Origin of the sequence: Coprococcus sp. OM06-34AC, from assembly GCF_003462545.1 — a bacterium.
In the GTDB taxonomy this organism is placed as follows: Bacteria; Bacillota; Clostridia; order Lachnospirales; family Lachnospiraceae; genus Coprococcus; species Coprococcus aceti.
Window position 1 is genome coordinate 1 of record NZ_QTZF01000003.1, and the last position, 57,671, is coordinate 57,671.

Annotated in this window: 54 protein-coding genes and 1 tRNA gene (1 of these 55 running past the window's edge); 48 read left to right on the forward strand and 7 right to left on the reverse strand. The window is 44.3% G+C overall.

The window, feature by feature from the left end; all coding sequences use genetic code 11:
• Nucleotides 1–253: 253 nt before the first annotated feature.
• The 13 genes from DXB91_RS06105 to DXB91_RS06165 all read left to right on the forward strand — a co-directional run bounded on the left by DXB91_RS06105 (nt 254) and on the right by DXB91_RS06165 (nt 15,203).
• Nucleotides 254–324 (forward strand) — tRNA-Trp (locus tag DXB91_RS06105).
• Nucleotides 325–509: 185 nt separating this feature from the next.
• On the forward strand, nt 510–1,415 hold the full coding sequence (gene cysK, locus DXB91_RS06110) for a cysteine synthase A (RefSeq protein ID WP_118017112.1): 906 nt from the start codon (nt 510–512) through the stop codon (nt 1,413–1,415).
• A gap of 141 nt (nt 1,416–1,556) precedes the next feature.
• Nucleotides 1,557–3,086 (forward strand): glycoside hydrolase family 32 protein, encoded by a 1,530-nt coding sequence (locus tag DXB91_RS06115; RefSeq protein WP_118017114.1) that lies wholly within the window; start codon nt 1,557–1,559, stop codon nt 3,084–3,086.
• 263 nt (nt 3,087–3,349) lie between these two features.
• The gene (locus DXB91_RS06120) at nt 3,350–4,162 is read left to right on the forward strand and encodes a hypothetical protein (RefSeq protein ID WP_243003532.1); all 813 of its coding nucleotides are present in this window, start codon (nt 3,350–3,352) and stop codon (nt 4,160–4,162) included.
• Nucleotides 4,163–4,212: 50 nt separating this feature from the next.
• Complete coding sequence (locus DXB91_RS06125; RefSeq protein ID WP_118017118.1) at nt 4,213–4,422, forward strand: helix-turn-helix transcriptional regulator; 210 nt, start codon at nt 4,213–4,215, stop codon at nt 4,420–4,422.
• A gap of 55 nt (nt 4,423–4,477) precedes the next feature.
• Nucleotides 4,478–5,257 carry a DUF3169 family protein gene (locus DXB91_RS06130; RefSeq protein WP_118017120.1) on the forward strand — a complete coding sequence of 260 codons (780 nt, stop codon included), beginning with the start codon at nt 4,478–4,480 and terminating at the stop codon, nt 5,255–5,257.
• Between the two features lie 223 nt (nt 5,258–5,480).
• The gene (locus DXB91_RS06135; RefSeq protein ID WP_118017122.1) at nt 5,481–8,339 is read left to right on the forward strand and encodes a hypothetical protein; all 2,859 of its coding nucleotides are present in this window, start codon (nt 5,481–5,483) and stop codon (nt 8,337–8,339) included.
• A 45-nt stretch (nt 8,340–8,384) separates the two neighbouring features.
• Nucleotides 8,385–8,516: a hypothetical protein gene (locus DXB91_RS14550; protein ID WP_278321119.1), complete on the forward strand. Its 132-nt coding sequence runs from the start codon at nt 8,385–8,387 to the stop codon at nt 8,514–8,516.
• Between the two features lie 145 nt (nt 8,517–8,661).
• On the forward strand, nt 8,662–9,120 hold the full coding sequence (locus DXB91_RS06140; protein ID WP_055147620.1) for a ferritin-like domain-containing protein: 459 nt from the start codon (nt 8,662–8,664) through the stop codon (nt 9,118–9,120).
• Nucleotides 9,121–9,377: 257 nt separating this feature from the next.
• On the forward strand, nt 9,378–10,529 hold the full coding sequence (locus DXB91_RS06145) for a DNA/RNA non-specific endonuclease (RefSeq protein ID WP_243003533.1): 1,152 nt from the start codon (nt 9,378–9,380) through the stop codon (nt 10,527–10,529).
• Between the two features lie 422 nt (nt 10,530–10,951).
• On the forward strand, nt 10,952–11,581 hold the full coding sequence (locus DXB91_RS06155) for a TetR/AcrR family transcriptional regulator (protein WP_117551030.1): 630 nt from the start codon (nt 10,952–10,954) through the stop codon (nt 11,579–11,581).
• 123 nt (nt 11,582–11,704) lie between these two features.
• A complete protein-coding gene (locus DXB91_RS06160; RefSeq protein ID WP_117551028.1) occupies nt 11,705–13,468 on the forward strand; it encodes an ABC transporter ATP-binding protein in 1,764 nt (587 codons plus the stop codon).
• A gap of 1 nt (nt 13,469) precedes the next feature.
• On the forward strand, nt 13,470–15,203 hold the full coding sequence (locus DXB91_RS06165; RefSeq protein WP_117551026.1) for an ABC transporter ATP-binding protein: 1,734 nt from the start codon (nt 13,470–13,472) through the stop codon (nt 15,201–15,203).
• Nucleotides 15,204–15,292: 89 nt separating this feature from the next.
• Here DXB91_RS06165 and DXB91_RS06170 read toward each other — a convergent pair whose 3' ends face one another.
• Together DXB91_RS06170 and DXB91_RS06175 are read right to left on the reverse strand one after the other, a co-directional pair.
• Nucleotides 15,293–15,529 carry a hypothetical protein gene (locus tag DXB91_RS06170; RefSeq protein ID WP_015533578.1) on the reverse strand — a complete coding sequence of 79 codons (237 nt, stop codon included), beginning with the start codon at nt 15,527–15,529 and terminating at the stop codon, nt 15,293–15,295.
• Between the two features lie 103 nt (nt 15,530–15,632).
• Nucleotides 15,633–16,319 carry a Crp/Fnr family transcriptional regulator gene (locus DXB91_RS06175; protein WP_117551024.1) on the reverse strand — a complete coding sequence of 229 codons (687 nt, stop codon included), beginning with the start codon at nt 16,317–16,319 and terminating at the stop codon, nt 15,633–15,635.
• 145 nt (nt 16,320–16,464) lie between these two features.
• Here DXB91_RS06175 and DXB91_RS06180 point away from each other — a divergent pair, with 145 nt between their 5' ends.
• The 14 genes from DXB91_RS06180 (at nt 16,465) to DXB91_RS06245 (ending at nt 28,937) form a co-directional block, all read left to right on the forward strand.
• On the forward strand, nt 16,465–17,304 hold the full coding sequence (locus DXB91_RS06180) for an ATP-binding protein (protein ID WP_117551022.1): 840 nt from the start codon (nt 16,465–16,467) through the stop codon (nt 17,302–17,304).
• A gap of 34 nt (nt 17,305–17,338) precedes the next feature.
• The gene (locus DXB91_RS06185) at nt 17,339–17,887 is read left to right on the forward strand and encodes a hypothetical protein (protein WP_015533581.1); all 549 of its coding nucleotides are present in this window, start codon (nt 17,339–17,341) and stop codon (nt 17,885–17,887) included.
• Nucleotides 17,888–18,094: 207 nt separating this feature from the next.
• On the forward strand, nt 18,095–19,537 hold the full coding sequence (locus DXB91_RS06190) for an MATE family efflux transporter (RefSeq protein ID WP_015533582.1): 1,443 nt from the start codon (nt 18,095–18,097) through the stop codon (nt 19,535–19,537).
• A 60-nt stretch (nt 19,538–19,597) separates the two neighbouring features.
• Complete coding sequence (locus tag DXB91_RS06195) at nt 19,598–20,308, forward strand: ABC transporter ATP-binding protein (RefSeq protein WP_015533583.1); 711 nt, start codon at nt 19,598–19,600, stop codon at nt 20,306–20,308.
• Nucleotides 20,305–21,903: a putative ABC transporter permease subunit gene (locus DXB91_RS06200; protein ID WP_022216868.1), complete on the forward strand. Its 1,599-nt coding sequence runs from the start codon at nt 20,305–20,307 to the stop codon at nt 21,901–21,903. The genes DXB91_RS06195 and DXB91_RS06200 overlap by 4 nt, the downstream gene beginning before the upstream one ends.
• A 134-nt stretch (nt 21,904–22,037) precedes the next feature.
• Nucleotides 22,038–22,790: a PAQR family membrane homeostasis protein TrhA gene (trhA, locus tag DXB91_RS06205; protein WP_055280422.1), complete on the forward strand. Its 753-nt coding sequence runs from the start codon at nt 22,038–22,040 to the stop codon at nt 22,788–22,790.
• Between the two features lie 369 nt (nt 22,791–23,159).
• Complete coding sequence (locus DXB91_RS06210) at nt 23,160–23,789, forward strand: sugar O-acetyltransferase (RefSeq protein WP_118017126.1); 630 nt, start codon at nt 23,160–23,162, stop codon at nt 23,787–23,789.
• 99 nt (nt 23,790–23,888) lie between these two features.
• Nucleotides 23,889–24,632 (forward strand): tRNA pseudouridine(38-40) synthase TruA, encoded by a 744-nt coding sequence (gene truA, locus DXB91_RS06215; protein ID WP_118017129.1) that lies wholly within the window; start codon nt 23,889–23,891, stop codon nt 24,630–24,632.
• A gap of 29 nt (nt 24,633–24,661) precedes the next feature.
• A complete protein-coding gene (locus DXB91_RS06220) occupies nt 24,662–25,309 on the forward strand; it encodes a DUF6709 family protein (RefSeq protein ID WP_055280425.1) in 648 nt (215 codons plus the stop codon).
• Nucleotides 25,310–25,351: 42 nt separating this feature from the next.
• A complete protein-coding gene (locus tag DXB91_RS06225; protein WP_055280426.1) occupies nt 25,352–26,164 on the forward strand; it encodes a threonine/serine exporter family protein in 813 nt (270 codons plus the stop codon).
• An 18-nt stretch (nt 26,165–26,182) separates the two neighbouring features.
• Complete coding sequence (locus tag DXB91_RS06230) at nt 26,183–26,638, forward strand: threonine/serine exporter family protein (RefSeq protein ID WP_118017131.1); 456 nt, start codon at nt 26,183–26,185, stop codon at nt 26,636–26,638.
• A 46-nt stretch (nt 26,639–26,684) separates the two neighbouring features.
• Nucleotides 26,685–26,963 carry a hypothetical protein gene (locus tag DXB91_RS06235; RefSeq protein ID WP_015533590.1) on the forward strand — a complete coding sequence of 93 codons (279 nt, stop codon included), beginning with the start codon at nt 26,685–26,687 and terminating at the stop codon, nt 26,961–26,963.
• A gap of 173 nt (nt 26,964–27,136) precedes the next feature.
• On the forward strand, nt 27,137–27,424 hold the full coding sequence (locus DXB91_RS06240) for a hypothetical protein (protein WP_055280428.1): 288 nt from the start codon (nt 27,137–27,139) through the stop codon (nt 27,422–27,424).
• 70 nt (nt 27,425–27,494) lie between these two features.
• Nucleotides 27,495–28,937 (forward strand): DUF6034 family protein, encoded by a 1,443-nt coding sequence (locus DXB91_RS06245; protein WP_118017133.1) that lies wholly within the window; start codon nt 27,495–27,497, stop codon nt 28,935–28,937.
• A 218-nt stretch (nt 28,938–29,155) separates the two neighbouring features.
• On the opposite strand, the gene nrdD is transcribed toward DXB91_RS06245, so the two are convergent.
• Nucleotides 29,156–31,351 carry an anaerobic ribonucleoside-triphosphate reductase gene (nrdD, locus tag DXB91_RS06250; protein ID WP_022216859.1) on the reverse strand — a complete coding sequence of 732 codons (2,196 nt, stop codon included), beginning with the start codon at nt 31,349–31,351 and terminating at the stop codon, nt 29,156–29,158.
• A gap of 434 nt (nt 31,352–31,785) precedes the next feature.
• On the opposite strand from nrdD, the gene DXB91_RS06255 reads away from it, so the two are divergent.
• The 16 genes from DXB91_RS06255 (at nt 31,786) to DXB91_RS14275 (ending at nt 47,892) form a co-directional block, all read left to right on the forward strand.
• Nucleotides 31,786–32,661, forward strand: a complete 876-nt coding sequence (locus DXB91_RS06255; protein WP_004850368.1) for a phosphoribosylaminoimidazolesuccinocarboxamide synthase — start codon at nt 31,786–31,788, stop codon at nt 32,659–32,661.
• 297 nt (nt 32,662–32,958) lie between these two features.
• Entirely contained in the window at nt 32,959–33,747 is a 789-nt protein-coding gene (locus DXB91_RS06260) for a hypothetical protein (protein WP_119998051.1), read from the forward strand.
• On the forward strand, nt 33,728–34,060 hold the full coding sequence (locus DXB91_RS06265; RefSeq protein ID WP_117550997.1) for a hypothetical protein: 333 nt from the start codon (nt 33,728–33,730) through the stop codon (nt 34,058–34,060). The genes DXB91_RS06260 and DXB91_RS06265 overlap by 20 nt, the downstream gene beginning before the upstream one ends.
• Nucleotides 34,061–34,072: 12 nt before the next feature.
• Nucleotides 34,073–35,014, forward strand: a complete 942-nt coding sequence (locus DXB91_RS06270) for a glycosyltransferase family 2 protein (protein ID WP_117550995.1) — start codon at nt 34,073–34,075, stop codon at nt 35,012–35,014.
• A 2-nt stretch (nt 35,015–35,016) separates the two neighbouring features.
• Complete coding sequence (locus tag DXB91_RS06275; protein WP_117550993.1) at nt 35,017–35,475, forward strand: GtrA family protein; 459 nt, start codon at nt 35,017–35,019, stop codon at nt 35,473–35,475.
• Nucleotides 35,476–35,511: 36 nt separating this feature from the next.
• Nucleotides 35,512–37,485, forward strand: coding sequence for an NAD(+) synthase (locus DXB91_RS06280; protein ID WP_118017135.1), 1,974 nt, complete (start codon nt 35,512–35,514; stop codon nt 37,483–37,485).
• Nucleotides 37,486–37,736: 251 nt separating this feature from the next.
• Nucleotides 37,737–38,078 (forward strand): phenylpyruvate tautomerase MIF-related protein, encoded by a 342-nt coding sequence (locus DXB91_RS06285; protein WP_117550989.1) that lies wholly within the window; start codon nt 37,737–37,739, stop codon nt 38,076–38,078.
• Entirely contained in the window at nt 38,078–38,632 is a 555-nt protein-coding gene (locus DXB91_RS06290; protein WP_187115872.1) for a phosphatase PAP2 family protein, read from the forward strand. The genes DXB91_RS06285 and DXB91_RS06290 overlap by 1 nt, the downstream gene beginning before the upstream one ends.
• 423 nt (nt 38,633–39,055) lie before the next feature.
• Entirely contained in the window at nt 39,056–40,807 is a 1,752-nt protein-coding gene (locus tag DXB91_RS06295) for an ABC transporter ATP-binding protein (RefSeq protein ID WP_117550985.1), read from the forward strand.
• Nucleotides 40,808–40,867: 60 nt separating this feature from the next.
• On the forward strand, nt 40,868–42,784 hold the full coding sequence (locus tag DXB91_RS06300) for an ABC transporter ATP-binding protein (RefSeq protein WP_199412501.1): 1,917 nt from the start codon (nt 40,868–40,870) through the stop codon (nt 42,782–42,784).
• A 296-nt stretch (nt 42,785–43,080) separates the two neighbouring features.
• Nucleotides 43,081–43,584 (forward strand): DUF2798 domain-containing protein, encoded by a 504-nt coding sequence (locus tag DXB91_RS06305; protein ID WP_117550981.1) that lies wholly within the window; start codon nt 43,081–43,083, stop codon nt 43,582–43,584.
• A 305-nt stretch (nt 43,585–43,889) separates the two neighbouring features.
• The gene (locus tag DXB91_RS06310; protein ID WP_117550979.1) at nt 43,890–46,022 is read left to right on the forward strand and encodes a TaqI-like C-terminal specificity domain-containing protein; all 2,133 of its coding nucleotides are present in this window, start codon (nt 43,890–43,892) and stop codon (nt 46,020–46,022) included.
• A 39-nt stretch (nt 46,023–46,061) separates the two neighbouring features.
• Nucleotides 46,062–46,880, forward strand: coding sequence for a pyridoxamine kinase (locus DXB91_RS06315; protein ID WP_117550977.1), 819 nt, complete (start codon nt 46,062–46,064; stop codon nt 46,878–46,880).
• Entirely contained in the window at nt 46,877–47,155 is a 279-nt protein-coding gene (locus DXB91_RS06320; RefSeq protein ID WP_117550975.1) for a TIGR04076 family protein, read from the forward strand. The genes DXB91_RS06315 and DXB91_RS06320 overlap by 4 nt, the downstream gene beginning before the upstream one ends.
• A gap of 120 nt (nt 47,156–47,275) precedes the next feature.
• Complete coding sequence (locus DXB91_RS06325) at nt 47,276–47,695, forward strand: hypothetical protein (RefSeq protein WP_055147572.1); 420 nt, start codon at nt 47,276–47,278, stop codon at nt 47,693–47,695.
• 35 nt (nt 47,696–47,730) lie between these two features.
• Nucleotides 47,731–47,892, forward strand: a complete 162-nt coding sequence (locus DXB91_RS14275; protein ID WP_015533608.1) for a hypothetical protein — start codon at nt 47,731–47,733, stop codon at nt 47,890–47,892.
• Between the two features lie 85 nt (nt 47,893–47,977).
• Here the strand turns inward: DXB91_RS14275 and DXB91_RS06330 are convergent, their stop codons facing one another.
• Entirely contained in the window at nt 47,978–49,339 is a 1,362-nt protein-coding gene (locus tag DXB91_RS06330; protein WP_022216274.1) for an MATE family efflux transporter, read from the reverse strand.
• A 255-nt stretch (nt 49,340–49,594) separates the two neighbouring features.
• Here DXB91_RS06330 and DXB91_RS06335 point away from each other — a divergent pair, with 255 nt between their 5' ends.
• The 4 genes from DXB91_RS06335 (at nt 49,595) to DXB91_RS06350 (ending at nt 54,516) form a co-directional block, all read left to right on the forward strand.
• Nucleotides 49,595–50,641 carry a GDSL-type esterase/lipase family protein gene (locus tag DXB91_RS06335; RefSeq protein WP_117550973.1) on the forward strand — a complete coding sequence of 349 codons (1,047 nt, stop codon included), beginning with the start codon at nt 49,595–49,597 and terminating at the stop codon, nt 50,639–50,641.
• 68 nt (nt 50,642–50,709) lie between these two features.
• Complete coding sequence (locus tag DXB91_RS06340; RefSeq protein WP_117550971.1) at nt 50,710–51,864, forward strand: SGNH/GDSL hydrolase family protein; 1,155 nt, start codon at nt 50,710–50,712, stop codon at nt 51,862–51,864.
• Nucleotides 51,865–51,993: 129 nt separating this feature from the next.
• Nucleotides 51,994–53,346: an MATE family efflux transporter gene (locus DXB91_RS06345; RefSeq protein ID WP_117550970.1), complete on the forward strand. Its 1,353-nt coding sequence runs from the start codon at nt 51,994–51,996 to the stop codon at nt 53,344–53,346.
• A 159-nt stretch (nt 53,347–53,505) separates the two neighbouring features.
• A complete protein-coding gene (locus tag DXB91_RS06350; protein ID WP_242992711.1) occupies nt 53,506–54,516 on the forward strand; it encodes a KAP family NTPase in 1,011 nt (336 codons plus the stop codon).
• A 75-nt stretch (nt 54,517–54,591) separates the two neighbouring features.
• Here DXB91_RS06350 and DXB91_RS06355 read toward each other — a convergent pair whose 3' ends face one another.
• The 3 genes from DXB91_RS06355 to DXB91_RS06365 are packed head-to-tail and all read right to left on the reverse strand — an operon-like array spanning nt 54,592 to nt 57,019.
• Complete coding sequence (locus tag DXB91_RS06355; RefSeq protein ID WP_117550968.1) at nt 54,592–55,470, reverse strand: YitT family protein; 879 nt, start codon at nt 55,468–55,470, stop codon at nt 54,592–54,594.
• Between the two features lie 38 nt (nt 55,471–55,508).
• Nucleotides 55,509–56,168, reverse strand: coding sequence for a TatD family nuclease-associated radical SAM protein (locus tag DXB91_RS06360; protein ID WP_117550966.1), 660 nt, complete (start codon nt 56,166–56,168; stop codon nt 55,509–55,511).
• A gap of 23 nt (nt 56,169–56,191) precedes the next feature.
• A complete protein-coding gene (locus tag DXB91_RS06365) occupies nt 56,192–57,019 on the reverse strand; it encodes a pyridoxamine kinase (RefSeq protein ID WP_118017137.1) in 828 nt (275 codons plus the stop codon).
• Between the two features lie 197 nt (nt 57,020–57,216).
• Here DXB91_RS06365 and DXB91_RS06370 point away from each other — a divergent pair, with 197 nt between their 5' ends.
• Nucleotides 57,217–57,671 carry the 5' end (the start) of a diguanylate cyclase domain-containing protein gene (locus tag DXB91_RS06370; RefSeq protein ID WP_118017139.1) on the forward strand. It continues 2,665 nt past the right edge of the window, so only the first 455 of its 3,120 coding nucleotides appear in the window; it begins with the start codon at nt 57,217–57,219; its stop codon lies off the right edge, out of view.

Here is a 57,671-nt window from a genome sequence, read left to right on the forward strand (position 1 = left end):
AAGTACTAATAGGTCGAGGACTTATCCTTAGAGGTTTCTAAGAGATAAGCTTTGGAGATACGCAAGTGTGCATGATATCTGCAAGGTGCAGAATCTAAGGCATACACAGTAAAGAATAAAGTTTACTTTGAAACAGTCGTTGGTTGTTAGATGGGGTTAGGTTACTAGCTTTCTGTGTGAAATTCTGAAGGTACAAAATAAAAGTACCGAGAAAATTTAACGCTGCAACAGGTGTTAAATTTTTTCTGTATATAGGGGATTGGTCAAATGGTATGATAGGGGTCTCCAAAACCTTTGGTGGGAGTTCGATTCTCTCATCCCCTGCTAAAAAGCCTTGAAAACTCAGTGTTTCAAGGCTTTATTTATATTAGTGGGAAGGGGAATGGCAAACTATGAAAAAGGAGAATGAACCACATTAATATAAAGGCAGTTCTATATATTTTATAGTGACTTTGGTGGAAAAATATGTAAAATATTATAATATAAAGTAAAGAGAAGAAGGGATTAATATGTATTACAATGATGTGCTTGATCTGATAGGGAATACTCCGCTTATGTGTCTGAAAAAGTCGACAGGATACAATATATTTGCCAAGGCGGAATTCCTTAATCCTGGTGGAAGTATTAAAGACAGGATCGCAAAAAACATGCTGGAGGTTGCAGAGAGTGAGAGAAAACTCAAGCCGGGAATGACTATTATAGAGCCTACGAGCGGTAATACCGGAATAGGGCTTGCACTCTGTGGTGTTCAGAAAGGTTATAAAGTGATAATTGTGATGCCAGAGAATATGAGTGAGGAGCGAAAGAAGGTTATCAGGGCATTTGGTGCTGAGCTGGTACTTACGGATCCGGTTCTAAGCATCGGTGGTGCTGTTGATAAGGCAAATGAGATAGCAGAATCTGATCCAGAGAAGTATTTCATGCCGCAGCAGTTTGTCAATCAGGCAAATCCAGATGCGCATTATCGCACAACAGCAGTTGAGATGTGTGAACAGCTTGGTCAGAAGATAGACATATATGTGTCTGGTGTTGGAAGTGGGGGTACTCTCCAAGGTATAGCTAAATATCTGTTGGAGAAAAATCCAGATACGAAGATTGTTGCCGTTGAGCCTAAGGGAGTGTCAGCGCTACATGGAGATGGCCCGGGAATCCATCAGATACAGGGAATAGGCGATGGATTTATACCGGATGTCCTGGATACATCACTGGTAACAGATGTGGTGGAAGTGGCGGATAAGGATGCCATTGAGATGGCGAGACGACTTGCCAAAGAACAGGGACTTCTTGTAGGTACGTCATCCGGTGCAAATGTATGGGCGGCTATGAAGATGGCAGAAAAATATGGGAAAGATAAAGTTATAGCCACTGTGATGGCGGACAGAGCTGAAAGATATTTCAGTGTAGGTTTATTATAAAATAGGAAATAAATTTATTTAGGGACATTTTCAAGAGATGCTATGTATGGTACAGTGGAAATGTCTCTATTTTATTGATTTAAATGTGTTATTTGAAAGAACGCAAAATATAAACCATGTAAGTATAAAGGAGAAAAAGAGATGGATATAAATGGGAATATGACGGGAAAAAATGTGGTTAGCGAGGCACTTGCTGCATCGAGGGAATACGAAACTCAGAATGAAATAGATAAGAATGAGCGACCGTTGTTTCATGTGACTCCGCCTGTCGGTTGGATGAATGATCCGAATGGATTTTCTGTGTATAATGGTAAGGTGCATTTGTTTTACCAGTATCATCCGTACAGTACGGAATGGGGACCTATGCATTGGGGGCATCAGGTCAGTGACGATTTGATAAGATGGGAGCAGCTTCCTGTGGCGATTGCACCTGATACGATATATGATGCCGAGGGCTGTTTCTCAGGTACGGCCATTGAAAAAGATGGAGAGCATGTCCTGATATATACCAGTGTTATGAAAAATCCCGACGGTGATGGGGTATTGCAGAACCAGAGCATAGCGGTTGGTGATGGCGTTACATATAAAAAAATACAGAATAACCCGGTGGTGACTGGAGATATGCTGCCGGAGGGATTGAGCAGAGCGGATTTCAGAGATCCGAAGGCATGGCTTGAGGATGGCAGATACTATATGGCTGCAGGCTGTGTGGATCAGGATAATAAGGGGCTTGTGGTATTACTTTCGAGCGCTGATATGGAAAGCTGGACATTTGAGAGTATCCTTGCACGGAATGAAGGTGATCTGGGCGGCGTATGGGAATGCCCTGATTTCTTCAAATTAGACGATCATCATGTACTTCTCGTATCGCCTACGGGAATGAAAGCAGAGGGATATGAATTCCACAATGGAAATAATTCTATCTATTTTGTTGGAGAATTTGATAAAGGTGAGAAGAAATTTGACGGTGGAGAGCCATTATCACTTGATTATGGAACAGATTTCTACGCGCCTCAGACTACACTTTTGCCGGATGGCAGAAGGATAATGATAGCGTGGATGCAGTCGTGGCATAATCTGTGGATACCCGGTGGACAGAAGTGGCAGGGAATGATGACGATTCCGAGGGAGATATCTCTGAAAAATGGACGCTTGATACAGAAGCCAGTGAGAGAGATAGAGAAGTATCATGCTAATATGGTCAGGTACTCAGATGAAGTAGTGAGTGGACGGCGTAGTCTGGAAGGTATAAGTGGAAGAAGTCTGGATGTGACATTTGTAATCACTGGAAACAAATACAGCAGATTTACCGTGAATCTGGCAAAGGGAAGCGGATATTATACTCGATTTATATATGACAGAGAAAATAATATAATAGAGATGGACAGGACATTTGCCAGATTTGAGAAAGATGTGGTGTGTATCAGAAGGGCCTGCGTGAAATCAGCAGAATGTTACGGGGATGTCAAGGGAAAGGTTGATGAACAGCAGGAGGCTCAAGATAGTATAAAGCTCAGATTTATACTGGACAGGAATTCGATAGAGCTGTTTGTAAATGATGGAGCTATGACAATGAGCACGGCGATATATACACCTATTGAAGCGGATGGAATAGAGCTGTTATGTGAGGGACAGGCAGTCGTGGATGTGGAGAAGTATGATATCATTTAACAAAAGATGATCTTGCTCAATTGTTTTGTTGTTGCACTGCCAGGCATCAGTCTGGCGGTTCTCCAGGTTTCAGGTGCCTCCGTTCCAACATTGATATGACAAGGAAAGTTGTCAAAAGTTATTGACAACTTTCCTTGTCATTTGTTATACTCCATTGTAAAATAAATGACAACTATAGTTGTCATTTGGCATATATAATATATATATAGCTTGAATTTGGAATGGGATTTTAGTGGTAAGAATTAAAATGGAGTTATGAGGATATGAGGAAAAAGCAAGGTGTAAATAAAAAGGATAATCTAAGTGAAAATGGCATGGATAAAGGTAATAAGAAATCTACCTGTGAAACACTACAAGCTATGTTTGAGGGCATGATCGTCTCCCAACCGGTGGACAAATTGAAGACGCAGGTCAAGGGGTATTCCGTGACAATGATCACAGAGAGAATGTTAAAGAAGAACAAGCTGGGGGATGTTATTGCTGAGATCTGTGATATGACTGAGCTTGAGCGCGAAATCCGCCAAGGTCTGGAAAATGGACTCCCTGTGTATGGTTTCTTCAGAAACAAGCAGATGTGGAGCTGCTTTATCTTTGATAAAGAAGATATTGCCAGGAGTGAGTTGACGCCTGAACCTGAAAGTGGCAAGGATGTACTCAGTATATACAAGCTTAGAAAGTATTACATTCATCCTGAGGTGGAGAATCTGGCAGATGACATGATGGAGGTTGCCCACAGCAATGTGTATCAGAATGTGATAGATGTATTTGGAGATAGGAAGAGTGATGGATTCTTTTTGAGGGATAAAATATATGTGTGTAAGCGCGATAAAACCACTGGCGCACCACTTGGAATTATCATAGGTGTTGCACTTGGTATAGTGTATGGAATACTGTTTGACAATTTGGCGCTTGGAATTTCCATTGGATTCTGTTTTGGAATAAGCTTTTCCATGATATGGGGGACATCCACACATAAGTATGCAGAGCATGGGCTGGCAGACAGAGCAGAAGCTGAAGATGCGGACAATGTAATAAAAGGATTGGGCTCTGATGGAGAGGACGGCATAAACAGATAATGGACCTGATTATGATGACAATACAGATTAACAAGCTGGAGGTGATATAGATGCCGCTGTACAACAGGCTGAAGGAATATCGGGCGAAGCTGGGAGTAAACCAGCAGGAGATGGGAGCGTTGGTGCAGACCTCGAGGCAGACGATAAGTCAGATAGAGAGGGGAGATTACAGTCCATCGGTGACTCTGGCACTCAAGATCGCAAAGGTGTGTGGTGCCAGTGTGGAGGATATATTCCAATACGAGGATGATAAGGAATGATTCCTGACATATGGATAAGGTCGTGTTAATTCATAGAATGAAAAGAGGATATGAGATGAAGGATACTGATAAAAAAGTGAACAAGAAAAGTAATCTGAAGATATATATAATATTTGCGGTCATGATCCTGGCAAGTCTGCTGGGAGGTTTCCTGGCGGGAAGGCTTGCCGCGGTGAACAAGGACACATTGGATGGGGTCAACTGGGATCATATATGGTGGATAACAGCTGATACGCTGCCTATAGTATATGGTGTGCTCATGCTGGCGACGTTTGTGGTGTCATTTGTCATGTATGGGAAGATAAAGAGGATGATCAGAGGCTGGGACGGAGAGAACGAGGATGTGATAGTGGATATAGAGAGTCGGATCACGACTGCCTCATATCTCCCGTGTGTCATCGTGTTCGTTGGACTTGTGTTGTTTCCGGTGTGTATATACGCTGTGGACAGGACGTACAGTGATGGGCGTGGCACATTCCTGACAGTGCTGTCCGAGCTCGTATTTCTGATATCTATGGCACTGTATTGTGTGGTTGAAAAGCTTGTCATCGATGAAGAGAAGAAGCTTAACCCGGAGAAAAGCGGAAATATATTCGATATGCATTTTCGCCGTGACTGGGAGAACACATCGGACGAGGCTGAGCTTATCATGATAGCCAAATCCTCCAAGAAGGGATTTATGACTGGAATTAAGGCAGGATTTGTCATGTGGATACTTACGTTTATGAGCATGTTTGCATTTGACACAGGAGTGATGCCTGTATTGGCAGTGGGAGTGATACTTCTTGTCATGTATGTGGCTTATGGCAGGGAATTCAGAAAGCTGCAGAAGTAAATAAGAGCAGAATTTTGATTTGGGATGACCGTGAAAATTACGGTCATCCTTTTTTACTGCTTTAAAATTATGATTAATATCTTGAATATAATCAATATATTGACTATATCTGGGATGGGGTGTATTTTTATGTATATGACAGGAAGGAGGGATAAGGAGAAAGTGGGGATGACCCAATCTTGGCCATGAGAATTAAGTGTAGAAAAGAAAAGGAGAGAAAAGCATGGGGAAAATGAGAAAATTATGGGTGGCGGTGTGCGCCATCATGGCAGTGCTTGTGTGGCTGCCATTTGTGGGAATTGATGTAAAGGCTGGCCCACTACCAAGTCGTACGGAAACCGTAACTATACAGCCAGGAGATGATGTTACACTCAAACCGAATTTTGATGTACTTTCACGATATGGGGTTACTGAGGATACGGAAGACCTGACATACGAATGGTTTGTTACGGGTGAGCAGAAGTATACAGGTAGTATATATGAAAGAAAGAATGTGAAGAAGGCGTTTTACTGTGAGTTGATGCTTTATTCAAAAAGTTTTGTCTCAGGGTATTATATATACGGCTTTAATGTTGTGATAGATAATGATTTAAGCGCCAAAGCGATTAGTGACACAGAAATAACCCTTAAAGCCGGGGACACAGCAACGCTTAAGGTCCAGGCATCCTGCGCCAAGGGAGATATAACCTATGTCTGGGAGGGGCAGGGAAGTGTATCTGCGGATAACCCTGCAGAATTCACAACGGTAGCAGTCACGGAACGTACCAGTGTGTATTGTCACGTGTCCGATATGTATGGCAACACAAAGACCATATACTACTATATAAATATTGAAAATGGATTGAAGGTCAGTGCAAAGGGTTCTTCAAAGGTAAATGTGCCATACAATGAAAAGGCAACTCTTGAGGTTGAAGCGTCATGCGATGAAGGTGAGCTCACATATGCATGGCTTGACGTTGCGACTTATGATGTGCTTGGCAGTGGCGACGTATTCACGACCGAAAGTGTCACTGGAAAGAAGATATATAGATGTCAAGTCAGTGACAAGTATGATAACATTGAATTTGTAGACTTTACGGTGAATGTGGATAATGGTCTCAAGGTGGAGACTGTAGGAAGCACGAATGTGATCATTAAACAGGGAGAATCAGTGACTCTCAAGGTCAAAGCGAGCTGTAATGAGGGCGAGTTGACGTATAAATGGACTGGCAGCGGTGTAGGTGATGATGAGGCGGCTACGGATTCTATCACTGTAACATACAATAGTAATTCAGAGATATCCTACAGCACATACACCTGTGAAGTGACAGACAAGTATGGTAACAGTGAGAAGATAAGCTTCACTGTTGGAAGTTATAATCCGTCAGATATGTCGGATACGAGCAAGGTCTATGTTATTTCATGGAATGAAGAAGTAAAGAATGTTCTTGAGAAAATGCTGAATAAACGCAGTGATCTTAAGGGTAAGATAGCATTTATAAATCTTGAAATTGGGGGAACAGACCCTGATTATCTTAAGGGCGTTGATCTGGTGCTTGAGAAGAATCCTGATGCTACATTTATAGTGGCAGGTGATGCTTCGGTGCTTGGGGATATAAATGCTCAGAATAAGTATATGACCGTGGCTGAGCTGGGGCTTACGAGTGCGTACTCTGCAGCGTATCCTTATACCAGAAAAGCGGGAACATTTGACGGAAAGCTCACAGCTATGACATGGCAGGCAAATCCGGGAATCTTCATGTATGATCCTGATATTGCCCAGAAAGTGCTGGGTACTTCAGACCCTGAACAGGTACAGAAGATGATAGGAACGGCAGATGGATTCCTGAGTGTGGCTGCAAAGATGAAGGCTGCAGGTTACTATATGACTTCCGGAGCCGCAAATAAGTCTAGTTATGGAGATCAATATTGTGAAATGCTTGCAAATATGGCGGGGATTTCGCAGTATGACTCTGCTGATTATGGACTGACCGACAGTCAGAAGGATGTGGCAAAGAAGCTCATAGAAGGTATTGTAGCCAATGGATACGATACAGGCCATTCCATGTGGGAGATGAAATGGGTTGACGATACAAAGAGCGGCAAGGTATTTGGCTGGTTCTCTTGTACCTGGGCTGCAAACTGGAGTTTGACATTTGACAAGCCTATGGCAGTATGTCAGGGCCCTGTTCCATACTACTGGGGAGGAACATACCTTTTCGCAAAGAGCGGCAAGGCAGATAAGACTGCGGCAGAGATACTGAAGGCCGTATGCTGTGATGCAGACACCATGGCATATATAAGTGAGGCTGGAGGTACATTTCCTAATAATGCGGTTGCTGCACAGAAGCTCATAAAGAGCGTAAAGAATCCGGTCTCAATGAAGAATGATCAGAACTTATGGGAAGCTTATGACAAGATGTCAAGGGCCATAGATGGAGGAAATTACAGGATCACAGAGCCAGCCAAGACACCACTTGTCCCAGCTGGCAGCAACGGCATAGTGAAGGGCACGGATGGTGTGTACTACTATGTGAAGAACGGTGCAGTCCAGACAGGCACGACCGGAATGATAGCGAGCGGTGGTAAGACATATTATGTGAGCAAGGGAGTATGGCAGTCAAAGGCAGCCGGGTTGAAAAAGGTCGGTTCAAAGACCTATTATATATCCGGGGGATTGCTTCAGAGCGGCAAGACTGGATTTGTGAAGAGTGGAAGCAAAAAGTATTATGTTGTAAAAGGAGTAGTCCAGAGTGGCAAAACCGGATTTGTAAAGATCGGCAGCAGGAAGTATTACGTTGCAAAGGGCGTGTTCCAGGGAAGCAAGACCGGATTTGTGAAGATCGGCAGCAAGAAGTATTATGTGGTTAAGGGAATATTTCATAGTAGTAAGACCGGATTTGTAAATATCAGCGGCAAAAAATACTATGTAGTTAAGGGCGTGTTCCAGAGTACAAAGACGGGACTTGTGAAGCCGGTAAAGACTGGTAAGACTTATTATGTCAAGAAGGGTGTTCTTCAAAGTAAATTCACAGGAAGGATCGTGTACAAGAAACATACATATAAGATCGTGAAGGGTGTTATGACGAAGAAGATCAAATAATGTATAAGAAGCATTATTTTATGGAAAGGGGCATTGTGTAGAGCAATGCCCATTTTTGTATTTCTGTATGAGGCGTTGTCGCTGCCGGAGATAGCCGGTGATGTGCTGATCCTTGGAGGCGCAGTAGTGACTACTGTAAATGATCAGCGAACGATGAAAACTGAGGAAAATGTGTAGCTTGTGAGATATAAGAAAACGAATATGACTGGCAATTGTGGGGAGTATTTTTTAGATATAAGAATAGAAATGATGATATTGGGTCAATAATATCTATGCAATATGAAATGTTAGAAAAAGTTTTTTATAGGAAAGGAGTATTGCTATGATATTAAAGGAAAAAGAGAAAACAGTTATCCAGGATCTTCAGACACAGGAGAAGTCCTGTGTGGAGAAATATGGAAGATATGCGGAGCAGGCGAAGGATCCTGAGCTTAAGAATCTGTTCCAGACTATACAGAAGGAAGAGCAGAAGCACTATGATTCACTTACCCAGGTGCTTGACGGACAGGTTCCACAGTGTGACTGCAATGACAGCGATGGAAAAGATTATGAGCCAAAGCAGACATACAAGATGATGGACGATTCCGAGGATAAGAAGAATGATGAGTTCCTTGCAACAGACTGTATTGGAACAGAGAAGCTTGTGTCAGGCGAGTACAATGGAGAGATATTTGCATTTGGCGAGAGCGCGGTGAGAAAGCTTCTGGCGGATATACAGATCGAGGAGCAGAATCATGCGGAGATGCTCTACAAGTATAAGGTCGCAAATGGAATGGTGTAGGGAAAAGCTTACACAAGGGAGCATAAATTGTAAGGAGGATATGTATCACATGTGGTATATATCCTCTTTTTTGTTGCAATGATTCGTTAAAGCAGCTAGTGAAAACTCTTTGTTTTGAATTGAGGTTTTATGCGGGGATGTATTCACAAAACGGATGACAAAATGTAGAATGTTATTATACATTTTGGAAAAAGATAGCTAAATTTTAATAGGATGTATATAGGCAGGGATAACATTTTCAGAGAGGAGAATGTGACGTGAAAAGAAAATTTTACAGTGTACTGTATGTAGCAATATTTGCATTGCTGATGTCCGGGTGCAGTATGTCAGAAATTGCGGATGGCAGCAGGTCCGCGGTAAAGGGATATGAGAAGGAGACTGTAGAAGATACCTCAGAATCAGAGAATACCACAGCTGCGGAGAAAAAAGATAACGCCGGCAACACGTCACCTGAAAGCAGTGCGGCAGCATCTGAGAATATTGCAGATCAGCAGGCTTCGAGCATGGAGATTGCTGATATTCCCATATATTCGGGAGAGGCATATTGTGAGATAAATGGCAATGTGCCTTATTTCAGTGAGGATGAGATGGTGACGGAGGCATTTGAGAATTACAGCGATCTGGACTTTCTTGGAAGATGTGGAGTTGCCTATGCCAATATCTGTAAGGAGATTATGCCAACGGAGGAGCGCGGCGAGATAGGTATGATAAAGCCTTCAGGGTGGCATACAGTTAAATACAATGATCGTATAGACGGCAATTATCTGTATAATCGCTGCCATCTGATCGGATATCAGCTTGCCGGGGAGAATGCAAATGAAAAGAATCTGATAACTGGAACCAGATATCTGAATGTCACTGGCATGCTGCCATTTGAAAATGAGGTAGCTGATTATGTGGAAAGTACTGGAAATCATGTGCTTTACAGGGTTACACCTGTATACGATGGAGACAATCTGGTTGCGTCCGGAGTGCAGATGGAGGCGGAGTCCGTGGAGGATAAAGGCGCAGGAGTAAGTTTCAATGTGTATGTGTACAATGTACAGCCAGGCGTGATAATCGACTATGCTACAGGGGACAGCGAAGCGGATCCGGATTATGTGGTGCCGGGAGAGAATGCCAGCACTAAAGTATCAGAGGAAAAAGGAGATGATGACCAGACAGCAGAAGCTGGAATGATCGGAGAAACTCAGGATACGGAGTCAGATATTGGCAGTGATACATCGGAGATCCAGAAAGAGTCTGCGGATGAGGATATATACATAGTCAACACCAACACCGGTAAGTTTCATAAGCCATCATGCAGGAGTGTGAAACAGATGAAGGAAGCGAATAAATCTGAGAGAACGACCACAAGGGACGAGCTTATATCTGAGGGATATGAACCTTGTAAGAACTGCAATCCGTAGTTGGACTTTGCCTGGGATTCTGATACACTCAGAACAAATTAGGAGAGAGCTTCATCGGATAGTGACCGCAGTTAAGAAAGATGGAGAGGTAGGTCTTGAGTATATGAAGAGTGTGGAGATAGAGAAAAGAATAAGACAAGAGAGCAGAGAAGAAGAGAGAAAAACTAATTAGACAATCACTTGATATCGTATTGTATATCAGGTGGTTGTTTTTTATAAGGGTAAAGCGCATATTTTATCAAAAATTTGATATGGCTGAAAAATTATCAAAACAGCACTTGACAACAGGGGGATTATATATAAAATATAACAGTGTAATATAACACTGTTATATTTGCGCGTGCCTGATGGTTGGTATGGCACTTGCATTTGGAATCTGTTTCGGTCAGAAGCGAGGCATATTAAACGGGAGAGGAGTCTTTATGACAGAAAAAGCAGAAAATACAAGACAAAACATACTGAATACGGCACTGAAGCATTTCCTTGAGTACGGATTTGCAGGGACATCGCTCAGAAGCATTGTGAAAGATGCCGGACTTACAACAGGTGCATTCTATAAATATTATCCTACAAAGGAGGCTCTTTTTGATGCGCTGATAGATCCGTATGTGGAGGAGCTATATGGGATATATGACAGCGTTCTTGAGGAGTTTCAGAGCCTGCCACCGGAGAAGCAGACTGAGAACATGGCAAGCGCATCTGGGAACGGAATGGATCAGATGGTGAATTACGTGTATGACCATTATGATAATTTCAAACTTTTACTGCGGTGCAGTGACAATGAGAAGTATGGAGATATGATACATAATCTGGTAGGCCGTGAGATGAGATCTTCAAAGCAGTATGTGGATGAGATGCACAGAGCCGGTATAAATGTGCCGGACATAAGCGACAGCCTTTGTCATATGATATATAGTGGTTTTTTTTCGGCGATATTCCAGATCATAGAACACGACATGGATCGCGAGACTGCGATAGAGAATGTGGGCAAGCTCAAGAAATTCTACACTGGAGGTTGGGAGAGACTATGGAAGGTGCAGTTTCCGGAGTAGTCAGTAGTTATGCGGCAAGGTAAAATACCGAACCGCATAATTTTAAACTATGAGGTTAGACGAAACTAATGCAAATAAGCGAAAACGAACAAGTTTTTGCTCAAGATATAAGGAGGAGAAAAAGTGGAAGAAAAAAAGAAATCAGCGGTGAGCTGGGTCCTCACATGGGCGGGGCAGAAGAAGTCATCCTATGTGTGGAGCGTCATTTTGGCGGTTATCAATGTAGTATTCAAGATAGTTCCGTATTTCATCATTGCGGACGTGGTCAGGATGTTCCTTGACGGGGATAAGGATCTCAGGGAATATATGTTGAAGGCTCTTATCATAGCGGGCTCGTTTATACTTGCTGAGCTTTGCCATAGCGTATCAACGGCATGTTCCCACAAGGCAACATTCAACGTGCTTGCAAATATCAGAAAGTCATGCTGCGACAAGCTTGCAAGGGTGCCGCTTGGATACGTGAAGGATACGCCATCGGGTTCGTTCAAGAACATTATGGTGGAGAGAATAGACAGCATAGAGACGACTCTGGCACATGTTGTGCCTGAGTTTACATCCAACCTGCTGGCGCCTATCATTGTCATCGTGTATTTTTTCATGGTTGACTGGAGACTTGCGTTGTTCTCATTTATCCCGATAGTCGTTGGATTTGTAACGTACATGGGCATGATGATCGATTTCCAGGAGAACTACAACAGGACAGTTGAGAAGACCAAGGCACTTAACGACGCAGCAGTGGAGTACATAGATGGAATTGAGGTCATCAAGGCATTTGGCAAGACAGAGAGCTCATATGCCAAGTTCACAAAGGCGGCAAAGGAGAACGCAGACTCGTATATCAACTGGATGAAGAAGTGCTCATTCTTCCAAGCAGCCATGTTCGTCATCACACCGTACACACTTGCAACGGTCCTTCCGATAGGTGCGCACTATGTGTCAAATGGTTCGCTCACCACAGCGGATTTCGTTGTGTGTATCATCCTCTCACTTGGAATAGTCGGTCCGCTGCTTACAATCGGTTCATACACCGATGATCTGGGCAAGCTGTCGACAGTCATCGGAGAGGTTACAGGAATCCTGGAGCAGCCTGAACTCGTAAGACCTGAGCACACAAAGGCACAGCCGAAGGACAATGGAATAAAGGTTACAGATATCACATTTGGCTATCACGACAAGGAGATACTCCACGGCGTGAGCATGGATATAAAGGCGGGAACGGTAAATGCGATAGTCGGTCCGTCGGGAAGCGGAAAGTCTACAATAGCCAAGCTGATAGCTTCACTGTGGGATGTGAACAGCGGAAGCATAGAGATCGGAGGCGTGGACATAAAGGATATCGCGCTGACGGATTTCAACGACAGGCTTGCGTATGTGTCACAGGATAATTACCTGTTCAACGAGACAGTCAGGGACAACATAAGACAGGGAAGACCGGATGCCACGGACGCCGAGGCCTTCGAGGTAGCCAGAAAGAGTGGTTGCTACGACTTCATCATGAACCTTGAGAACGGATTTGACACCGTGGTCGGCGGTGCAGGTGGACATTTGTCGGGCGGTGAGAGACAGAGGATATCCATCGCCAGGGCGATGCTGAAGGACGCGCCGATAGTTATACTGGACGAGGCAACAGCCTACACCGATCCGGAGAATGAGGCCATACTTCAGAGCTCTATCGCCAAGCTTGTGGCGGGTAAGACGCTGATAGTCATAGCCCACAGACTTTCCACCATCAAGGATGCGGATCAGATATTTGTGGTAAATGCAGGAAATGTGGAGGCTCATGGAACACATGAGGAGCTTCTTAGCAAATGCACACTTTACAGGGATATGTGGCAGGCGCACATCTCGGTCAAGGATACGGCAGGCGATGAAAAGGAGGGCGAGTAATATGTTTGGAGTATTAAAAAAGTTCTTCCTGTTCTCAGGTAAGGAAAACAGCCGCAAGTTCAAGCGTTCAATAGCGATAAGCCTGATAGACGCACTGGCATCGGCACTGAAGATCCCGGCTATAATGTGTGTCCTCATGGGCGTTATAGAAGGAAAAGACCTTGGAAAATATATACTTGGTTCAATAGCCATCATGGCGGTATCGATCGTAGTTGGAATACTGTGCAAGATGTCGTCGACCGTGCTGCAGACAGAGGGTGGCTACACCACAGCGGCATTCAAGCGTATAGAGATGGCGGAGCACCTCAGATATGTGCCTATGGGATATTTCAATTCCAACAGCATAGGTGAGATCGCATCAGTTACGACAAATACCATGGAGAATCTGGGAGATGTGGCTACGAGAGTTGTCATGCTCACGACCCAGGGACTCCTCGAGACATCCATGATCATACTCATGATCCTGCTCTGCGACTGGAGGATCGCGCTGGTATCATTTGCAGGAGTTGCCATATTCCTTGTGATAAATACTGTGATGCAGAATGCCGGAAAGCAGGCATCTTCAGCCAAGGTTGACTGTGACACTGAACTCATAAATCAGATCATGGAGTACATACAGGGCATATCAGAGGTCAAGTCCTACAACCTCATCGGCAAGCAGACGAAGAGACTCAATGCGGCAAATGAAGCCTGCGTCAGGGCAAATGTAAAGATGGAGCTTGTCTATGTCCCATATCATTTTCTCCAAAGCATTGTGACAAAGCTTACAGGGGTAGCGATAATAGGACTTTCGGCTTACTTTTATATAAATGGCAGCATGAGCGTTCTGTATGCTGTGGGTATGTCGATCGCGGCATTCATGCTCTACGGGGGCCTTGAGACCATGGGAACATTTTCATCACTGATACATGTGGTCAGTGTGTGCGTAGACAAGGCAAATGTAGTGCTCGGACTTGACACAATGGATATAGATGGAAAGGAACTCAATCCTGAAAATCACGATATAGAGGTTAAGAATATAGAGTTCTCTTACGACAAGAGAAAGATAATAGACGGAATCTCACTCACCATACCGGAGAAGACAACGACGGCGATAGTCGGACCATCTGGCGGTGGAAAGACAACCCTGTGCAATCTGATCGCCAGATTCTGGGATGTGGATTCGGGAGAGATAACCCTGGGCGGAACAAATGTTAAGGATTACAGCATGAACAGTCTCATGAACAACTTCTCATTTGTATTCCAGAATGTATATCTCTTTGCTGATACCATAGAGAACAACATCAAGTTCGGAAGGCCGGAGGCAACCCATGAAGAGGTTGTGGAGGCTGCAAAGAAGGCGTGCTGCCATGACTTCATCAGCAAGCTTCCTGACGGTTACAACACTGTGATCGGTGAGGGCGGTGCAACCCTCTCAGGCGGTGAGAAGCAGAGAATATCCATAGCCCGCGCCATCATGAAGGATTCACCTATCATCATCCTTGACGAGGCGACTGCAAATGTCGATCCTGAGAACGAGAAGGAGCTTACTCTTGCAGTGGATGCCCTGACAAAGGAGAAGACGATCATCATGATCGCCCATAGACTCAAGACCGTAAGACATGCGGATCAGATAGTAGTGGTGGATCAGGGAAGAATAGCCCAGAAGGGAACCCACGAAGAACTCATGAAGCAGGACGGAATCTACAGGAGATTTGTGGATTCGAGAGAACTGGCAGTTAGCTGGAAGATATAAGTGAAATGTATCCTGTGAAACACAGAAGACAGGTGTCAGATAATCGACACCTGTCTTTTGCTTTGGGATATTAGTTATCAGTTCGCAGCCTACTCAAAATCGTCCTCATCATAATCGCAGTCGCAGTTACAGCCGCCATCGCTGCAGTTGCCGTTGTATGAGCCAAATGTCTGGCTCTTTCTAGGAGAGCAGAGCATTCCGAGCACAAGCCCTGTGAGGAATGTGCAGATAGCGAAAAGCACGGCCTCTCTTGTTGAGTAGTCTTTATCCTTTACGACAACAGTGAATTTGTTCCATCCGTCTTTGATAGTTTTCATTGGTTTCATTGAAATCCCTCCTGATCATATTATATTGATAAATCCTGAATCAGGGAAAATCCCCCATCTGTAATGAATTTCCCTGAACAGTTAATTACATGATACATCAACATCACACATCAGTCCACCCCTGGGCAGGAGACTTAAGAACAAAATGAGATTTGTGGAAGTCAATCAGCCCATCAGTCTTCATCCTGCCAAGTTCAGTAGACAGTCCACTGCGGTCCACGGACAAAAAGTCAGCGAGCTGCTGTCTGGAAAATGGTATATCAAATTCGTTGCTGCCATGTCTGTGCATCTCCGATGACAGGTAGGAGAGCAACTTATCCCTGGTTGTTTTCTGGCTCATGTGCTTTGATTTTTCGCCGAGCCTCAGGTTCTTGCCGGCGAGATCGCACAGGAGATTTCTTATCATCTGATTATGTCTGCCACATGTTACCGGGCAGGTGGTGAGCATTTTTTGAACATTCAGAAACAATACAGAACTTGCAGCTTCAGCATATACGCTGACGTCGAGTACGGAGCCAGGGGTACAGGCATATGATTCCGCAAACGTGTGTCCGGGCATGATGGCAGACATGACGCTTTGACCACCCCAGTAATCCTCCTGGATGACTATCGCTTTGCCTGTAAGCAGCAATCCTATATATTCTGTTGTGTTGCCAGCCATGAGAATACACTCATTTTTTTGGTATTTTTTGATGATTGCACCCAGACAGTCCAGTATGGAGTCAACGTCATCAGCGGTGATACTGGAAAAAAGACTGGATTTCAATAATGTGTCCATGTATTTGTTCATATTACCTCTTAGTGGGGACGCTTCTTTTGTCACAAGGAATATCCCTGAAAAGTATAACATTTTTATGTTGAAAATTCAACATACACAAATGCTCTGACTGAATATAATGACGTTAAAAGCAGGAAAAAGATTGGAGGAAATATATATGATAAGAAGAGTTATACAGATAGACGAGGACAAGTGTAATGGATGTGGAGCCTGTGCAAATGCGTGCCATGAGGGTGCTATAGGCATGGTAAACGGCAAAGCAAAGCTGCTCAGAGACGATTATTGTGATGGACTTGGCGACTGCCTGCCGTCGTGTCCTACAGGAGCCATAACATTTGTGGAGAGAGAGGCGGCTGCGTATGATGAGGCGGCAGTCATGGCAAACAAACAGGCAAGATTCGATGCAGAAAAATCCAAAAATATGGTTGGCTCAGGAGTGATGCATGGAAAAAGTCCGGCACACTCCGGTTGCCCTGGTTCTATGGCGAGAAGCATATTCAGGAGACCGGCAGCAGCTTCAGGTGAAGCAGTACAGGCAAGCTCATATGAACAGGCAGCAGTAGAATGCGTACAGAGTACAACTGATAAAACAGTCAATCAGCAGGCGGGTGACATATATAATTATGAGCGCCCGAGCCAGCTCACACAGTGGCCGGTGCAGATCAAACTTGCCCCGGTAAATGCGTCATACTTTGATGGTGCAAAGTTGCTTATAGCGGCGGACTGTACAGCCTATGCCTATGCATCGTTCCACGAGAAATTCATAAAGGGACATGTGACTCTGATTGGCTGTCCGAAACTTGACAGTGTCGATTATTCAGAGAAACTTACAGAGATTATCAGGCGAAATGACATACAAAGTGTTACAATAGTCCGTATGGAGGTTCCTTGTTGTGGAGGACTGGAGATGGCTGCGAAGAAGGCACTTCAGGACAGCGGCAAGTTTATCCCATGGCAGGTTGCAACAATATCAATAGATGGAAGAATTCTTGACTGACATTCTCTTCACAGCACCATGAAAGGTAAAGACAATGGAAGATAAAATAAGAATTACAACTGAGACAGGCAGTCGTCTGGTCGGTGCTCTGATAGGGCTGGTGAGAGCCACTGATGGGATGATGCATGTGACTGATGATACAAATAACATAATAATAGAAGGTTTGCACATGTCTGATATTGCTCTTGGCATCTCTGATGCAGACATGAAGGCGATGATCGCAAGGGTGCATGCTGATAAGCATACAATTGTCCCTGACTGCAGTGTATGCGGTGCACCATGTGGCAGGACTGCAGATTATGACTGGGAGAGCGTGTACAGAGAAGAACGGACAGAGCACGAGGAAGGCAATAGAGATGGCAATGTGGCAGAGCCTTCTGTCATATCGGACGTGCGGATAGACATACTTTCCACACTTCAGAAGATATCCCACAGAGTGATCTCCGGGGAGATCAACGCAGATGGCGAGGTGAACTTCAGTGTGTGCAGGGCAGTATTTGCACTGGGGGAGAACTGGAGTGACGGCGAGCTTGAGAGAGTAGAGCGTGAGCTTGAAGATTTGTCAACCAACAACAGTATGTAACAATGGCACACAAAAATATAATACTTGAAAATAACAAGGCTTGGCGCATCACAGATGGAATAAAAGTGGTGCGCCTGTTAAAATTAATAAGAAAATACTTCATACTACAGGTATAAAGCCATTGCAAATACAATTATTCGGGAGTACAATAATCGGACGCATCAAATTAAATGATGAAAGAGATAATAACAGGAAAAGGTAACAAAAATGGGAAGTGCTGCTACGGGCTTTGTAAAAAATAATAAAAAGGTGACATGGAAAGAATTTGCCAGAATGCTGGCTGTGCTTGCTGTGCCTATTGCGATGCAGAATCTGCTGGCGACCACCGCTAGTATGGTTGATACCATCATGATAGGAAGTGAGGGCGAGATCGCCGTTGCGGCGGTTGGCGTGTGTGCACAGATAGGATCACTTTTGTTTTCAACATATTGGGGATTTGTCAGCTGCTCCCTTCTGTTCATGTCTCAATACTGGGGTGCCAAGGATCCAGAGGGAATGAACAAGGCATTTGGTCTGGCGATCATATGTGCGGGAATATTTGGAATAGCATTTGCGGTGGTGACTGTGGTTGCACCGGGGTGGATACTTGGAATATATACAGATAAAGTAGAGATCATAGCACTTGCGAAGCCATATATGAGAATAGTTGGATGGTCCTATCCGCTTCAGGTATTTGCCGCAATAATTACAGCACTCCTTAAGTCAACGGAGAGGGTGAAGGTGCCACTGGTATGCTCGGTCATCTCACTTTTACTCAACTTTTGTATAAATTTTGTGTTGATCTATGGTAAATTTGGTGCTCCCAAGATGGGAGTTGCTGGTGCGGCTATAGGTACACTGGTGTCTGGTATCGTGAACATAGCGCTGCTCATTCTGTATCTTGCAAAGAGCAGGCATGAGATAAAGTTCAGTGCGCGAAAGGCATTTGATATTGATATGGGATTTGTGAAGTCCTATGCGTCCAAGGCATTCCCGATCGTATGCAACGAGATCCTCTATGGCGTGGGCCAGATGATAATCAACGTTGTCATGGGACATCAGAGTGATTCCGCCATAGCCGCCATGGCTGCATTCCGTGTATGTGAAGGGTTTGTATATGCATTCTTTGGTGGTCTGGCAAATGCGTCCAGCGTTGCCGTGGGAAATGAAGTTGGCGCGGGTAATCTGGACAGGGGACTTTCCTATGCCAAGAGAGCTGCACTGGTATGTCCTGCCATCACATTCACAATTGTGCTCATCACGATGCTGCTGCACAATCCGCTGTTTGGATTGTTTGGACTCGGGGCTGAGGCGATGATGTACACAAAGTATATGCTTATAATATATCTGTTCTTCGGAGCAGTCAGAACATGCTGCTATATACAGAACGAGTGCTTCCGTGCAGGCGGTGAGGCCATCGTTGGAACAGTTATGGAGATCAGTGGACTGATGTTGTTTTCGGTCCCGGCTACATGGGTAGCAGGAATGGTGCTCAAGCTGCCATTCCTCGCAGTGTTCTCATTTGTTTACACGGATGAACTTCTGAGATTTGTCATACTGACACCGTACTTGTTAAAAGGAAGGTGGATCAAACCTATGACGGGACCTGGTCGCGCGGCACTTGATGAGTTCAGGGGCAGGATGAAGCGAAATAAGCATAGAGCGCGATAATCTATGGGGACGGAGAGGTCAGGTACCTCCGTCCCCTGTTTTGAAAAAGGAGAAAATAATATGCTGCAAATAAAAAATCTCACAAAGAGATATGGAGATAAGTTGGCGGTGGACAATCTAAGCCTACATATAATGCCGGGGGAGATATATGGTTTCATCGGACACAACGGGGCAGGTAAGACAACCACTATAAAAGCGTGTACAGGGATCCTGAATTTTGAGGAGGGAGATATCCTTATAGATGGTGTGTCCATAAAGGAAAAACCGCTGGAATGCAAGAAACAGATGGCATATATTCCTGACAATCCAGATATGTATGATTTTATGACCGGAATCGGATATTTGAATTTTATAGCAGATATATTTGACGTGCCGGAGGAAGTCAGGGACGAGCTCATAGACAAATATGCTGACGCATTTGAGATAAAAGACAACCTAGGACAGCTGATATCCGAGTATTCCCATGGTATGAAGCAGAAACTGGCAATCATATCAGCATGGATACATGAGCCGAAACTTGTCATCATGGATGAACCGTTTGTCGGACTCGATCCAAAGGCTTCCCATATACTCAAGCAGATGATGAGAAAAATGTGCGATGACGGAGGGGCGATATTCTTCTCCACACATGTATTGGAAGTCGCAGAAAAGCTGTGCGATAAAGTGGCGATCATAAAAGGCGGACGACTGGTGAAGGCGGGCATAATGGAGCAGGTGAAGGGAGACGAGTCACTTGAATCCGTGTTCCTTGATCTGGAGGGTGAGTCATGATAAGGATATTGATGAAGAAACAGCTTAAGATGCTGTTCAGTGGATTTTTCGTTGACCGGAAGACTGGAAAGTCCAGATCCAAAGGTGCTGTAGTTCTGGGTATCATCAGTTATGTGGCAGTGCTGCAGGGCTGTATGGGAGCCATGTTCGGAATGGAGGCATATTCGGTGTGTGAGCCGCTTTGTTCTGCGGGGCTTGATTGGATGTACATGGCGATGATGTCTATGATGGCGTTGACCATCGGTATATTAGGAAGTGTGTTCAATACATATGCGAGCTTGTATCAGGCAAAAGACAATGACCTGATGCTGTCACTGCCCATCCCGGTCAGGGCTATATTATTTGCAAGACTGTCAGGAGTGTACATCATGGGTGCGATGTTCGCCGTGACCGCCATGGTTCCCGGTATCATAGTATATGGAATAGTAGCCCATCCCGGTGTGTGGCCGGTCGTGTCATCTATTATAGTACTGGTTCTTCTGACATTTGTCATACTGGTGCTCTCATGTATACTTGGCTGGGTAGTGGGGAAGATAGGCAATAAGACCAGAAATAAGAGCTTTGTGACAGTTGTATTGTCACTGGCATTTATAGCCGCATATTATGCTGTATACATGAATGCAAATAAGCTGCTCTCAAAGATCCTGGCAAACAGCGGAGAATACAGTGCAAAGATAAAAGGTGCTGCATATCCGCTCTATTCAATTGGTCGTGCGGCTACAGGAGATGGATTGCAGCTGGCGTTTGTGGCAACAGGCACATTGATCATCTCTCTTGCAGTGTGGCTGGTACTTGAGAGAACATTCATCGGAATCGTGACGACAAAAGCCGGACATACAAAAAGGAAGAATATAATAAAAGCTGCAAAGGCGCAGAGCCAGGATGCAGCACTTCTTCAGAAAGAGTTCAAAAGACTGGCAGCATCTGCCGTATATATGCTCAACTGTTCCCTGGGGACATTGATAATGATCGCTATGGCAGTGGTTTGTCTTGTTAAAGGACAGTATGTAGTAGATATGATTACGAAAACTCCCGGACTACCGGATGGTGTACTTATAATTGGGGCGTGTATAGCCGTATGTGCCGCCGCGTCGATGAATGATCTGACTGCACCATCGATATCTCTGGAGGGAAAGAATCTTTGGATCGTGCGTTCGCTTCCAGTCACATCGTGGCAGATACTTAGGGCAAAACTGAGGATGCATGTGATACTTACCCTGATTCCGGCGCTGATCCTTGATATAGTGATGCTTGTTTTTGTGACACCATCACTTGTAGATGGCGTGATGATGTTACTGATACCATGTCTTTATGTGTGCCTGACTGCATACATAGGGCTTGCAGTCAATCTCAAGATGCCAAAGCTTGACTGGACGTCGGAAGCATCGGTCGTGAAGCAGAGCATGGGTGTACTTGTTGCTATTTTATCGAATTTTGTATATATTATTGTACTTGTGGTGGGATATTTGTTATTCGGAAGTTTTACCGGAGCGACAATGTATCTAGCAATAAGCACTGCATTGACGGCAGCCGTTGCAGTTTTGTTTAGAATATGGCTGAAGAGACGTGGGGTGCAGGTGCTTGAGGCGCTCTAGTTGTCTGCGATGATGAATCCAGGGCTGTGCTCTGCATGGAAGCTGGAGACTGCGGTTGTAAGACAGTGTAGATTATAGATAGCAGTATAAATTATAGATAGAGTTATAGATAGAAAGAAGTTTTAGGATTAAATATGGCAGAAGTAAATAACTTAGAAACAGACATGAGCAGTCAGCAGAAAGCTGAGCTGGACAAAGAGAAAAGCAAAGAAGAGAAGAAAGATTCAAAAAGAGCAAAAAAGCAGCACTACAGGGAACTGAATGAGCCGCCAAAGCTCACCGTTCTCGAGGAGGTGGGAAATGCTGTTACCCACGGAATAGGAGCAGGGCTTGCCATAGCCGGCTTTGTCCTTCTTCTCCTGAAGTCAGACACAGGACTCAAAGTGATGGCATCGTGTTTTTATGGAATATCACTGATATTGATGTTTCTCATGAGCTGTCTGTATCACTCATACAAATCCGGGCTGGCAGTCAAGCGGCTCTGGAGAAGATTTGACTATTCCTCGATATATCTGCTGATAGGCGGAACATTTGCTCCACTGTACCTTGTGTACTGGGGAAATGTGCTTGGAATAGTGTTGTTCTGTGTGCAGTGGGCACTTATCATAGCGGGGATCACCATCATATGTGTGTTCGGACCGGGCAGGTTCAGACCGATACACTATACGCTGTACTTCGTTATCGGATGGAGTGCTATCATGTTCATTCCGGGCTGGTTCAGAAATGACAAGCCGCTTCTGGGATGGATCGTGGGCGGAGGTGTTGTCTATACGCTTGGCATGATTCCATTTGTGAAGGACACCAAGGGGGCGCACTTTATCTGGCATATCTTTGTGATGCTGGGGGCCGCGCTGCATTGGTTTGGGATGTACCTTTATGTGTATTGAGGACGGACGAAAAACTGCTCTCCAGACATAATAAGCCGTGTGCCTGTATTCTGAATCACACTAATCTTCCGCCACTTCAGCTTGCTTATATTTGCACTGCGCTCTGCGCACGATAAGGGCGTTTGTGCGCGCCGCTCCGGCAATAAGCGCTGAAGTTCAGTCGATTACGCTATCGATTCAGAATACAGGCACGCGGCTTATTATAATATCTGGAGAGCAGTTTTTCTGTTACCGATAGAAGTTTATTGCTTATATTGGATTCGATTTACGAGTAATTATATTTGCGGTTGATTGCAGCCATAAAGAATGGTATCTTTTAGGCAGATATAAACATGATGAGTAAATATTATAATACGAGGAGGAAATTCTATGGACAGAGTAGAGAAAATGCTTAGCAGAATGAAAGCTGGTAAGTTATATAAATGTGTGGACTGGGATCCGGAGGGGAAGGCGAAGGATCTGGTTGATAAGTTCAACGGTGCTCCGAGGTCTGAGACAATGACAAGAACCGGCGAGTATCTCGGAAAATTATTCGCACACATGGGAAAGGAGTGTTACATAGAGCCGCCATTTTACTGCGACTATGGAACAAATATACATGTGGGAGACTATTTCTATGCAAATACAGGGCTGATAGTTCTGGATCAGTGTGACGTCATCATTGGAGATCATGCATTTCTGGGACCAAGGGTCAATATATACTGCGCAAGTCATCCGATAGATGCGATGATCAGAAATGCCGGTGTGGAGCTTGGCAAGCCGGTCACAATAGGCGATAATGTATGGATCGGCGGCAATACGGTCATCAATCCGGGTGTGACCATAGGTTCAAATGTTGTCATAGGCTCAGGGTCGGTTGTCACGAAGGATATTCCGGATGGTGTGATAGCTGCTGGAAATCCATGTAAAGTCATAAGACCGATAACAGAAAAAGATAAGCAATATTGGCTTGAACAGGTAAAGGAATTTGAGACAGACACAGGCGAGCAGGTGCTGTAGTGGGGACGCTTCTTTTGTCACAAGGAGTGTCCCCTGGATTGGATTTATATGACAGAGGGACACTCCTTGTGACAAAAGAAGCGTCCCTGGAGAGGACATATGGTAAATTACAGATTTACTTTCAGCTATGATGGTACACGTTATCACGGCTGGGAGAGCAAGACAAATGCGGATACAGTGGAGGGGCGAATAGAGGCGGTCCTAACCAGGATGGTCGATGCAAAGGTCGATATCCATGGTGCAGGCAGGACTGATGCGGGAGTACATGCCAGAGCCATGGTGGCGAACGGAAGGCTAGAAACAGATAAGACTCCGGAAGAGATAAAAGATTATCTGAACAGATATCTGCCTGCGGATATCTGCGCGCTTGATGTTGCTGTGGCCGGGGACAGGTTTCATGCAAGGCTGAATGCAACCGGTAAAGTCTACGAATACACGCTGTATGTAGGTGCTGAGAAACCTGTATTTGATAGAAATTATGTGTGGTGTGTGCCACAGGGCAGTATACTTGATGTGGATGTGATGAAAAAGGCTGCATCGTATCTTGTCGGAAAGCATGATTTCAGATCTTTTTGTGGCAACAATAAGATGAAGAAATCCACGGTCAGAACCATATACGATGTGGATATAGTCAAGGAGGGAGACTACGTCCGCATGAGATTCCATGGAAATGGCTTTTTGCAGAACATGGTGAGGATACTGACCGGAACACTGGTAGAGGTTGGATATGGGAATATGAGTGCGGAGCATATTCCTGAGATCATAGCCGGGATGGACAGGCAGCTGGCGGGGCCTACGGCGCCTCCACATGGACTTTGCCTGATGAAGGTGGAATATGACTGAGTACAATTAAGAAAATGGGGTTAAAACAGATGATAAAGAAGCTTGGAACAAAGTACAGGATAAAATGTATTATTGGAGCAGTGATATTTGCAGCAATCGGAATCTCCGGTGTTGCTGCAGCAATGGGGGTAGATGAAGGATCAATATGGATAGGGCTTGGATCTGCGATGTTCCTCGCATTTGCGGCATGGTTTGTATCCTTGGCAATAAGGCAGAGCAACATAAGAGACGTGCTGGATTACTGTAAGAAGAAGCCGAATCCTGAGTATGAGATGGAGAGGATAGAGCAGTTTTACAGATCAGGTGCTGCAGTGAATGGTCTCAGATTAAATAATGAGTTCTTCATGTATATCAAGGGTGATACGGTGAATTTTGCCGAGACCAGGGAGCTTATGTGGGTATATAAGCTCATAACCCAGAACAAAGTGTACGGAATTAAGGCGGGTAAGTCTTACCAGATCGAGGTCAGGCTGAATGATGGCAGCGGAATGGCGCTTCCGATGAGGAAGGAGAAGGACTGTGATGACACCCTTGCATACATAGAAAGCATGGTTCCATACATAATAATAGGATATAACGATGAGATAAATAAGATATATAACCACAATCAGAAGGAACTGGAGAAAATGGTGGATGAGAGAAGACACCAGTACTTCCAGCAGGTTCCAATGAGATAGATAATGGCATGAGGTATATCTGTACAAAAAGGATGGTGGCATATGGGTATGGCGGATATTGACAGGCACAGCGGAATGGAGAAGCTGCGGGATATGCCTCAGGGAAGTCCGGAGGATGTGAAAATGCTCGGTCTGTTCATGGATGTGGGAGCCATGATGATCCGGAATGGCTCGGAGGTGAAGAGAGTGGAGGATACACTCAGACGAATGGGAGCTGCTTATGGAGCAGAGCGTATGGACGTATTTGCTATTACATCCACTCTGGTATGTACCATGAACATGCCGGATGGATCGGTGTGCTCCATGACCAGAGGAACCAGGGATGGGACAAAGACGGACTTCTGGAAGCTGGAGCGGATAAATGCCCTGAGCAGAGAGTATTGCAGACAGCCACTAGCCACTGAGGGCCTGAAAGAACGAATTGAAGAGATAGAGCAGGCATCAGCGCCGAGATTCCGGGTGTGCGTGGGAAGCGTGCTGGCGGCGGGAGCGCTTGCGGTATTCTTCGGCGGAACCATACTTGATGGAGCTATGGCGGCGGCATTTGCTGTGGGGATATGGCTGATGCAGATGTATTTCGCCCCGATATGTACCAACAACATACTGTTTAATTTTCTGTGTTCATTTGTCACAGGAGTGCTGATCGGACTGGCGGGGCGTGTGTTTCCAATACATGAGGACAAGGTCATGATAGGAGACATTATGCTGCTGATCCCGGGACTTGCGCTGACAAATGCAGTGAAGGACATGTTTGTCGGTGATACGATAACTGGAAGCCTGAGACTGGTTGAATCAGTTCTGTGGGCGGCAGGCATAGCCTGCGGATTTGCATTGGCGGTATTTATCTGCAGATAACAACAGGAGGAATGGCAAATGGCGGTACAGATAATCACTGCGCTTCTGGGATCACTGGGATTTGCGCTTATGTTCAATCTTGGCAGGCGGAATGTGATACCGGCGGCGGTCAATGGAATGTGCACATGGATAGTATACATTCTGGTCAGAAATATCATAGATGACGTATTTATCCCGTCTCTTGCGGCAAGCCTGTGGGCTGCCATATATGCTGAGATAGCGGCAAGGATCATGAAAGCACCGGCAAATCAGTATCTTATAGTCGGACTCATTCCGCTTCTGCCGGGGGCTCCGCTCTATTACACACTGAGCGCGGCATTTGATTCAGACTGGAAGGCCGCAAGCGCATATGGCAATTCCACAATGCTGTTCGTGCTGGGGATTGCGGTGGGAATAAGCGCAGTCTGTGGATGTGATGACATAATAAGGAGGCTTAAGAACAAAAAGTCGGAAAGCTTGAGTAAACACATATAAGGTGTTATGATACAGGTTAAGTGTTATATTAAGGAGATCGAGGGTTATGCTTGAGAAGTATGGAAAAAAGCTGTTTATATTGCTTGGATGTGATGTAGTATATTTTATATTGTGGGTTATACCGGCCATAAGGATACCTGCTTCATCTGCGATTTTTACCGGACTTGGGCTTATGACCATGACGGCACTCAGCTTTGTTGAGGTTGAGGATGATACATTTGACAGGGTGACAGGTGATGAGAAGTGGTTTAAGATAGCCTTTCTGGTGGGAGCGGCACTCACGCTTGTGGGAATCATACTCCTGCTGATGTTTTTCAAATTCTAAATATAATGTGGATTATAGATCCCTTCCGTATGATTAGGTACATCATACGGAAGGGATTTTTTCGTCTTAAGAATATCTTAAAGTTCCCGGCAATTGTTTCTTAATGTACACCCATTTTACAATACATTATGAGCAGAGACATTTCTGAAGTTTAATGTGAAGGGAGGCAGAAAATGTCAGGAAATTCGTGGCGGAAAACTGCGCTGGTCATGTCTGTACTTGCCGTATGTGGCATGTGTGGCTGTGAGAACAGGTCGAGCGGTGATGGGGACAGGACAGAATACATATATGGTGATTCCATTGAGGAGAGTCATGGCGCATACGATAATATAGTGCAGCTTGTGTACATAAACGCAGTGGATGGAAGCTGTGTAGATATAATTGAGACTGCAAAATGTCTTGAGACATGGTACGGAACAGACCCGGAGACTGGGGCAGGAACAAAAACCATATCAAAATAAATGTGCTGATATGGTCAGGTGAAATGTCTAATATATGAATATTTGCGAAATGACAAGGAGGAAGATAATCATGGGAAAGAGAGCGACAAGAATAGCGGCATGTGTGCTGGCAGGAGTGATGGCGATGCAGATGACAGGATGTGGAAATAAAAAGGTTGATTATACATTGGATGGAGAGTCGGGTTCGGCAAGTGGATACAGTGATGATGGCAGTAACGATGCGGGTGGCAGCCTTGCAAAGAGTCTGGGAATCCCGGAGAAGTGTGATGAGACATTTGATGTGGGCAATTCGGGCTTGTCAGAGATAAGCTGTTCCGGTTCGATAGATATTCCTGATACGGATTCCATGAAGAGGGTATATTACAGCACTATGAAGCTTGATGCTGCACAGATACAGAGCATTGTCGAGGGACTCCTGGACAAGTCCCAGGGCATATATATCCGCAAGGATGGAGTGCAGACCAAGGATGAGCTGAAGAGTATGATAGAGAGTACAGAGAAGTTTAAGAAGGAGGCTCAGGGGCAGGGGGATGATTCGTCGGATGCCTGGTATGATACCCAGATAGAGACATACAAGAAGCAGATGGCAGATGCACCGGATTCACTTCCTTTGCTGGAGAATTATGATGATCCGTATTCATCGTATACAGGCAAATATGGAGACAAGGAATATACGGTGAGTATATCACAGTATGGCGGTGAGGATGACAATACAGACGCAGGTGTGTATATATCATTTTACAAATCCGAGAGTGAGGAAAACAAGCTTTTGGATGGTGTGAGCGGCGCAACATACACCTATGTGACGGGCATCAGCAATGCCACAGACATAGATCTGACCAATGTCACAAATGAGAGCAAACTCACGGAGAACGATGCCATATCCCAAGCGATGAATTTCCTCTCAAAGATGGGGATAGACGGTATGGAGAGTACAAAGACAGAGCCGCTTGCCAGAATATGGTCGGATGACAATGGCGAGGTAAAGCAGACCAAGGTGAGTGGATACTCGGTAACGCTCAGCAGGTCTATATACGGAGCAAAGGAGAGAGAGGGCGAATTATATAACGTTGACAATCTCCAGACACAGAATGGCTATATGTTTGAGCCTGGTGACAGTGTAACATTAAATATTGATGATGATGGAGTTGTAGATATGTTTGCCCAGCTTTACACAGATCCTTCATCCCTGCAGGCGGAGGATGTGGAACTCATGAGCTGGAACGACATGATCGCAAAGGCAAATGAGGGCATTGCAACATATTATGAGAAATACCAGACCAGATATGGCAAGGTTCAGTTCAACAACGTGGCACTCAGATACATGGCGACAGCAGATGACGATGGAAAGCTCTGCTACATTCCTGCATGGATATTTACACAGAGCGAGGAGCTCCGGGGACAGGACACGGTAGGGGAGATATCCCAGATTGTATGTATAAATGCAATTGACGGAAGCTGCATTGACATAGTGGATAATGCCAAGAAGATGAAGTTGTGGGAGACGTATTAAACGGACAAATCCATACGTAAAATCCGCAGATGTTATAAAGTTTGTTTCGGATCAGCCGGATTTTGCAGATGATGCCGCTTACATGAGGGTATGCTAGATATTGTAGTTATAAGAAAGTAATAAAAATACAGACAGTCAATTGTTTTTTGAGGTCACTTCATTCACAATTGTGCTGTCTGTATTTTTATTTGAAAGTATCAGTTTTAAGCTGACTAATTCTACAGGTGAAGGACTCTGTCCTTGATCTCCTGTGTACGTCCCTGATTCCAGAACTGGGTTCCGATATAACCGCAGGTACGTCTTGCAACGAAGAGAGTGTTCTGGTCGCGGTTGCCGCAGTTAGGGCACTCCCACACCAACTTGCCATAATCGTCTGTCACGATCTTAATCTCGCCGTCATAGCCACATTTCTCACAGTAGTCGCTCTTGGTGTTGAGCTCTGCATAGAGAATGTTGTCGTATATGAACTTCATGACTTCAAGGACTGCGTCTATGTTATTCTGGAGGTTTGGAACCTCAACATAGCTGATGGCGCCGCCCGGTGACAGCTTCTGGAATTCTGACTCAAACTTCAGCTTGCTGAAGGCGTCTATGTGCTCGGTTACATGTACGTGATAGCTGTTGGTTATGTAATTCTTGTCTGTTACGCCCGGGATGATGCCGAAACGCTTCTGCAGATTCTTGGCAAATTTATAAGTAGTGGACTCCATAGGTGTTCCGTATACGGAATAGCTGATATTCTCAGCGGCCTTCCACTCAGCACATTTGTCGTTGAGCTTCTGCATTACAGCGAGCGCAAATTTCTTGCCTTCCTCGGATGTATGTGTTTTGCCGATCATACGGACACACATTTCGCAGAGACCGGCATAGCCAAGGGAAATAGTTGAGTAGCCGCCGAAGAGCAGCTTGTCAATCTTCTCGCCTTTCTTAAGTCTTGCCAGCGCACCGTGCTGCCACAGTATAGGAGCGACATCTGATATGGTTCCGAGCAGTCTTTCATGTCTGCATCTGAGTGCCTTGTGACAAAGCTCAAGACGCTCGTCCAGGATCTTCCAGAATTTGTCCATGTCGCCGTATGATGAACATGCCACATCAACAAGATTGATGGTCACGACACCCTGGTTAAAACGTCCGTAATATTTGCGGGATCCATCAGGATTCCTGATGCCGTCCTCCTTTGTAGGAAATGATCTGCAGCCCATGCATGGATATACGTCGCCGTCCTTCATCTCTCTCATGACTTTGGCGGAGATGTAGTCAGGAACCATACGTTTTGCGGTGCATTTGGCGGCAAGCTCAGTCAGATACCAGTATTTGGAATCTGTGGTGATGTTGTCCTCGTCCAGAACATATATGAGCTTAGGAAATGCCGGAGTGATCCAGATTCCCTTCTCGTTCTTAACTCCTTTGATCCTCTGATTCAGGACCTCCTCTATGATGAGTGCCAGGTCATCCCTTGTCTGTCCCTCAGGAACCTCATCCAGGTACATGAACATGGTGACAAATGGTGCCTGTCCGTTACATGTCATCAGGGTGATGAGCTGGTACTGTATAGTCTGTATTCCACTTTTGACCTCGTTCAGAAGTCTCTTCTCTGTTATCTTGTCGATAATGGCATCATCAAGGGATTCGCCACAGTCCTTGCGCTCCTCGATGACCTGTGCACGGAGCTTCTTCCTGCTAACATCCACAAATGGTGCCAGATGAGACAGGGTAAACGTCTGCCCGCCGTACTGGTTGCTGGCAACCTGTGCCACGATCTGCGTGGTGACGTTGCATGCCGTGAAGAAGCTGTGCGGCTTCTCGATCATGGTCTCACTGATCACTGTTCCGTTCTGTAGCATATCCTCAAGGTTGATGAGGTCACAGTTGTGCTCCTTCTGAGCGTAGTAGTCAGAATCATGGAAATGTATGATTCCGGCCTCATGTGCCTCAACTATATCCTCAGGCAGAAGCATTCTCTTGGTCAGATCTTTTGATACCTCACCGGCCATGTAGTCACGCTGTGTCGAGTTGATCACCGGATTCTTGTTGGAGTTTTCCTGATTGACTTCCTCGTTCATATGGTCTATGAGCGCAAGGATTCCGTTGTCCGTGGTGTTGGACTTACGTGCGAGCTCTCTCTTGTAACGGTAACGCACATATTTCTGTGCAACCTCATATCCTCTCATCTCCATGATACCGGTCTCGACCATATCCTGAATGTCCTCCACGTGAACTGCGTGGGACATTGATTCTATCTGTTTCTCCAGGTTGTCCGCGATGGCGTGAACCTGATATTCGTTGAGCTGGTGGAGTTTGTCAACCTCATTGTTGGCAGCTTTGATGGCATTCTCGATCTTTGACAGGTCAAATGTCACCTCTTCTCCATTCCTTTTGATTACGTGTACGTGTGTTTTAGCTTCCTCTGACACAGCAATAGCCTCCCTCTTCCAATTCAATGGTAAATTTATTCGTAATATTCCAATCATTCAAGTTAACTTAAATCAGGCCAATCAGGTCTGGTTCGACGTAATATAGTAGATGCGGCTGCCTGTGCCGCATGGAATTATTTATAAAGAAAAAATATGCAATAATTATTGTGAACACAATATATTTGGTGGAAATAATGTGAAGCACCCACTAGATATTGTGCTCTGTTATTATAGTCATCACAAATGATATTGTAAAGATGAAAAATGTGCTTTTACACAATAAAAATCCCGTGAGGCGCATAAACCTTGACAAATTTTGAGAAAAAATTTTTGAGGGCTTCCAAAGCCTTGACAAGCAACCATAAAAAGTGATACACACTTATATGAATACAATTTCTAACAGGTATTAATACAAATATCAAGGAGATAAAAAAATGCAGGAATTAAAGCCAATCAAAGAAGGTAAGGTACGTGAGATTTATGACAATGGAGACAGCCTGATCATGGTAGCTACAGACCGTATAAGCTGCTTCGATGTCATCCTCGACAATGTAATTTCCAAGAAGGGAACAGTTCTGACACAGATGTCAAAGTTCTGGTTTGACATGACACAGGATATTCTTCCTAACCACATGATCTCAGTTGATGTAAAGGATATGCCTGAGTTCTTCCAGCAGGAGAAGTTCGATGGCAACAGCATGATGTGCAGAAAGCTTGAGATGCTTCCGATCGAGTGTATCGTTCGTGGATACATCACAGGAAGCGGTTGGGCAAGCTACAAGGAGAATGGCACAGTATGTGGAATCAAGCTCCCAGAGGGATTAAAGGAGTCTGATAAGCTTCCTGAGCCTATCTACACACCATCAACAAAGGCCGAGATTGGCGATCACGATGAGAATATATCATATGAGCAGAGCATTGCTCACCTTGAGAAGTACTTCCCTGGCAAGGGCGAGGAGTACGCTTCAAAGCTCAAGGAGTACACCATCACACTTTACAAGAAGTGTGCAGAGTACGCACTTACAAGAGGAATCATCATTGCAGATACAAAGTTTGAGTTTGGTCTCGATGAGAATGGCAATATCGTTCTCGGCGATGAGATGCTTACACCTGACAGCTCAAGATTCTGGCCAGCAGATGTATATGAGCCAGGTCATGGCCAGCCATCATTTGACAAGCAGTTCGCACGTGACTGGCTGAAGGCTAATCCTGACAAGGGCTGGAAGCTTCCAGAGGATGTCGCTCAGAAGACTATTGACATCTACCTTGAGGGCTATGAGAAGCTTACTGGCAAGCCACTTGGAAAGTAAATCCTACACTATATAGCATCAGACTGTTATATTATTAAGAATAAGACTTCCGGCGTAATGATGTGCCCGGGAGTCTTATTTTTGTGTTTTTACGCTTCCCAGGCTGTGCTCTTTAAACGGTATTTTGAAACTGCGCTGCACTAGAAGTACAAGAGGTTCTGAATCCTGGTAAAACGGTACGCAGGAAATGAAGTATATTGATTAAAATGGCATTAAATGATAAAGTAAAAAATAAAAGTTATATACGGCAATTTTATAAACTAAATTTGTGAGACACTTATAAAACCAAGGACAGTTTTGGATTTAGATCTAAAAAATTTCTCTGCGCAAAATGGAAATTTTATTATTAGAATGGGGACCTCACTGGATAACGGATACAGTTATCCAACTCCGATATACTATTGTGATTTTTTTCTATATCCTGTGGCTTTTCTATATTATATGACGTTTTTACCACTTATAGTTGTTGGGGTATATCTTATTTATAATAGTAAAAAGCCGCGCATTAATGAGTGGATATATTTGGCGTTGGGAATGTCTGGGATTATATTGAGTCATGTATTGACCTGCGAGATAGTAGTCGTAAATCTTATTATTTTATGTATAGTTTTATTAAAAATAACATTAAAAAAAGAAAGAATTATGGCATTCATAAAAGCTGCCATAATGTGCTTAGTACTTACAATTTGGTATTTGCTTCCATTTATTGATTACTTCGTAAGCCAAGAAACCATAGTACAGGCTGGGGATTTAAGACTTTTAGATAATAGCTCACAAGAAATAATAGACATATTTCAGCTGTTTGCTCCTGGAAATGAAGGTTGGAAGTGCATCACTTTAGGTGCAGCTTTAATTTTATCTTTGGGGCTTACATTATATTGCCTATATAAATACTCTTCCAAAGAAGGTAATGAAAAAGCAATTTTTTGTATAAAAATCTTCAGTGCGTTTGGTATTGTAAACACATTATTCATATGTAAATTTTTCCCATGGGGTAGTATCCAGCAAATTCTGGGAATAGATGGATTAGGGTATCAGGTTGGAAGTATTCAGTTTTCATGGAGATTTGATTTCAGATTATCATAAAAACAAAGGAGATGCATATTTAACAATAAAAAACGATAGCACAATAGATGATGCGATTGTTCAAGTGCCTATTTTTAATTATAAGTATTATACGGTATTTGATAAAAATAATAAGAAATTAGATTTGGTTGGTTCTGTAAATAATTGTGTGACATTCAAGGTACCACCAAGATATAATGGAACATTAACTATAGGATTTAGAGAGCCGATAAGTTGGAGAATTTCAGAAATAATTTCAGCTATAGGTTTTATAGTTGTATTATTTATTGGTATAAAATTACTCGTTGCGAAGAGAAGAAAGAATATTAGATAAGGAGAATGTGTGATGATTAGTTTAATAGTTCCTTGTTATAATGAGCAAGAATCACTACCGATTTTTTATGATGAAGTAACAAAGGTAGTAAGAAATATGGGGGTAGAATATGAGCTATTGCTCGTAAATGATGGTTCAAAAGATAAAACATTGGAAATAATGAGGGAGCTTTCTGCAAAAGATGAACATGTTAAGTACCATTCTTTCTCAAGAAATTTTGGCAAAGAGGCTGCAATGTATGCGGGCTTTTGTAATGCAAAGGGGGATTATGTAGCTGTTATGGATGCTGATATGCAGGATCCACCATCATTGTTACCACAGATGTTAAAAATTCTGGAATCCGGAGAATACGACTCAGTAGCTACAAGGCGGGCTGATCGTAAAGGCGAGCCAAAAATCAGAAGCTGGTTTGCCCGTAAGTTTTATCAGATCATTAATAAAATATCAGATGCCGATATTGTAGACGGAGCAAGAGACTTCCGTCTTATGAAGCGCGAAATGGTCGATGCCATAGTGGAAATGGGCGAGTATAATAGATTTTCAAAAGGCATATTTGGGTGGATCGGTTTCAATACATATTGGCTGCCGTATGAGAATATTGAAAGAGTTGCCGGTGAGACTAGCTGGAGTTTTTGGAAACTGCTGAAATATGCAATAGATGGCATTATTAATTTTTCACAAGCTCCTCTTTCAGTGGCCTCTTGGTTTGGAATGGCAATGACTTTTGTGGGCTTTTTAAGCCTTATTTTGGTGATAGTCAGAAGATTGGTATTCGGAGATCCTGTTGCCGGATGGGCATCTATAATATGTGTAATCATATTTATAGGTGGAATACAGCTTTTCTGTTTAGGAATAATGGGGCAGTATATAGCTAAGATGTACTTGGAAACAAAAAAGAGACCACATTATATAATATCTGAAACGAATGACAAGAATTCAAAGAAGGTTAATTAGCAATGAAAAAAAAGGATATTTTTGATAAAATATTTGAACTTCCGGGGCTAAGAGTATTTGAACCACTATATAGTAAGTATAAAGAAGTGATTTTATATTTAGTATTTGGAGGATTAAGTTTTATAGTAAGCATTTGTACTTATGCACTATTTAATGTGTATTTGGGTATCAATGAGTTGATAGCGAATATTTTATCGTGGATAATTACTGTATTATTTGCTTTTTTGACAAATCGTATATGGGTTTTTGATTCTCCTACAAGTGGTGTGCAAGACTTTCTGAAGCAGATGGCAGCCTTTTTTGGTGGACGAATAATTACATTGGTAGTAGAAGAAGTAATTCTATTAGTATTTATATCTATACTTGGTTTTAATAGTATGATAGTTAAGATTGTTGCACAGATTATCGTTATATTACTTAATTACATCATAAGTAAGTTGATTATATTTAAGAAAGACTAAACAAGATGAAAGCCAAATGTAAGGAGGAATTCATACATGAAGAATATGCTGCGTGTGGCGGCCGTTACGCCGAAGGTTCATATCGGAAGTGTCAGCGGAAATGTCAGAGAGATAATGGATATATATGAAGAGTATAAGGATGCTGCGGATGTCATAGTGACGCCAGAGTTGTCTATCACGGGATATACCTGTGCGGATCTGTTTGAGAACAGAAAGCTCATAGATGGCGCGAGAAGAGGTCTTCTTCAGCTTGCCATGGCGACTTGTACCGGTCAGTCGGCACTGGTGGTCGGTCTGCCATTTGAGGTGGACGGGGAGCTGTTCAACTGTGCGGCGTTCCTGCAGGGCGGAAGAGTCATGGCCATCGTGCCGAAGACTTACCTTCCAAACTATGGCGAGTTCTACGAGAAGAGATGGTTCTCAGCCAGAAAGTATGATGCGGTGATGGTAAATCTCATGGATCCGGAAGATGATGGAGATGAGCTTGAATATGATGGCAGCAGGGCTGTTGGCAGTGAAGTGCTGTTTGGCAATAATGTGATGATAGATATGGGCAGCGTAGACCAGAGAGTAAAGCTTGGTATAGAGATATGTGAGGATGCCTGGACGCCTGTGTCACCGGGAAGACTTCTCGCCATGGCGGGAGCAGAGGTCATACTCAATCTTTCCGCGTCAAATGAGGTCATCGGAAAGGCTGCATACAGGCACAAGCTGATAGGAAGTGTGTCGTCGGACTGCCTGTGCGGATATGTGTATGTGTCGGCGGGAATGTACGAGTCCACATCGGATCTGGTATTTTCAGGACACAATCTGATGTACGAGAACGGCAAGCTCCTCGGCGAGGTAAAGCCATTTGAGGAAGGAGTGCTGATAAGGGATATAAGTCTCACCAAGATCAGACACGACAGGATAGCAAACAAGTCATTTGCCGACTGCAAGCGTGATTTCGCATTCAGAAAGTATGAGACGGTGGTGTGCGATACCCCGCTCATGGACAAAGGAAATGTGCTCATGAAGGTGAAGATGACACCATTTGTCCCATCGGGAAATAAGCTTGAGAGGTGCATGGCGATATTCAAGATGCAGGTTGCCGGACTTCAGAGAAGGATAGAGGCCACCCATTGCAAATGTGTGGTCGTGGGAGTGTCAGGCGGACTTGATTCCACACTGGCTCTGCTGGTTTCGGCACAGGCGGTGAAGAATGCGGGACTTCCATCCACAACTGTCGTGGGAATCACCATGCCGGGATTTGGAACGACAAATAGGACGAAGAACAACTCCACGGAACTCATGAGACTGCTCGGCTGTGACAGCAGAGAGATAAGCATAGCTGCATCGGTGAGACAGCATTTTGCCGATATTGGACAGGACGAGAGCGTGCATGACGTCACTTATGAGAACTGTCAGGCGAGGGAGAGAACACAGATACTCATGGATGTCGCCAACAAGGAGGGCGGATTCGTGGTTGGAACCGGAGATCTCTCGGAGCTGGCACTTGGCTGGTGCACCTACAATGGCGACCATATGAGCATGTATGCGGTGAATACAAGTATACCAAAGACGCTGGTGCGCTCACTTGTGAACGAAGTCGGACACTTCATGGAGGTTGATGGATTTGTGGGCATCGCGCCGATCATAGACGATATCATAGACACACCGGTCAGCCCGGAGCTGCTTCCACCGAACCCGGACGGAACCATCGCGCAGAAGACGGAGGACACCGTGGGATCATACATCCTGCACGATTTCTTCTTATATTATACACTTCGATATGGAATGTCCCCTGAGGAGGTAAATGAGTTGTGCAAGGAGGCTGTAAGACAGAGTGACGAGTACAATTTCTCAGACAGCGAGATCGACAAATGGCAGAAGGTATTCTACACGAGATTCTTCCGCCAGCAGTTCAAGAGGAACTGTATGCCGGATGGCGTGAAGGTCGGAACCGTATCGGTCAGCCCGAGAGGAGATCTGAGACTGCCGTCTGAGATAGAATTTGAGGACTTTTTGTAGACATTTGCCTGGGATAGTTATTAATATGGCAGAATCATAATAGCATACCAATCAGGGGTCGCTCCCGCTTAACTCAGCCTGCAACGGTACTAAGGTGCCGCCTGTTGCGCCACCTAAGGACCGGCGGCATCGTATTCCCCTGATTTGGTAGTGCTATTATGATTTTGCCACAATATAGCATACAAAGACAAATGTCTACAAAAGTCGTGTATATATTTTATATGAATAATATAATTTAGGAGGACAAAGAAATGCCATTTATAGATTCAAAGGTTACAGTGAAGATGAGCGATGACCAGAAGGAGACTCTTAAGAATAGTCTTGGTCAGGCGATAACAACGATGAACAAGACGGAGAGCTACCTTATGGTTGGTATAAACGATGGATATGACCTGTTCATGGGCGGAAAGAAACTTGATAAGGGTGCATATGTGGAAGTCAGCGTATTCGGTGATGTGACTCCTAAAGCTTGTGATGCAATGACAGGAAAGATCTGCGATATATTTGCGGATGTGCTTGGAATCCCGGGAAATGCGGTGTACGTGACTTACCACGGCGTACATGACTGGGGCTGGAACGGCGGTAATTTCTGATGTGGGAGATAGAAGTCCTTGACGCTCTCCAGAATATACATACCCCATGGCTTGACAAGATCATGGTGGCGATCACATCCCTTGGAAATGCGGGAATACTGTGGATAGTGCTGGCGGCTGTGCTGCTGATCATTCCAAAGACGAGGAAGGCAGGGCCGTGCATGGCCATCGCACTTATCCTTGATCTTCTCATAACCAACTGCCTGTTAAAGAATCTGGTCGCCAGGACAAGACCATATGATGTGGCGAATTTTACAGATCTGATAGTGAAGAAACCAAAGGATTATTCCTTCCCATCGGGACACACGGCGGCATCATTTGCGGCTGTCACGGCGTTGTTCATGAGGAAAGAGAAGCTTTTGGGCAGTATAGCATGTGTTGTGGCTGTGTTTATTGCTTTTTCAAGGATGTATCTGTATGTACATTTTCCGACGGATATTCTGGGTGGTATAGTGGTAGGAGTGGCATCCGGAGTGGCAGCAGGATTTATACTTAGAGCGATTGATAAGAAGCTTGCAGCCAGGGCGGCAGGTACAGATATAGAAAATCAGTGAAAACCAGATTGTGAGGATAAAGATTTCCATGAGCAACATGATTTGGCGAGTCGTTGGTTTGGAGAAATACAATCATGAGTGGTAGACAGTTTTGAAGACATTGACTTTGGAGATTCAGGAATATCTTGAAAAAGAGCGGAAATTACATATTAGATCTCTATAAAATGAGGCATATGGACTAAGAAGCTGTTCATATGCCTCATTTTTAATATGACATTAAATACTTTAAATACACAGAAATTTCACAAATAAAACGCCTCTGTATACTATTGACATTAAAAAATAGAAGTATTACTATTTATGCAACTTGCGTCAAATCACACATAGCTGACGATCAGATATCGCATATCATAAATCAAATTCCTGATTTTGTGCATCTGAGGATTCTGTCAGCATTTCAAACTGAAACAAGGAGGAAATAGAATGATCAAAACATTGCTTGGTCAGGTGGGCGAGTACAAGAAGAACTCGATACTTACACCTGTTTTTACGGCGGCAGAGGTCTTTATGGAGATCCTCATTCCATTTGTGACCGCCAAAATAATTGACGAAGGAATCAACGGACAGGACATGAGCAAGGTGTATATGTATGGCGGACTCATGCTTGTACTGGCTTTCCTAAGCCTTTTCTTTGGAGTGATGGCGGGCAAATTTGCTGCCAGTGCCTCGACGGGATTTGCATGCAATCTGAGGGAGGGCATGTACAGGAACGTACAGGAATTTTCATTTACAAATATCGACAAGTTCAGCACCGCCAGTCTTATAACACGTATGACGACGGATGTGACAAATGTACAGAACGCGTACCAGATGCTCATACGAATCGCAGTCCGTGCGCCACTCATGCTCATTTGCAGTATGATAATGTGCTTTACAATCAACGTGGAGCTGTCACTTGTATTTGTGGCAGCACTTGTGGTTCTTGCATTTGGATTGTTCTTCATCATATTCAAGGTAACCCCTATATTTGACGAGGTATTCAGGAACTATGACAACCTGAATGCTAGTGTTCAGGAAAATGTATCTGCGATAAGAGTCGTAAAGGCATTTGTAAGGGAAGAGTATGAGGACAAGAAGTTTGGCAAGGCTGCTGAGGTGCTTGCGGAGCTGTCCATAAAGGCAGAGAGCCTGCTGGCTTTCAACAATCCTATCATGATGTTTGTCATCTTTACATGTATGATGCTCCTGTCGTGGATCGGAGCACACTTCATAGTCGGTGGTAGCATGACAACTGGAAATCTTACATCACTTTTCAGCTATGTCATGAGCATGATGATGTCGCTGATGATGCTGTCCATGGTATTTGTCATGATCTCCATGAGTATGGCAAGTATGAGACGAATATCTGAGGTCCTTGAGGAGACACCTACCATGACCAATCCTGATGAGCCGATCATGGAGGTCCCTGATGGAAGAATAGATTTTAACCATGTGGACTTCGTGTATAAGGCCGGAAGTGCGGAGGATACACTGAAAGATATAGATATTCACATAAAATCCGGTGAGACGGTCGGCGTGATAGGTGGAACCGGATGTGGTAAGTCGACATTTGTCAATCTGATAAGCAGACTGTATGATGTGAAACCGGACGGTGGTTCGGTCTGTGTCGGAGGACATGACGTGCGTGATTACGATATGGAGGTCATCCGAAATGAAGTGGCGGTTGTGCTCCAGAAGAATGTGCTGTTTTCGGGTACGATACTTGATAATCTGAGATGGGGCAAGGCGGATGCCACGGAGAATGAGTGCCGTGAGGTGTGCGAGCTTGCCTGTGCGGATGAGTTCATAGACAGGATGCCGGATGGATATAACACCTGGATCGAGCAGGGCGGAAGCAACGTGTCTGGTGGTCAGAAGCAGAGACTCTGTATTGCCAGAGCGCTGCTCAAGAGCCCGAAGGTACTCATTCTCGATGATTCCACAAGCGCAGTTGACACCGCTACGGATGCGAAGATCAGGCAGGCATTTGCAACCAAGATACCGAACACCACCAAGATCATCATATCCCAGAGAATATCAAGTGTGCAGGATGCTGACAGGATCATAGTTCTGGATAACGGAATGGTCAGCGGCTTCGACACACATGAGAATCTGTTAAAGAACAACACGATATATAAGGAGATCTACGACGTACAGATGTCTGGCGGCGGTGATTTCGATGAGAAGATGAATTAATTATGAAGGAAAGGAGGCAGTGTAATGACAGGAAATACAGAGAAATACAGTGAAAATAAGATGGATGATAAAGTGGATGCAGGGCTGAAGAGACCTGGAAAGGATCAGGGCAAAAATCCCATGAAGGCACTTGGAAGGCTGATCAGATATATTCTTAAGGAATACAAGCTGGCATGTATTACGGTTGTGGTCAGCATACTTATATCGGCGCTTGCGATACTGAGTATATCGATGTTCATGCAGAAACTTATCGATGTATATATTGAACCGATGATGAAACAGAGCTCACCTGATTATGGTCCCCTGGCCCACAGGATGCTGGGGCTTGGACTTATACTTGTGCTGGGAATAATCTGCGCATACGCGTACAACAGGATCATGGTAAATGTGACTCAGGGAACCATGAAGAGGCTCAGAGTTCAGCTCTTTGAGCGAATGGAATCTCTTCCGATATCTTTCTTTGACACACATGCACATGGAGATATCATGTCGGTGTACACCAATGATGTTGACACACTCCGTCAGGTCATAAGTCAGAGTATGCCGCAGCTTATCAACTCAAGCATCACATTTATCTCAACACTCATTGCGATGATAGTTCTTGATATACCGCTCACGGTGCTGTCAGTCGTCATGGTGCTTATCATGATAAAGGCGACGTCGAGCTTGGGCGCGAAGTCGGGAAGATACTTCATGAAGCAGCAGCAGGATCTTGGAAAGGTCAACGGCTATATAGAGGAAATGATGAGTGGACAGAAGGTTGTCAAGGTGTTCTGCCACGAGGAAAAGGCATATGATGATTTCTGCAAGTTGAACAGATCTCTTCAGGACAGCGCCTACAAGGCCAATATGATAGCCAACATCACCATGCCGGTGAATGCAAACCTTGGAAATATAAGCTACGTTCTTTGCGCAGTGCTGGGAGGTGTACTTGCAGTAAATGGCTGGTCAGGTCTTACCATAGGAACGCTTGTGGCATTCCTGACGCTTAACAAGAGCTTTACGATGCCGGTGACGCAGATAAGCCAGCAGATCAACGCCATAGTTATGGCGGCTGCCGGAGCTGACAGGGTATTTACCATGACAGACGAGAAGCCTGAGGAGGACGAGGGCTATGTTGAGCTGGTAAATGCAAAGAAGGATGCAGATGGCAATCTCACAGAGACTGAGGAGAGGACCGGACTCTGGGCTTGGAGACATAGGCATGAGACTGGCGAGATCACATACAGGGAGCTCACAGGTGAGGTTGAATTTGAGAATGTTGACTTCGGTTACAATCCGGATAAGATTGTTCTTCACGACATCAATATGTATGCAAAGCCTGGTCAGAAGATAGCATTTGTCGGAAGTACAGGTGCGGGCAAGACGACGATAACCAATCTGATAAACAGGTTCTACGATATACAGGACGGCAAGATAAGGTACGACAATATCAACATAGGCAAGATCAGAAAGCCGGATCTCAGACGAAGCCTTGGAATAGTGCTTCAGGATACACATCTGTTCACAGGAACAGTCATGGACAACATAAGATATGGCAAGCTGGATGCCATGGATGAGGAGTGCATCAAGGCTGCAAAGCTTGCAAATGCTCACGATTTCATAAAGCGACTTCCTGACGGTTATAACACAATCCTTACTGGCGATGGTTCAAACCTCAGTCAAGGACAGAGACAGCTTCTTGCGATTGCAAGGGCAGCGGTTGCGGATCCACCGGCATTGATCCTTGATGAGGCTACATCATCCATCGATACGAGAACTGAGGCCATGGTATCAAGGGGAATGGATGCCCTCATGGAGGGAAGAACGTCATTTGTCATAGCCCACAGACTTTCCACGGTCAAGGATGCGGACTGTATCATGGTCATGGAGCAGGGACGCATCATAGAGAGAGGCACCCACGACCAGCTCATAGATATGAAGGGCAGATATTATCAGCTGTACACTGGCAAGAAGGCCGTAGCTGGGCAGGCGTAAGCCGAATTGTTTATAAAAAACAGAAAATTACTTGCAATTTAAAAATATTTGTGCTACCATAGGGGCAATTAATGGTAGTCGCAGTTAAGCTCAACGAGATGAAAGTTTCGTTGGGCTTTTTATTTTCATAAGGAGGGGCCCGCGTAAGCGGGAGAAATCCTTGCAGAGGAAGCGCACTGATGTGCGCGCAGGTCATCAAGCTACGCTTGACGACATGTTGCGAAGCACGCATGCGCCTGCGCGAAGCGCCTTTGAATGCGCATGCTCAATATTATTTTCGTAAGGAGGAAATTATTATGCCACAAAACAAATTACAGGAATTCGTATTCACAACAATCATGGCCATGTTCATGGTCTATGGAATGATCTGCTACAATGTAGCATTAAGCACAGGAGGTTTCACCAATCAGACATTTGTCATGGCACTTCATGAGATGCCGATCATGTGGCCGATAGCTATTGTGCTTGAGCTTTTCGTGGTTGGAAAGCTTGCACCAATGCTTGCGTTCAAGATCGTGAGACCGACTGACAGACCACAGGTGATAACCTTCATGATATCATTCTACATCTGCATAATGATGTGTCCAATCATGAGCCTTATAGCAACTGTTTTGTTCAAGGATTCACCAAGTGTTGGTACATTTATCCAGACATGGGGAATGAATCTCCCTGTTGCACTGCTCTGGCAGCTCTGCTATTGCGGACCGCTTGTGAGATTGATATTTAGAACTATATTTAAGAGACAGCTTGCGGGTTCTGGCTGTGTAGAGCCATCCAAAGAACCTCAGCCAGAGTCATAATTCTCCGTTTTGGAGAGTTTTGCCTAAAGTATAGACAAAGGCTGGGCGAGGTGTTACAATCCGTTCAAAGCATAGGTTTCAAGTCGAAGGTTTCTATGAGTCCGAACGTAAGAAACGGACCATTCCAACGTATCTATAATTTGCGAATTTCTCATGCTTTTATATCACATTTTTCATAAGAGCAGGAATAATATTCTGGCTGATTTTTTGAAGAAGAATAAGGCGGAGATTTTGCGTATGAATATATTTGAATATGATCAGGAAAAGCATATGAGGCAGACATATGAAGAAACGAGGGGCTGTGTATGAGTGAGGAATACATAACGCTGGATGGATTGTGTCAGCAGCTTTCAATATCGAGGGCAACGGGGCGGAACTGGCTCAGACTTGGGAAAATTGAATCACAGGGCATAGGTCCGGCCGGTCAGATGTATTTCACAGAGGAGTACGTAAGTAATCTGAAACAGTCACTGGAAACTGGCGAACGAAGGTCGCTCAGAAGCCGGCGGAATAAGCGGTATGTGTCCGGCAAAGGATTGTATGACAGATATGTGTCAGACATTTGCGAGAGTACAGACACAGTAAAAAGTCTGGTGGATAAGCTGGAGAGGCAGAATATATGTGTGACTGAGATGGTCATGAGAACTCTGCTGGCGGATTGTGCACTCAAGCTGCTGGTAAGCAGTGGTGAGATTACTGTTGACAGAGAAATATTCCCTGCATATATAGATGGAAGCTTGACAATTGGTGTATGGAGTGCGCTGATCGATGATATAATTCAGGACAAAAAAGCAGCATTATCATGGGCAAATAATAACAAAAATTTTATGGACACCAATTACTATTATCAAAAGGGGGAGGACGTACTTGGACTTCTCTATATGTCTATAAGAGATGCAGGCAGCCGGAAGGCGGCTGGTTCATATTATACGCCGACAAAGGTAGTAAGAACGCTGATAAGTGATGTGACCGGTGATATGGGAAGCAGAATATCTGAGGGTGGTAAGCGATTATTCGATCCATGTTGCGGAACCGGTAATTTCCTTATACAGCTTCCGGATGATATAGAACTAAATAATATATATGCGTGCGATATAGATGAACTCAGTGTACAGCTTGCGAGGTTCAATCTGGCACTTGGGAGATTGTCCGGAAGAGGACATGTCAATGTGGACGAAGCGATCCGGACAATATATGAGCACATAGAGCGCAGAGACTTCATTTCAGAATACAGGAATGATTCAGAATGTGGTGGGGATGATAAGAAGCTCTTGGCTGATCCGGGATATGACATCATCATCGGTAACCCGCCGTGGGGATATACATTTGACAGGGAGACACGGACATTACTCAGGAAAGCATACAGAACTGCAGCCGGAAGGGGCGTGGAGTCGTCTGATGTGTTCGTGGAGTGTGCGCTGAAGCTGTTGACAGATGAAGGAGTTCTTGCATTTGTGCTGCCGGAGGCATTGTTAGATGTACATAATCATAAGACGATCAGGGAGATCATAGCCGAATCGGCAAATGTGAGCCGGGTGAGTTTCCTTGGCGATGCATTCTATGGTGTGCAATGTCCATCGTTGGTGCTGCAGCTTGAAAAGAGTTTTGATCCTGGACATAGCAAAGGTGCGGTGATCGAGAGAGACGGCAGAGAGTTTGTTGTAGGAACGGACAGGCCGCTTGGCAGTGAGAATTTTATGCTTAGGCTCACTGATGATGAGTACAGGCTGCTTTGCAGAATAGAAAATACAGATAACTGTGAATTTCTGCGTGGACAGGCAGATTTTGCACTGGGAATAGTGACCGGGGATAATGCGAAATATGTGTCTACAGAATGCGGAGAGGGAATGGAGGCAGTGATAACCGGAGCAGATGTATACAGATACAGATGCGGAAAAACGGAAAAATATATGTATCCGGAACTTACCCTGTATCAGCAGGCGGCGCCGCTGGAGCTTTACCGGGCTCCGGAGAAACTGATCTACAGGTTTATCAACAGACAGCTTGTATTTGCATATGACGACAGGCAGAGGCTTACGTTGAACAGTTGCAATGTGGTCATTCCACATATACCGGGACTTGATATGAGATATATCATGGCGATACTCAATTCAAGGGTGGCGCAGTACATATATGAGAAGCGGTACAACGCAGTGAAGGTTCTGAGATCCCATATAGAGAATATTCCTGTTCCAGTCGCAGACGAGGAGACACAGAGACGCATAATCTCAAAGGCAGAAGAGCTTATGGCAGAAGAACTTATCACAGAAAGTTCTGTGAATTCAGAAATGCAGACGTACAAGACAGGTAAAGACCATTTGCAGCGATACAGATTGTATGAAGAGATAGATGACATTGTTAGGAAGCTGTACTCAGTTACCGATGAAGAGTACGAGTTCATAAAGCAGTCTTTATCCGGTGACAAATATATGTTATAAAAATAATATACTTTAATTGATCAGGAAGAGGAAGAGACTATGAATAATATACTGCTTATAAACGATATGGCTGGTTATGGCAAGGTTGCACTGTCAGCCATGATACCGATCATGTCCAACATGAAATTTCAGGTGTACAACCTGCCGACAGCCCTTGTGTCAAACACACTGGACTACGGTAAATTCGATATTCTTGAGACCACCGGCTATATGAAGAACAGCATGGGAGTGTGGGATGAACTTGGATTTGCATTTGACACTATAGCAACAGGTTTTCTTGTATCCGAAGAGCAGACGAAGCTGGTGGCTGAGTACTGTGAGAAGAAGAAATCTCAAGGGACGTTTATATTTGTCGATCCGATCATGGGTGACGATGGCGTACTGTACAATGGTGTCACAGAAAATACTGTGGGATATATGAGGCAGATGTGTAAGGTTGCGGATCTGATAGTTCCAAACTGTACTGAGGCGGCATTTCTTGCGGGCAAATACACGGACAAGAAAATCCTGACTATGGCAGAGGCAGAGGAGCTTGCGCACACACTTCACGGATATGGGGCAAGGACAGTGGTTATAACCAGTGTAAATATAGATGGACAGACAAGCACTCTCCTGTTGGATGGCGAGACAGACAAAATGAACGTGTTCCCATATACAGAGATTCCTGTGAGATTTCCGGGAACCGGTGATATATTCTCTGCTGTGCTTATCGGAAAGTACAGAGGCGGACACAGCATAGAAGACAGTGTGCAGTCAGCCATGAAAGTGGTGGAGAAGCTTATAGCCTTGAACAAGGACAATGTTGACAAGTACAAGGGAATCCCTCTTGAACAGTACATAGAGGTGATAACGGAATGAGCAGACCGCAGATCAAGATAACACTCATAGACCGCAAAGGCCCTCACGGCTGCCACAGGGGGCATAAGATAGGTGACAGCTACGATTTTGATACTGAGCGAGGGCAGCTCTGTCCCATGGCCATGCATGTGGCATTTCCATATGTGGATATTCTTAGATATGGTGGAACCATCCCGGGAAATGAGCCGGGAACTGCAGTGTTCTGTTGTCCTGATGTGGACACGATCAATGTGTTCAGGATAGAGGTTGTCCAGTCTGAGCAGGATAAGAATTGACAAATAAACGGCAAAGAGACAGCTAAAGAAGCGGTGTATCGGAAGAAAAAAACTCCCTTATATAATATAATACATGGTAAGTAAGACAGATGTATTTATCAAGTATGGGAGGTGGCACATATGGCAGGATGCAGAGCGCATTACAATATATATGCATGGATAATTGCTGTGGTTATGTGCGTCTCATATCTTGGAGTTTGTGGGCTTTACAACCCGAATGTCAGGAATTATTCTGCGCATTCGGTATCATTGCTTGGTGAGAGTCGGGGAATAGACGCCGGGAACAACGATGTGCTCATGGTTGACAGTTCTGCGGGGCTTGTGATCCAGACAAGAAACATACGGACTGGAAATTCAGAAGAATCCATAGACGATACATGGATGCTGTCGGCGGTTCTTGCGGCATTGCTGTTGAGTCTGATATTCTGTGTATGTGCATCTGCAGGCAGATATCCCGAGATGACAAACAGCCGCAGATGGATACTCCTGGAATATATACACAGGTCAGACGGGAAGAAACGCACCTTCATTGGGAATTAAATGTAATAGAGATTACCAGTGAAGGAGAGATAATTATGGCAATGGATATATTGGCTTATACATTTGGGGTTATAGCACTTGCAGCAGCAATCAAATGCTTTGTGGACGAAAACTGGGGTGAGAAGATGCACCGTGAATCAGAGGATATCACGGCTCCAGATGCAAAAGACATGACTCAGGATAAGAAGGCAGCTTAGATGATAAGCAGTTTAACCAGACAATAAAATAGAGAGAGAATTATTGATCCCACAGATATTATTATGGATATCTGTGGGATCATTTTTATTTTTTCATCCGGTTAAGCTCCGGTATTACGGTTAACAGCATTGTGAAAAAGCATGCGCTTCCTCCGAGTATATTTGATATAGGTTCAGCCATGAATACGCCATTTGTTCCGAGATGGAAAGCATACGGCAGCAGGTATGTAAGAGGGACTACGATGATCGCCTTTCTGAGCAGAGAGAAGAAAATCGCCTGCTTTTTCTTGTTCAGCGATTTGAAAGTAGTCTGGCCGATATACTGAAGCAGCATAAATGCAAATGCAGCGAAATATATTTTGAGAGCCGGGATGGAGTCACTTATAAGTGAACTGTCTGAGCTGAATACAGATATAAGTGCTCCCGGAGCAATCAGGATGATTCCCCATGCTATGACCATATATATCACTGCAAGCAGAGACATGATGGCTATGGATTTTTTGACATGATCGGGCTTTCTGGCTCCATAATTGTAGCTGATGACTGGGGAAGCACCTTCGGCTATTGACCAGATAGGAGTTTCGACGATCTGTCTGACGCTTGACACGATGGTCATGACTGACACATAGACATCGCCTCCGGTACGTGACAGGACACTGTTACAGCATATTGATACAAGGCTGTTTGTGAGCTGCATCACAAATCCAGCGGTTCCCAGACTGACAATATCCTTTGCATATGTCACACACTCCCTGAATTGTCCCAATGAAAGCAGCTTTACCTGCAATTCGGCTTTGTTCTTCAGAAAGTAGAGGACAAAAGCGGCAGACATGATCTGCGATATCACGGTGGCTATGGCCGCACCTCTGACGCCGAGATGTAGGACAAATATAAATACGGGATCGAGAATACAGTTGGCGGCAGCACCGACGGCCACTGTCAGCATACCTGTTACAGAATATCCCTGTGCATTGATGAATGGGTTCATGCCTGTTGATACCATGGATGGCAGAGTGCCAAGCAGATATATCATCATATATGGGTACGCATATGTGAGTGCGCTTTCCGATGCTCCGAACAGGACCAACAGCGGTCTTGCAAATATCATACCGACAGCCATGAGAATAATGGCAGCACCACATAACATAGTGAAGGCTGTATTCATTATGGTATCTGCGGTTTTATCATCCCCCATCCCTCTTCTGATTGAGAACAGAGGGGAACCGCCACTGCCAAACAGATTGCTGAAGGCAGTGATTATGATGGTGATCGGGAAACAGAGACCGACTCCGCCGAGAGCAGCGGTGCCCACATCAGGTATTCTTGCTATGTAGATCCGGTCGATCACGTTGTACAGCAGACTTATGAGCTGAGCCACTAGCATAGGCATGGCCACACCGAGTATATTTTGAGTTATCTTTCCATTTTCAAAGTTTACTCTTTTCATAGATTTCATTCCTTACAAAATGTATTGAATAGTTTACTTTCATATAATAGAACTGCAGTTAAAAATAATCAATAGACGTATATGGGGGTGTGTTATAGATATGAAACTACCTTCTCAATCATATTTTGTTTAAAATGATTAAAAAATAATTAATATTTAACTAAATTAAGTTTGACTATTAGGTAGAGCTTAACTAATATGAAAACAGAAATGTATAATGTATATAGAACAAATGGAATGACAGGAGACAATATTATGAAGATCAAGCCAAATGATGTTATGATCAGGTATACAGGACGTATTGACTGGACAGATGCGGAGAAGCCGGTGTGGGTATATCCTTGTACATCTGCGGAGATGAAATTTACGGGTAATACTCTTAAGATAAAGGTGTCCAACAGGAATAACTATTGGGACAATTATCTTGGATGTATAATCGATCAGTCGCAGAGAAGTTATCTTTTAAATAAAGAGGGAATTACGGAACTTGATATAGTTGTTCCGGATAACGATACAAATGAACATTGTGTGCTGTTCTTCAAGAGACAGGATGCATGTCATGAGGTAACAATACTTGAGTATGAGATCGGAGATGGGGAGAGACTTCTTCCTTTGAAACCGCTGTCAGGCAGACGAATAGAGGTGTATGGAGATTCGGTGTCAGCGGGTGAAGTATCTGAGGCTGTCGACTTTGTTGGAAAGGAAGATCCGGTACACAATGGCGGTTATTCTAATAGCTGGTATTCGTATGCGTGGATTACTGCAAGAAAGCTGAAAGCACAGATTCATGACATAGCCCAGGGAGGGATAGCTCTCATGGACAGGATAGGATGGTTCCAAGAGCCGAATCAGATTGGCATGGAAAGTGTGTGGGATAAGGTTCACTACAACCCTACATTTGGTCCGGTGACACAGTGGGATTTCTCCCAGTACACACCTCAGGTTGTTATAGTTGCTATAGGACAGAATGACAACCATCCGTATGATTTTATGAAAAATGACTATAACGGCAGGCAGGCGGAAACGTGGCGTGACCATTACATGAAATTTCTGGGAAAACTCAGGAAGACATATCCGGATGCACACATAATCTGCTGTACCACACTTCTTTGTCACGACTGTTCATGGGACAAGGCTATAGATGAAGTGGTTGACACTATGAATGATAAAATGATAACTCATTATGTATATGGAAGAAACGGATGCGGCACGCCAGGACATTTGAGGATACCGGAGGCGTGTGAGATGGCAACGGAGCTGGCCGAATATATAGAAGGTCTCGAAATTGAAGGGTGGAATTAAATTATATCCTAACTTAGAGGTAATATAGGATTATTAATGAGCTGATGTTCAAATATGGAGGATAAACCATGGAAAATTATGATCTTGAAAGAATAAAATCAGTTATACAGCGCGCCCAGAGTGGACAGGAACTTACAATAGGGTTCCTTGGCGGTTCGATAACGCAGGGAAGTTTGGCGACGGAGCATGAAAATACTTATGCATACAGGGTATACAAGTGGTGGTGTGATACATTTCCACAGGCAAAGTTCAATTATGTGAATGGCGGAATCGGCGGCACAGACTCATACTATGGTGTGTCCAGGGCTGTGACTGATGTGCTCATGTACCAGCCGGACTTTGTGGTTGTGGATTTCAGTGTAAATGATGTGGATAACATATACTGTGAAGAGACCTTTGAAGGTGTGCTGAGAACACTGCTTTGCTGGTCATCAAGACCGGCGGTGGTGGTGCTCAATAACGTTTTCTACGACACGGGTGTAAGCACCCAGGATATTCACAACAGACTTGCAGATCACTATGGAGTGCCACATGTGAGCGTGCACGACACCATATACAGGCGGATGAAGGCGGGAGAATATAACAGGATCGACATAACCCCGGATGGACTTCATCCAAATGACAAGGGACATGGCCTGGTAGCCGGTGAGATAACAAAGTTTCTTGAGAGAATTATGGATGATCTCATACAAGATGAGAATTTGGCTAATGACTCAAATACGGATACCGCAGATGCTGGCGCGGACACAGAGAATGATATCCAGGACGAATCAGCCTGCTCATGTGTACTTCCTACCCCTGTTACCGCAAATGCTTATGAGTATGCAAAGAGGCTTACCATACGCGAGATATGTCCTAAGCTTTCAGGGTTCAGGGCTGATACTCATGAGAAGATGGGACACCTTGATCATTTCAAGAATGGATGGACAGGTGTACATGCCGGTGATAGCATAACATTTGAACTTGAGGGAAGCTGCATAGGAATTCAGTACAGAAAGACAATATCAAGACCTGCTGTCAGGGCTCAGGCTGTGCTTGATGGGGACGTCGAGCACCCGGTTTTATTGGATGGCAATTTTGATGAGGACTGGGGTGACTGTCTGTATATAGAGCCTGTGCTTCATCATGGTGAGAAGAAGAAACACACACTTGAGATAACGGTTCTTGATGATGAGTGTGCCGGCACTACACCATTCTACCTTATGGCGGTAATAGCTGTCTGATAGGACAGTATCCTTGGTAGAGTTGATGTGTTGACATTACAACTGTTGTAAGGTTTAATATCATGTGGGGACGGAGGTAACGGACGCCCTCCGTCCACATCAACATGAAAGACGAGGCCATACAAATCAATGGAAAAGAACCTTACGACCGGCAGTGTGCCAAAGACGATGGCGTATTTTGCACTGCCTTATCTATTATCTTATTTTCTACAGACTCTATACGGGATGGCGGATCTGTTCATCATAGGGCAGTTCTGTGGCAATGATGCCGGGGCCACCACAGCGGTGGCAAATGGCTCCCAGGTCATGCACATGCTCACAGTTATTCTGGTGGGACTTGCCATGGGAACCACAGTTGTCATAGGAAAAGCAGTGGGGGCGAAGAAGCTTCGGGATGCACAGGCGGCCATCGGAAATACAGTCACCATCTTCATGATAATATCAGTATTGCTTACAGTAATGCTGCTCATTTTTATAAATCCAATAGTTGCAGTTATGGATACCCCGGAGGAGGCTGTCAAAGGAATCACGGATTATCTGATAGTCTGCTTTATAGGAATTCCATTTATAACAGCATACAACGTGATAAGTTCCATATTCAGGGGACTCGGCGATTCCAAAAGTCCAATGTACTTCATCGCGGTTGCATGCGGCCTTAATATTGCACTTGATTATATATTTATAGGCGTCTGCGGCATGGGCCCTCTTGGCGCAGCACTTGGAACAACGCTGGCACAGACCTTCAGCGTTATAATATCATTTGTGGCGATAAAGAGAATGAACACAGGGCTGAGACTTACGAAAAATGATTTTGTTCCGAGAAGATCTGTGCTCGGAGAGATCGTAAAGATAGGTCTTCCGGTGGCTGTTCAGGACGGCTGTATACAGATAGCATTCATCATCATAACCGTCATTGCGAATAAACGTGGTGTAAATGACGCGGCGGCAGTGGGCGTTGTGGAGAAGATGATAAGCTTTATCTTCATAGTTCCATCGTCAATGCTCGCCACAGTATCGGCACTTGCCGCACAGAATATTGGCGCAGGAAAGCATGACCGGGCGGAGCAGATACTAAGGTATGCACTGGGGATCATAGTGGTATACGGAGCCATAGCTATTGCGGTAGTTGAAATATTTGCACCGGAACTTGTGGGACTCTTTAGTAAGAACAAAGTAGTTGTAGCGATGGGAGTTCAGTATATCAGCAGTTATATAGTGGACTGCGTATTTGCGGGAATACATTTCAGTTTCACCGGATATTTCTGTGCCTATGGCAAATCCTATATAGGGTTTATTCACAATATGATAGCCATAGTATGTGCAAGAATTCCGGGATCATATCTGGCATCTGTCATGTATCCAGACACCCTGTTCCCGATGGGATTTGCGGCACCGGCTGGATCATTTATATCCATAGTGATATGCGTGGGAGCATTTGTGTGGATGAAGAGGCGCGGTACGCTGTATAAGGCCAACTTATAAGAGATATGTATTGGGTGATAGGAATGTTTATTGTGCGTTCATTTCGTAAAGCTGCGACTTGTAAAAAGTTATATAAACTTATATAAAGTTATAAAAATTTATATAACTTTACATAAGAGCAATAGAAGGATAGTAATTATATCTATACAAGGAGGAGCTATGGGGAATCCATTTACATTGTCATTTGGAAAGAAACCGGTGCAATATATTTCGAGAATAGCGCAGACAGACAGGATAATAGATGATTTCAAGGCTGATATCTCGTCAAATCAGATATTTATGATAACCGGAGTTCGAGGCTCGGGTAAGACAGTCATGATGACGAATATATCTTCGGAGATTGGAAAAGATGAGAACTGGATAACGGTGGAACTCAATCCCAAGAGAGATCTGCTGCAGAGCCTTGCCTCCAAAATATACAGTATACCGGAGATGCACGCCAGGTTCATAAGTGCAAAACTGGACTTCTCTGCATTTGGACTCGGTGTGTCCATAGAGAATTCGGACCCGGTCACAGACATTGAAAATGTTCTTGAATGCATGCTGGATCATATAAAAAAGGCTGGCAAAAGGCTGCTCATAACAATAGATGAGGTCATAAATTCTGAATATATGAGGATATTTGCAAGTTCATTTCAGATATTTGTAAAGCACGATTACCCGATATATCTGCTGATGACAGGATTATATGACAATATATACGAGCTTCAGAATGACAAATCTCTCACGTTTCTGTACAGAGCACCAAAGATAATGCTTGAGCCGCTTAATTATGTTGCGGTGCGGAGACACTACATGGATATATTTGGCATAGATGCGCAGTATGCAGAAAGGATGACGGCGCTTACCAAGGGGTATCCATTTGCGTTTCAGGTACTGGGTTATCTGTATTGGGAAGAGCGCGATACGAAAACTATTGATCAGATATTGCCTGAATATGACCAATATCTGGAGGAGTATGTATATAGCAAGATATGGTTAGAACTGTCAGAGCTTGATAAAAAGATACTTCTGGAAATCTCTGTAAGTAAAGAGAGCCGTGTCAAGAATCTGCGGGAGAAGCTGGAAATGAAATCAGAGTTATTCTCAGTATATAGAGCGGTTGAAGAGAAAAGGGGTTGTCGATACCAGAGAGTATGGCAAGATAACCCTAGCACTTCCAAGATTTGATGAATTCGTGAAATTACAGATGATATAATGAGCGCAAGTGAGCCAACATGCTTGCATGATATAATGAGCCGCTCATCAGTCGTGCGGAATATCATGGAATCTACCGTCCAGCTCCTCGGTCTTGACCACGTTGATAAATGCGTGCTCATCGATCCCACGGATCATCGGTATGAGCTCACGCTTCGCTTCCGAGTTGATGACGGAGTAGATGAGGGTTTTCTCCTTCTCCTCGTAACATCCGACACCCTTGAACAGAGTAGCGTCATGGTGAGTCAGGTCGCTGATGGCGTGGTAGATCTCATTTGACTTGTCGGAGATGATGAACAACGTTTCTTTCTTATATCTCTTATACAGAAGCTGGATCACCTGGGTGCTGCAGAACTGGTAGATGATGGAGTACAGAGCCTTTGACCAGCCGAACAGTGCACCGGCGGCGATCAGCATCACGATGTTTCCGAGCAGTATGTAGTTCCACGCATCTATACCCTTCTGGTGGGACAGGAATATGCTGATGAAATCAGTTCCCCCGGTGCTGGTTCCAACGTTCAGGCACAGGCTGATGGCGAGTCCGTTGATGAGACCGCCGAACAGGCTTACAAGCATTATGTCGTCAGTGAATACATATGATGGCAGGATATCCACAAATATACTCGACAGAAGTATGACTATGATCGAATAGAGGGTGAATCTTTTGCCGATATATTTGTATGATATGTATGTGGGAAACAGATTCAGCCCAATGTTGAAAACTGCAAAAGGCACGCTTATGTGCAGAAATTTTATTCCAATGTTCTGGAGAAGCAAGGATGCTCCGGAGAACCCGCTTGGAAACAGCCCTGCGGTCTTGGCAAAGCATCGGAGATTCCATGCGTATAGTATAGATGCAAATACGACGATGAACAGGCGAAATACCTGATAAAATCTTGGGTGTTTTAACTCTAGAGATTGAAACATAGCGGTACCTCCTTTGTAAGTGTCACTGTAAAATGCGGTTAATTTTCAAATGGGCGAACCCTCAAAGTCACGCCTAAATCCTTGCATATCTGGCGGCATAGCTCGATCTTATCCTCGGGCATGACCTTGTCAACAACTGTCATGACAACGTGTGGCACGTACCTTTTGGCAAGAACGGCAAAATCCTTGATGGCCGCGTAGGACTGAATCCCATAGCGTGATCTGGTCAGCTCAAGAAATTCATTTTCATCAGGGGCGTTCAGGGATATTGATACAGTGTCGAATCTGCCCTCAAGCTCTGGTGTGACATCTCTCCCATATATAAGATTGGCAAGTCCGATGGTGTTGAGACGGACTTTGAGATTGGGATATGTGTTTTTCAGTGAATCGATCACCGCGCATACGTCTTCCAGTCTCTCAAGAGGCTCGCCAAATCCGCAAAATACAAGTTCATTTATGACACTCAGGTCATACTTTGAGAAAAGTTCCAGAACCTCTTCTATGGAAGGCTCGCCATCCTTCAGCCAGAGAGTATTGTTCTCCTGCTGCTTTTTTGTCTGCCTCAGGCAGAACACGCAGCTGCAGGGACATTGGTTAGTCATATTCACGTATATATTTTTACCGGTGAGGTCCCCGCTCTCTGCTATGTCGAGGTAGCCCTCCTCACCAACTTTTCCGGTCACAGTGTATAAAACCATAGTTGAATCTCCAATCGTTTAAGTTATTCCTCAGTCAGATCCTTCATGTACATCTCAAAGCACAATCCCCAGTTCTCCGGAACATTGTTCTCAACGCAGTAGCTTATGCACTTTGATACATATGAAGCGGCCTTTTTCACGGACTCATAGACGCTGTGTCCGTTCAGATACATACCCGCAATGATGGCTGCGATCACATCTCCAGTGCCGCTCCTGTCGCCGCCGATCCTGTCAACCATGACCATCTGGAAATCCTCATCCTTGTTGTAGATGAAGTTGGCTATCTGAGTCTTATTGAAATGTATTCCTGTCACAACGATATGTTCCGGTCCCTGCTCCGCCAGGGTCATGCACATTTGCCTTAGCTCGTTCACGGTCACAGTGTGCTCCGGATATGGAAGATCAAGGAGGGTGCAAAGCTCCGTCAGATTAGGAGTGATAATGTCGGCATATTTTACAAGCTCCTTCATCTTGCTGCACATAGACGCGGTATAGGTTGGGTACAGCTTGCCGTAGTCACCCATGACGGGATCGACGATAACAAAATTCTTCTCGTTTTTAAAGTATTTGATAAAGTCGATAACTATATCAACCTGTTCCTCAGAGCCGAGAAATCCTGTGGATATGGCATCGAACTGCAGATCCATATCTTTGTAGGTCTGGATGTAATCCCGCATTTTGGGTGTGTAGTCATCAAAGTAAAATATAGGAAACTGTGTATGTGTAGATAGTATTGCTGTTGGCACAGTGACAGCCTGGATCTTCATGGCGGACACTATCGGTGCCATGACAGCGATGGAACATCTTCCGAATCCTGTAACATCATTTATTAGAGCGATTTTTTTCTGCATCTTAGTTCTCCAAATTCAATAAATATAGTAGATTTTATCATCAAATACAGGTGTGTTCAATATTTGAATTCCGTCAGATCAAGTGAAATTTATGTGCAAAAGGGAGAGAATATGTAAAATTTCCGCATTGCCCCATATCTTGATAAGTAGTAAAATATAGGCAAATTTTGTATGGCTGGTGTTCAGGAGGAATGAGTATGAATGAAGTCGTTTTGAAGATATATGTCTTTTCGTCAATTATAATAGCCGCCATGGATATTATACTGGCGATGAAATCCATAAAAAAGAATAAGACGACGGGAAGGTTTCTGGGGCTTGCCTGCATAGGAGCAGCTATAGTTGATATCAGTTATCTTATCAGCATTATAAGCGATTCGTATATGGCCATGTCCGTCATGTCGAGTATATATTTTGTAAGCATTGATTATATGCTGGTATGTCTGCTCATATTTACTGTTTATTTTACAAACGGACGTTTTTCAAAGTATGGAAAGGCGGCGATAGGCTTATGCTTTTTTTACTGTCTGTATGAGCTTGTAATATTTGCCATAAACCCATTCAAAAATATAGCGATAGGGTATGTCAGAAGGGACACCGTCATAGCAAAATACAGCTATGATATGAAGCCGCTGTATGATATGCATCTGGTTTT

What these genes read in the sequence shown, in the direction of transcription:
- cysK (WP_118017112.1), top strand. Translation starts at nt 510, where the DNA reads ATGTATTACAATGATGTGCTTGATCTGATAGGGAATACTCCGCTTATG.
- DXB91_RS06115 (WP_118017114.1), top strand. Translation starts at nt 1,557, where the DNA reads ATGGATATAAATGGGAATATGACGGGAAAAAATGTGGTTAGCGAGGCA.
- DXB91_RS06120 (WP_243003532.1), top strand. Translation starts at nt 3,350, where the DNA reads ATGAGGAAAAAGCAAGGTGTAAATAAAAAGGATAATCTAAGTGAAAAT.
- DXB91_RS06125 (WP_118017118.1), top strand. Translation starts at nt 4,213, where the DNA reads ATGCCGCTGTACAACAGGCTGAAGGAATATCGGGCGAAGCTGGGAGTA.
- DXB91_RS06130 (WP_118017120.1), top strand. Translation starts at nt 4,478, where the DNA reads ATGAAGGATACTGATAAAAAAGTGAACAAGAAAAGTAATCTGAAGATA.
- DXB91_RS06135 (WP_118017122.1), top strand. Translation starts at nt 5,481, where the DNA reads ATGGGGAAAATGAGAAAATTATGGGTGGCGGTGTGCGCCATCATGGCA.
- DXB91_RS14550 (WP_278321119.1), top strand. Translation starts at nt 8,385, where the DNA reads ATGCCCATTTTTGTATTTCTGTATGAGGCGTTGTCGCTGCCGGAGATA.
- DXB91_RS06140 (WP_055147620.1), top strand. Translation starts at nt 8,662, where the DNA reads ATGATATTAAAGGAAAAAGAGAAAACAGTTATCCAGGATCTTCAGACA.
- DXB91_RS06155 (WP_117551030.1), top strand. Translation starts at nt 10,952, where the DNA reads ATGACAGAAAAAGCAGAAAATACAAGACAAAACATACTGAATACGGCA.
- DXB91_RS06165 (WP_117551026.1), top strand. Translation starts at nt 13,470, where the DNA reads ATGTTTGGAGTATTAAAAAAGTTCTTCCTGTTCTCAGGTAAGGAAAAC.
- DXB91_RS06170 (WP_015533578.1), bottom strand. Translation starts at nt 15,529, where the DNA reads ATGAAACCAATGAAAACTATCAAAGACGGATGGAACAAATTCACTGTT.
- DXB91_RS06175 (WP_117551024.1), bottom strand. Translation starts at nt 16,319, where the DNA reads ATGAACAAATACATGGACACATTATTGAAATCCAGTCTTTTTTCCAGT.
- DXB91_RS06180 (WP_117551022.1), top strand. Translation starts at nt 16,465, where the DNA reads ATGATAAGAAGAGTTATACAGATAGACGAGGACAAGTGTAATGGATGT.
- DXB91_RS06185 (WP_015533581.1), top strand. Translation starts at nt 17,339, where the DNA reads ATGGAAGATAAAATAAGAATTACAACTGAGACAGGCAGTCGTCTGGTC.
- DXB91_RS06190 (WP_015533582.1), top strand. Translation starts at nt 18,095, where the DNA reads ATGGGAAGTGCTGCTACGGGCTTTGTAAAAAATAATAAAAAGGTGACA.
- DXB91_RS06195 (WP_015533583.1), top strand. Translation starts at nt 19,598, where the DNA reads ATGCTGCAAATAAAAAATCTCACAAAGAGATATGGAGATAAGTTGGCG.
- DXB91_RS06200 (WP_022216868.1), top strand. Translation starts at nt 20,305, where the DNA reads ATGATAAGGATATTGATGAAGAAACAGCTTAAGATGCTGTTCAGTGGA.
- trhA (WP_055280422.1), top strand. Translation starts at nt 22,038, where the DNA reads ATGGCAGAAGTAAATAACTTAGAAACAGACATGAGCAGTCAGCAGAAA.
- DXB91_RS06210 (WP_118017126.1), top strand. Translation starts at nt 23,160, where the DNA reads ATGGACAGAGTAGAGAAAATGCTTAGCAGAATGAAAGCTGGTAAGTTA.
- truA (WP_118017129.1), top strand. Translation starts at nt 23,889, where the DNA reads ATGGTAAATTACAGATTTACTTTCAGCTATGATGGTACACGTTATCAC.
- DXB91_RS06220 (WP_055280425.1), top strand. Translation starts at nt 24,662, where the DNA reads ATGATAAAGAAGCTTGGAACAAAGTACAGGATAAAATGTATTATTGGA.
- DXB91_RS06225 (WP_055280426.1), top strand. Translation starts at nt 25,352, where the DNA reads ATGGGTATGGCGGATATTGACAGGCACAGCGGAATGGAGAAGCTGCGG.
- DXB91_RS06230 (WP_118017131.1), top strand. Translation starts at nt 26,183, where the DNA reads ATGGCGGTACAGATAATCACTGCGCTTCTGGGATCACTGGGATTTGCG.
- DXB91_RS06235 (WP_015533590.1), top strand. Translation starts at nt 26,685, where the DNA reads ATGCTTGAGAAGTATGGAAAAAAGCTGTTTATATTGCTTGGATGTGAT.
- DXB91_RS06240 (WP_055280428.1), top strand. Translation starts at nt 27,137, where the DNA reads ATGTCAGGAAATTCGTGGCGGAAAACTGCGCTGGTCATGTCTGTACTT.
- DXB91_RS06245 (WP_118017133.1), top strand. Translation starts at nt 27,495, where the DNA reads ATGGGAAAGAGAGCGACAAGAATAGCGGCATGTGTGCTGGCAGGAGTG.
- DXB91_RS06255 (WP_004850368.1), top strand. Translation starts at nt 31,786, where the DNA reads ATGCAGGAATTAAAGCCAATCAAAGAAGGTAAGGTACGTGAGATTTAT.
- DXB91_RS06270 (WP_117550995.1), top strand. Translation starts at nt 34,073, where the DNA reads ATGATTAGTTTAATAGTTCCTTGTTATAATGAGCAAGAATCACTACCG.
- DXB91_RS06275 (WP_117550993.1), top strand. Translation starts at nt 35,017, where the DNA reads ATGAAAAAAAAGGATATTTTTGATAAAATATTTGAACTTCCGGGGCTA.
- DXB91_RS06280 (WP_118017135.1), top strand. Translation starts at nt 35,512, where the DNA reads ATGAAGAATATGCTGCGTGTGGCGGCCGTTACGCCGAAGGTTCATATC.
- DXB91_RS06285 (WP_117550989.1), top strand. Translation starts at nt 37,737, where the DNA reads ATGCCATTTATAGATTCAAAGGTTACAGTGAAGATGAGCGATGACCAG.
- DXB91_RS06290 (WP_187115872.1), top strand. Translation starts at nt 38,078, where the DNA reads ATGTGGGAGATAGAAGTCCTTGACGCTCTCCAGAATATACATACCCCA.
- DXB91_RS06295 (WP_117550985.1), top strand. Translation starts at nt 39,056, where the DNA reads ATGATCAAAACATTGCTTGGTCAGGTGGGCGAGTACAAGAAGAACTCG.
- DXB91_RS06300 (WP_199412501.1), top strand. Translation starts at nt 40,868, where the DNA reads ATGGATGATAAAGTGGATGCAGGGCTGAAGAGACCTGGAAAGGATCAG.
- DXB91_RS06305 (WP_117550981.1), top strand. Translation starts at nt 43,081, where the DNA reads ATGCCACAAAACAAATTACAGGAATTCGTATTCACAACAATCATGGCC.
- DXB91_RS06310 (WP_117550979.1), top strand. Translation starts at nt 43,890, where the DNA reads ATGAGTGAGGAATACATAACGCTGGATGGATTGTGTCAGCAGCTTTCA.
- DXB91_RS06315 (WP_117550977.1), top strand. Translation starts at nt 46,062, where the DNA reads ATGAATAATATACTGCTTATAAACGATATGGCTGGTTATGGCAAGGTT.
- DXB91_RS06320 (WP_117550975.1), top strand. Translation starts at nt 46,877, where the DNA reads ATGAGCAGACCGCAGATCAAGATAACACTCATAGACCGCAAAGGCCCT.
- DXB91_RS06325 (WP_055147572.1), top strand. Translation starts at nt 47,276, where the DNA reads ATGGCAGGATGCAGAGCGCATTACAATATATATGCATGGATAATTGCT.
- DXB91_RS14275 (WP_015533608.1), top strand. Translation starts at nt 47,731, where the DNA reads ATGGCAATGGATATATTGGCTTATACATTTGGGGTTATAGCACTTGCA.
- DXB91_RS06330 (WP_022216274.1), bottom strand. Translation starts at nt 49,339, where the DNA reads ATGAAAAGAGTAAACTTTGAAAATGGAAAGATAACTCAAAATATACTC.
- DXB91_RS06335 (WP_117550973.1), top strand. Translation starts at nt 49,595, where the DNA reads ATGAAGATCAAGCCAAATGATGTTATGATCAGGTATACAGGACGTATT.
- DXB91_RS06340 (WP_117550971.1), top strand. Translation starts at nt 50,710, where the DNA reads ATGGAAAATTATGATCTTGAAAGAATAAAATCAGTTATACAGCGCGCC.
- DXB91_RS06345 (WP_117550970.1), top strand. Translation starts at nt 51,994, where the DNA reads ATGGAAAAGAACCTTACGACCGGCAGTGTGCCAAAGACGATGGCGTAT.
- DXB91_RS06350 (WP_242992711.1), top strand. Translation starts at nt 53,506, where the DNA reads ATGGGGAATCCATTTACATTGTCATTTGGAAAGAAACCGGTGCAATAT.
- DXB91_RS06355 (WP_117550968.1), bottom strand. Translation starts at nt 55,470, where the DNA reads ATGTTTCAATCTCTAGAGTTAAAACACCCAAGATTTTATCAGGTATTT.
- DXB91_RS06360 (WP_117550966.1), bottom strand. Translation starts at nt 56,168, where the DNA reads ATGGTTTTATACACTGTGACCGGAAAAGTTGGTGAGGAGGGCTACCTC.
- DXB91_RS06365 (WP_118017137.1), bottom strand. Translation starts at nt 57,019, where the DNA reads ATGCAGAAAAAAATCGCTCTAATAAATGATGTTACAGGATTCGGAAGA.